Genomic DNA, 56403 nt, shown 5'->3' with positions numbered 1-56403 from the left:
TTCGTTCCCCCGGGACGGGACAGAACCGCCCGTGTTGAGACTAAGGCTTCCCTGGTGGCGCTACCCATTACCGGACCACTTTCTCCGAGGCCTCGAGGTCAGCCAGGAATCGGTCGACGATGCCGCTGGCCTTTTCGTCGTTGGTCAGGCTTTCGCCGATGACGCCGGAGGCCAGGTCGATGGCCAGTGTGCCGACTTCGCTGCGCAGGGAGATCACTGCGGCCTGTCGTTCGGCCACGATCTGAGCCTTCGCCGTCGCGGTTACCCGAGCGGCGGCGATGACGGCCTGCTCCTTGAGCTCGTTCACGATCGTCTGTCCGTCGACGCGGGCGGCGTCGCGGATCCTGCCGGCCTCGGCCCTCGCCTCGGCCAGCTGGGTCGTGTACTGCTCGAGAGCAGCTTCGGCCTTGCGCTGGGCATCATCTGCCTTGGCGATGTTGCCCTCAATGGCCTCCGCACGATCGTCGAGGATCTGGCGGAAGCGCGGGATCGCGAAGCGCACGAAGAAGACCATGACGACCAGGAAGACAACAGCCGACCAGGTGATGTCGTAGATGGCAGGAAGGAACGGATTCGTTTCCGCTTCTGCTGCCAGAACAAGCTCAGGCATGGTGGCGATCCCTAGACGAAGATGAAGAAGACGGCTACACCGATGAATGCAAGGAGCTCCGTGAACGCTATGCCGAGGAACATGGTGACCTGGAGACGGCCTGCGAGTTCGGGCTGGCGAGCCATGGCTTCAACGGTCTTTCCGGCGACGATACCGATGCCGATACCCGGGCCGATCGCGGCAAGACCGTAGCCTACGGTGGCGATATTGCCGGTGATCTCGGCAAGAATGGTGGATTCCACTATGTGTGTCCTTTCAATCGAAAACGACGTCGGTCGACGCAGTTGTGTGTGTCAGTGCTCTTCAGCCACGGCCTGTTGGACGTACACCGCGGTCAAGAGGGTGAAAATGTACGCCTGGAGGATGAACACGGCGAACTCGACGAAAGTGAAGATGAACCCGAACGCCAGCGTCCCGATTCCGAAGAGCCCCAACCAGCCACCTGCAGTGAAGATGAAGAAGCTCGTCGCCCCAAAGCACAGCACGAGCAGGAGGTGTCCGACCATCATGTTGAGCAGGAGTCGCAAAGCGAGCGAGATCGGCCGCACGATAAAGATATTGATGAACTCGATCGGGGCGAGCAAGATGTAGATCGGCCACGGCACACCGGCCGGGAAGAGCGAATTCTTGAAGAACTTGGCGGCGCCGAGCTGCTTGATACCCGCGTAGATGAACACGACGTAGGCGACGAGACCGAGCAGCAGGGGCATGCCGATGAGTGCCGTGCCCGAGATATTCAGGGCCGGGATTACGCCCGTGACGTTCATCGCAAGGATGCCGAAGAACATGCCGGCCAACAGGGGCAGGTAACGGCGACCCATCTCCTTGCCGAGGATCTGATCGGCGATCTGCACCTGGACAAAACCCAGTACAAGCTCGGCGATGCTCTGACCGCGGCCAGGGACTCGGGATGGTTTGCGCAGGGCGAGCCAGAAGAGCAGGAGCATCACGGCTACGGCGAGGATGCGGACCAGGATGATCCGGTTGATCTCGAAGGGCGTTCCCTCAAAGAACAACGCGGGGAGACCAAGGAACTCACTGATGCCCGGAGCCTGAAACTCATCGCCGGTAGCCATGGGAACCAGTAAGTTCGCAGCGTAATACAACAGCGCTATCTCCTGTTTCTGTGCGGATGCACAACGGCGACAATGGTCAAGTGTGGTCTGTGGCGCAGTGGATCACACTGCGGCCGGTGACAGTTTTTTGACTCTATCAACTTTCGCTCACGGCGACTAATCGACCGTCCCTGTTCCGGTCAGGACCTGGGGTGGTCGGATTTTTTTGGGAGCACGGCGTCACTCACGTAGCCCAGATGGGAGCGGAAGACCACCAGGACGTCGACGATCATGGTGCCGATGGCTCCGGCAATGACGGTGATGAACAGAACTGTCGTCTGCACGAAGGAAGCATCCCGAAGCAGAGCGAGTATCACGATGAACACGACGATTTTCAGCAGCCATGCCCCCATCACGATGCCGAAAAAAGCGGCAATGTCGAACCGCATGGCCCCGATGATGCTCACGGCAGTGATCGAAGCGAACAGCACGGCAAGCGCGGTGCCGATGAAGGCGCTGATGAGGCCTTCGGTTGACGCAAAAAGGTAGCCGAGTCCGCCGCCGACGATCGCGATGGCAATCGCGAGGAAGCCTGTGTATCGAAGGACTGCGGTCAGGACTCCCCTGGCGTTCGATGGCACCGCTCGGAGCGTGGTGGGCAAGCTGGTGGGATCGGGTGCGTTCATACGTTTTCCTCCACCGTCGCCGACGCCTCATCGAGGCGGTCGAGTCGGGCGATTTCTTCTCTGTGTTCGGCCGTTCGGGCGAGTTGGCTGGCGGACTCGACGGCCTTGCGCCGACTCAACGGAGCCAGCGTGACGAGGGTGCAGATCAGCAGCGCGACGATCAGGAAAATTGTGGCATACCAGGTGGGCAGCCCGAAATACACCGGGAGCAGAAAGTAGAGCAGGCAACCGACGGATGCCGCAGCGGTCCAGCCGTAGAAGATCAAAACGGCATGCAGGTGCGAATGGCCCATGTCCAGTAGCCGGTGGTGCAGGTGCTTGCGGTCGGCGCTGAAGGGTGATTTGCCGGCCCGGACGCGCCGGAACACCGCCAGACCGAAGTCGAGAAGCGGAATGATCAGGATGGCGACGGGCAGGATGATCGGGATGAACGCCGGGAAGAGCTGCGACCGGTTCACGGCGGTCGGGTCGACCTGGCCCGTGATCGCGATCGCGGACGTGGCCATCAGCAGACCCACCAGGAGGGCGCCCGCATCACCCATGAACAGTTTCGCCGGCCGCCAGTTGAGCGGCAGGAAGCCGACGCAGGCACCCACCAGGACGGCAGCGATCAGTGAGGCGAGGTTGAAGTAGTTGCTCGGGGAGGTGTCCCGGGCCAGCAGGTAGCTGTAGAGGAAGAACACTCCGTTCGCGATGAGCGCGACGCCGGCCACGAGTCCGTCGAGCCCGTCGATGAAGTTGATCATGTTCATCACGATCACGATCACGATCACGGTGATCAGGATCGACATCCAGGACGACCCGACGGTCAGGCCGCCGATCGGCAGCGACAACACCTGCACGCCCTGCCAGGCGATGAGGCCGGCAGCGATGAACTGCCCGGCCAGTTTGGTCATCCAGTCGAGGTCCCAGAGATCGTCGGCCACTCCCAGCAGCACGATCAGCAGGGCTGCACCCAGGATGGCGAGGATCTGCTGGGGGTCACTGAAGATGAGTCGCAGCGGCGCGAAGCGGGCCGCAACCAGGTAGGCCACACCGAAGGCGGCGACGATGCCGACGAAGATCGCGATTCCGCCGAGGCGGGGCGTGGGCCGCGTGTGCACATCGCGCTCGCGGATCTTCGGGTAGAGGCGGTAGCGGTGACTGAGCTTGAGTACAAGAACTGAGAACCCGAAGGTCACCAGGGCCGAGACCAGGCTGAGCAGGACGAAGACGGTCATGGCTATCGAGCGTCTGCCGTGGGATCGACCGGTTCGGCCCTCACTTCGGTGACGGGCTCGGTGGCCGACTCGGTGGTGGTTTCGGCAGCGGGCTTGTCCGCAGGCGCGCCGAACCCGATCGGCGCGAGCGCCTCTCCGATGACGCCTTCGATGGCCTCCCGTGAGATCACGCCGTTCCGCACGATGACGACCTTGCCACCGTTGGAGTCGAAGCCGGAGGCATCCACGATGGTCGACGAGGTATCCCCGGGCCGGTCGCCGATGGGTTCGTAGCCGAGTCCGGCCGTTCCGCCGTCGAGGTAGACGGCCACGCTGCCGCCGAGCATCTCTTCGGCGCCTTCCGCGTCGATCGCGGAGGGCCGGCCGCTGGTGTTGGCGGATGACACGGCCAAGGGTCCCGTCTCGGAGAGGAGGTCGAGGGCAACCGGGTTGCTCGGCATCCGCAGGGCCACCGTGCCGCGGGTGTCACCGAGGTCCCAGGCGAGCGACGGCTGGGCGTTCAGCACCACCGTCAGACCACCGGGCCAGAACACGGCGACGAGCTCGCGCACCGGTTGCGGAATGTTCTGGGCCAGGGCGTCGAGGGTGGGAATTCCGGGGATCAGCACGGGCGGCGGCGAGGAACGGTCGCGGCCCTTGGCGTCGAGAAGGCGCTGCACCGCCTCCGGGTCGAAGGCGTCTGCGGCGACGCCGTAGACCGTGTCGGTGGGGATGACAACGAGCGCGCCGCGACCGATGGCCGAGCGCGCGAGCCTCATGCCGGCTGCGTATTCCGTGTCAACCGAGCAGTCATAGATGCGAGTCATTGTGCCTGATTCTACTGCAGCCGCCCAGAGGGAACCGCCCTCACCGATCGGCGGGAACGGGGGCGAGGGCCGTGGTGGCGCGGTCGCGGGTGGTGTAGTCGCGGTGAGTGGCCGGGACGCGCCAGCCGTCGGCGGCCAGGAGGGCACGGATCTGCGCCCCCTGCAACTCACCGTGCTCGATCACGATCTGGCCGCCAGGACGCAGGAGGCGCAGGGCCGTGCGGGAGACGTGCCGCACCACGTCGAGCCCGTCGGGGCCGCCGAACAGGGCGCGGGCCGGGTCGAAGAGGCGTACCTCGGGGTCGCGCGGGATCGCATCCGTCGGAATGTAGGGCGGGTTGGAGATGACCACGGCCACGGTTCCGTCGAGTTCGGTGAGCTCTTCGGTGAGGTCGCCGAACACCAGCGTGGCATTCGGCGCGGCTACCTGCTCGAAGTTGCGGGAGGTATAGGGGAAGGCCTCCGGCGAGTTCTCGACCGCCCAGATGCGCGCGTTCGGCACCTCGACCGCCAGGGAAAGGGCTATCGCGCCGCTACCGGTGCCGAGGTCCACCCCGATCGGCTCCGCGTCGGGCAGTGCCCGGAGCGCGTCGATGGCGAACTGCGCCACCTGCTCCGTCTCGGGGCGGGGAACGAACACGCCCGGTCCGACGAACAGGTCGAGGGAGCGGAAGGGTGCCCGCCCGGTGATGTGCTGCAGCGGCTCGCGCAGGCAGCGGCGACGAACGAGTTCACGGATGGCAGCGGCATCCGTGGCGCCCAGGGCGGTGCGCAGGATGGCGGCGGCCTGCACCTGGCCGCGGCTCTGGGCGAGAACGTGACCGATCAGGAGATCGGCGTCGACGTCGGGGTCGCTGATCCCCGCCTGGGAAAGGGAGTCGATGGCCCGGGTGCGCAATTCGGCAATGTCGGTGGGAACAATGTCGGTAGGAATTGAGCTGATGGGAATGGAATGGTGGCCGTGCGAAGTTGTCACGTATTGAAATGTAACGCACGCACACGCCCAATGCCGGAGCCGTAGGCTGGGCGAGGTTCCTGACCCCGATCGAAAGGCGACCACCGATGCCCGCACAGATTTACTCCGATATCACTGCTGCAGTCGGCAAGACCCCTCTGGTCAAGCTAAACCGACTCACCGCCGGCCTCGACGCGACCGTGCTGGTGAAACTGGAGTTCTACAACCCCTCGGGCAGTGTGAAGGACCGGATCGGGATCGCGATCGTCGATGCGGCCGAGGCCTCGGGCGAGCTGGCTCCGGGTGGAACCATTGTCGAGGGTACCAGCGGCAACACCGGGATCGCTCTCGCCATGGTGGGCGCCGCCCGCGGATACACGGTCATCCTGGCGATGCCGGAGACCATGAGCCGCGAACGCCGCCAGCTGCTGCGCGCCTACGGCGCCCGGATCGTGCTGACGCCGGGCTCCGACGGCATGCGCGGCGCGGTCACGACGGCCGAGGAAATCGCGGCCGCCACCCCCGGGGCGATTTTGGCCCGCCAGTTCGACAACCCGGCCAACCCGGCCATCCACTATGCGACCACCGGCGTCGAGATCTGGGACGATACCGCGGGAGCCGTCGACATCCTCGTCGCCGGAATCGGCACCGGAGGGACCATCACGGGCACCGGCCAGCTGCTCAAGGAACGCAAGCCATCCGTACGCATCGTCGGCGTCGAGCCGATCGACTCCCCCATCCTCACCGGCGGCAAGCCCGGACCGCACAAGATCCAGGGTCTCGGCGCCAACTTCATACCGAACGTTCTCGACACGCACGTCTACGACGAGGTCACCGACGTCACGCTCGCCGACTCCGTGTCCACGGCGCGCGCGCTGGCAACGGATGAGGGCATCCTCTCCGGCATTTCCGGCGGATCGGCTGTCTGGGTGGCAATCGAACAGGCCAAGCGCCCCGAGAACGCCGGCAAGACCATCGTGGCCATCATGCCGAGTTTCGGCGAACGGTACCTCTCCACGGTGCTCTACGAGGACCTGCTGGACTAGTCGGCGAAACCGGGCCGGCGACGCAGCGAATGGGTGTCTTTTCGAGCATCCGTGAGGACCTGGCGATGGCGCGCGCCCATGACCCGGCCGCCCGCAGCAACATCGAGGTGTTCCTGGCGTACAGCGGTCTGCACGCCGTGTGGTCGTATCGAGTGTCCCACCGGCTGTGGAAGGCCGGATTGCGGCTCCCGGCCCGGCTCCTGTCGCAGTTCACCCGGTTCCTGACCGGGATCGAGATCCACCCCAGCGCCCGCATCGGCCGAAGGCTGTTCATCGACCACGGCATGGGCGTGGTGATCGGGGAGACCTCGGACATCGGCGATGACGTGATGCTCTACCACGGGGTCACCCTCGGCGGGAAGACCCGGCACGGGGTGGCCCGGGGGGAGAAGCGGCACCCCACCCTGCACGACGGGGTGACGATCGGCGCCGGCGCCAAGGTGCTCGGGCCCATCGTCATCGGCGCCTGGAGTACGATCGGCGCCAACGCGGTGGTGACCCGGGATGCCCCACCCAAGTCGCTGCTGCTGGGGATCCCGGCCATCGTGCAGCCGGCCAAGACCGATACCATCGAATCCGCCCGCGGGCTGCTGCCCGGCGACGACTGAGGGACAGAGACCAATGACCACCGATACCGCCGCCCTCACCCTCCCCGTACTCGACCTCTCGCGGCTTGACCGGGGCGATGCGGAGGCGGAGGCTTTTCGAGCCGATCTGCGGGAGGCCACCCACTCCTTCGGGTTCTTCTACCTGACCGGTCACGGCGTGCCCGCGGACCTCACGGATCGGGTCATGCGCACCGCCCGAGCCTTCTTCGCCCTCCCCGAAGCCGACAAGATGGCGATCGAGAATCTGCGGAGCCCGCACTTCCGCGGCTACACCCGCGTGGGCGGCGAGCTCACCCAGGGTACGGTTGACTGGCGCGAGCAGATTGACATCGGGCCGGAGCGCCCGGCACTTCCGCGGCCCACGGATGCCGCCTTCCGGCGTCTCGAGGGACCGAACCAGTGGCCGTCCACTCTCCCCGCGCTACGAGAAGTGATGACCCTCTGGCGCGAAGAGCTCACCGCGGTCGCCCTCCGCCTGATGCAGGCCTGGGCGCTGTCGCTCGGTGCCGACGAGCACGTGTTCGACGCGGCCTTCGCCGAGAAGCCGTTCACCCTGATCAAGATCGTGCGCTACCCCGGCAAATCCGATCCCACTCCCCGGCAGGGCGTCGGCGCGCACAAGGACTCCGGGGTGCTGACCCTCCTGTTCGTCGAACCCGGCAAGGGTGGCCTGCAGGTGGAGAAGGATGGCGACTGGATCGACGCTCCCCCGCTCGACGGCGCCTTCGTGGTCAACATCGGCGAGCTGCTGGAGGTGGCCACGAACGGCTACCTCAAGGCCACCGTGCACCGGGTGATCTCGCCTCTGATCGGAGACGACCGGGTCTCGATTCCGTTCTTCTTCGGCCCCGCGCTCGACGCGACCATCCCGCTGCTCAGCCTGCCGGACTCCCTCGAGGCGCCCGGGGTCACAGCCGACCCGAACAACCCGATCTTCTCCACCTACGGGGAGAACGCCCTGAAGAGCCGACTGCGCGCGCACCCGGACGTGGCGGCTATCCACTACTCCGACCTCGCCGAGTAGCCACCGCAGCCGCCGTTGCCGGCGCAGCGATCGTCGCTGCCCTGGCGGGCGCTACGGCTGGAGGCGCTCCAGCGCCCAGCCTCCGCCCTCCAGCGCCGTGAAACGCAGGCGGTCGTGCAGCCGGGACGTGCGGCCCTGCCAGAACTCGATCGCGTGCGGAATGACCCGGAACCCGCCCCAGTCGGTGGGCCGCGGGATCTCCATGTCGTCGGGGTAACGCCGCTCGACCGCGCGCACCTGCTCTTCGAGCAGTTCGCGGCTCACGATCGGTTCCGATTGCTCACTGGCCAGGGCGGCGATGCGGGCGGGCCGCGGACGACGCGCGAAATAGGCGTCGCTGACGGCGGCATCCGTGGCGTGGGCAGTGCCGTAGACGATCACCTGGCGCTGCATCGGATACCACGGGAATAGCAGCGTCACACCGGAATTCTTCCGGAGCGCGCGCCCCTTGCGCGAGTCGTAGTTGGTGACGAACTCGAACCCGCTGCTGTCGAGCCCCTTGAGCAGAACCGTGCGGCTGCTCGGCCGCCCGTCGGGGTCGATGGTGCCGACGACCATGGCGTTCGGCTCATACAGCCCGGCTCCCTCAGCGGCCGCCAGCCAGGTCGCGAACTCGAGCATCGGGTCAGAGTTCACCTGCGCCTCGGTCAGGCTCACAACGCCGTAGTCGGTGTGACTCGTCAGGGATTCCATCAGCATCCTCGCCTCGTTGTCGAACGGTGGATGCGAAAAGCCCAGCCTCCGTTCTCTCCAGACTACGAGAGACCGACGGCTGGGCAACCGCTGCGTGCGGGGTTGATCAGTCGTGATCACCGATCTCGGCCAGCCGGGTGGCTTCGTCGGCCGTGATGCAGGAGTCGATCACGGCGTCGAGGGCGCCGTTCATGACCGTATCCAGGTTGTAGGCCTTGTAGCCGGTGCGGTGGTCCGCAATCCGGTTCTCCGGGAAGTTGTACGTGCGGATGCGCTCGGACCGGTCCATGGTGCGGATCTGGCCCTTGCGCACGAGGGAGGCGGCGGCGTCGATTTCTTCCTGCTGCCGGGCAAGAACGCGGGCACGCAGAACGCGCATGCCGGCTTCCTTGTTCTGCAGCTGGCTCTTCTCGTTCTGCATGGCCACGACGATGCCGGTCGGAAGGTGTGTGATGCGCACGGCGGAGTCGGTCGTGTTCACGGACTGGCCGCCGGGGCCGCTCGACCGGTACACGTCGATCTTGAGGTCGTTCGCACTGATCTCGACCTCTTCGGGCTCGTCGACCTCAGGGAAGACGAGCACGCCGGCGGCGGAGGTGTGGATGCGTCCCTGCGACTCGGTGGCCGGCACTCGCTGAACGCGGTGCACGCCCCCCTCGTACTTGAGGTGCGCCCAGACGCCCTCGGCAGGGTCGCTCACGTTGCCCTTGATGGCGAGCTGAATGTCTTTGATGCCGCCGAGGTCGCTCGTGGTCTGCTCGATGATCTCGGTTTTCCAGCGCTTCGACTCCGCATAGTGCAGGTACATGCGGAGCAGGTCGGCGGCGAATAGTGCGGATTCCGCACCGCCCTCCCCCATCTTGATCTCCATGATCACGTCGCGGGCGTCGAGCGGGTCGCGCGGAATCAGCAGGCGCCGCAGCTTTTCGGCCGCGTTTTCCAGCTGCTCCACCAGACCGGGGATCTCCGCGGCGAAGTCGGCGTCCTCGTCCGCGAGTTCCCGCGCGGCATCGAGATTCTCGCCGATCTCTTTCCACTCGTGCCAGGCCGCGATGATGCGGCTGAGCTCGGCATAGCGACGGTTGACCTTCTTCGATCGGGCCGGGTTCGCGTGCAGCTCGGGATCCGCCAGCTGAGACTGGAGCTCATCGTGCTCAGCCAGCAGAGTCAGGACAGACTCGAACATCAGTGGTCCTTGTCTGACCCACCGAGGGTCGGCATCGACTTCTGAACCTGCATCAGGAACTCGACGTTGGACGTGGTCTCCTTGAGACGACCGAGGATGACCTCCAGTGCCTGCTGCTGTTCTAGCCCGGCGAGGGCGCGTCGCAGTTTCCAAGTGATCTTGACTTCGTCCGCGCTCATCAGCATTTCTTCACGCCGGGTGCCGGATGCGTTGACATCCACCGCGGGGAAGATGCGTTTGTCGGCCAGGTGGCGCGACAGGCGGAGCTCCATGTTGCCCGTGCCCTTGAACTCCTCGAAGATAACCTCGTCCATCTTGGATCCGGTCTCCACCAGGGCGGAGGCGAGGATGGTGAGCGAGCCACCGTTCTCAATGTTGCGCGCCGCGCCGAAGAAACGCTTCGGCGGGTACAGCGCGGACGCGTCGACGCCGCCGGAGAGGATCCGGCCCGACGGCGGGGCCGTCAGATTGTAGGCGCGGCCCAGGCGGGTGATCGAGTCGAGCAGCACGACGACGTCGTGGCCCAGTTCGACGAGACGCTTGGCGCGCTCGATGGCGAGCTCGGCGACCGTGGTGTGGTCTTCGGCGGGACGGTCGAAGGTGGAGGCAATGACCTCACCCTTCACCGTGCGCTGCATGTCGGTGACCTCTTCGGGACGCTCATCGACCAGGACGACCATGAGGTGGACCTCGGGGTTGTTCGTGGCGATGGCGTTAGCAATCTGCTGCATGACGATGGTCTTGCCGGCCTTAGGCGGTGCGACAATCAGGCCGCGCTGTCCTTTACCGATCGGGGCGACCAGGTCGATGATCCGCTGCGTCAGCTTGCCCGGCTCGGTTTCGAGGCGCAGCCGCTCCGTCGGGTACAGCGGGGTGAGCTTCTGGAACTCGACGCGGTTCGCGGCCTCTTCGACGGTCAGGCCATTTATGGAGTCGACCTTGACGATCGCGTTGTACTTCTGGCGTCCGCTCTGATCGCCTTCGTGCGGCTGGCGGATGGAGCCGACGACGGCGTCGCCCTTGCGCAGGTTGTACTTCTTGACCTGGCCGAGCGAGACGTAGACGTCGCTCGCACCCGGCAGGTAGCCGGAGGTGCGCACGAACGCGTAGTTGTCGAGGATGTCGAGGATGCCGGCGACGGGGATCAGCACGTCGTCGTCGTTCAGCTCCGGCTCGAAGTCGTCGCCGGTGGTGACGCCGCGACGCTTGCGGTCACGGAAACGGTTGCGGTTGCTACGGCCGTTCAGGTCGTCTTCGAGTCCGGCGCGGTCGGGACCGGCGTTGCGCTCCTGACCCTGACGCTCTTGGCCCTGGTTGCGGTCCTGGCGGTCCTGACCCTGACGCTCCTGGCGGTCCTGGCGGTCCTGGGCGCGATCCTGGCTCTGCTGGGCCTGGCGGTCCTGACCCTGGTTGCGGTCCTGACCCTGGTTGCGGTCCTGATTCTGATTGTCCTGGCTCTGGCCCTGGCCGCGGTTGCCGGTCTGGCGTTGCTGACGGGCGGTCTCCTCACCGCGCTCGGCGCTACGCTCGGCGCCCTGCGTGCGGTCGCCCCCGCGGCTGCGGTTGCGGTTGCGGCCCTGTCGGGGCTGTTCCGTCTGCTCGGACAGTTCGCTCTGATCGGCGTGGTCGCCGCGCTCGGTCGATTCGGCCTGATCGGTGACGACGGTCTCGACCGGGGCGTGCTGCTCGGTTCCGGTCTCGGTGCCGGTATCGGTGCCGGACTGGGTTCCGGACTCCGTGGCGAATTCGTCGGCGTTGTTGCGCGCGTCGATGCTGTTGCGGGCATCGATGCTGTTGCGGGCGCCGCCGCTGCGGCCACCGCGTGAGCTACCGCGACGCGACCGGCCGGAACCGGTGGTCTCGGGTGCCGCCTCGGTGATCTCGGGGGTCTCCTCGGCCACGACTGCGGTCTCGGCGACCGCCTCTACCGGGGCAGCAGCCTCGGTGGTTGTTTCAGTCTCAATGGTGGGGGCCTCGGTGTCCACGATGGGGGCGGCGGCGGCTTCGGCCGCTGCCTTCACGGTGACCGACGTGGCACGTTTGCGAGCCTGGCGGGCCGGCTTCGTGGCCGGGACTACGGTCTCGGTCACGGGTGACTCCGGCAAGGCGCCGGCATAGGTGGTGGGGGCAGTGGTACGGCGGAGGGCCGCGGCGTCATCCGGAACGATCATGCCGATGCCCAGGTCGCCGTCAGCGTTGACGTGCGCCACGGCGGGAGCCGCGGTCGCGGTGGAGGCGCGGCGGGACACGCGCTTGCGCGGCGCGGCACCGGTGACGTTGGCAGCAACGTCGGTGGTCGAGGCCGCGTCGGTCGCGGCGTCGGCCGCGGGAATCGCCTCTTCGACGGGAACGGCGGCCGTGGTGTCGGCGGCCGTGGCCTCGGCGGCCGTGGTCTCGGCGGAGACACCCGAGGATGCGCTCTTGGCCTGCTCGGCGGTGATTGCTCCTACGAGCTCTCCCTTGCGAAGCTTTGATGCACCCGGGATACCCAGCTCGAGCGCCAGAGCCAGAAGCTCGGCGACGCGAAGGGTGGTGAGGTGCGAGGAATCCGCACCGGGGGTGAGGAGGTTGACGTCAGTCACGAAAATTGTCCTTTCCCCTGGCGTCATGCGAGCGGGCCAGGGAAGCTGTTGCGGCGTCTCACGCGCTGCGGGTGGTCCAATCCCAAAGTGATGTGGATTGAAGTGAACACACACAGCTACGCATAGATGATGCGATAGCAGTGAGTTACAGGGAATGCACCGGAGAAGAGAGCCGGGCGTTACGCGGTTTCATCGGGTGCACTTTTACTGTAGCAGAACGTAAGAACGCCGAGGACCGACCGGATACGGCGTGTCCTTGGCTTTCAGATACTCCTTGACCTGAGTGAGTCCTCACAGCCGTCAGCGATGAGTCACCGCTGCCGGGTCCAACCGGCTCGGTGCTCCGGCCTGCGTCCCGAACGAATTCGACGGAGATTTTGCCCAAATCGCACCTGATTCACCCGAAAGAGCGGTTTCACACGAGAATCTCCGTCGAATTGGTTCACCACCGGATCGGGCGCTGCGCCTGCGAGGAACACTGCCCGGGCGGTGCAGTCGACTGACCGACCGGGAGCGACACAACCGATCGATTCGGACTCGCTTCTCTAACGCTCGGTGCGGGTGACGGTTGCACCCAGCACGTCGACGGCCAGCATCAGCGCCTGCCAGGGCGTTTCGGACTCGGCGGCGATGAGCTCGGCCGCGACGAGTCGCTGCCCTGGGTCACTGGCCAGCACCAGGATCGATGGGCCGGCGCCGGAGACGACGGCGGCGAAGCCGTGCTCCCGGAGCAGGGTGATCAGCCGGTTGGTCTCCGGCATGGCGGCGGCACGGTAGCTCTGGTGCAGTTTGTCCTCGGTGGCCGCGAGGAGCAGTTCGGGGCTCTGAATCAGGGCCGCGATCAGCAGGGCCGAGCGCGACAGGTTGAAGACGGCGTCTTCGTGCGGCACGCTCTCGGGCTGCAGGCTGCGGGCGAGCGCCGTGGACATGGCGTGCTCCGGAACGAACACGAGCGGCTTGACGCCGCGGTGCACCATCAGCTTCTTGTGACGCGGTCCCTCGGGTGTCATCCACGCGATCGTGAGACCACCGAACAGGGCGGGCGCCACGTTGTCGGGGTGCCCCTCCATCTCAGTCGCGAGGGCCAGAAGCGCCTCCGCGTCGATGTCGACGATGCCCTCGAGCAGGCCCTTCGCGGCCATGATCCCGGCGACGATGGCGGCGCCGGACGAGCCCATGCCGCGGCCGTGCGGGATCTCGTTGTGGGCAACGAGGTTCAGTCCGGGCAGTTCCTGGCCGTAAGCGGCGAAGGCGTGGATGAGGGCGCGCACGACGAGGTTGGTCTCATCGGTGGGCACCACGCCTTCTCCGACGCCGTGCACCTCGACCGTGACGCCCGGCTCATCGCGAACGGAGACCTGGAGGTGGTCGTGGTGTGCCAGGGCCAGACCCAGGGTGTCGAAGCCGGGGCCGAGGTTGGCCGTGGTCGCCGGCACCTGCACGGTGACGGAACGGCCCGAGAGCACCGACTTGCCGGAGAGGGCCTCGGCGATGGTCATTTCTGGACCAGCCCGAGGACGCTGGCGATTTCGGCGGTGTCGACAGGCACGATGGTCGGCTTGACGTCGGAGCCGTCTGCGGTGCGGAGCGCCCACTGCGGGTCCTTCAGACCGTGGCCGGTGACCGTGAGTACCACGGTGGAGCCGGCCGGGATGAGCCCGGCTTCGGCGCGTTCGAGCAGGCCGGCGACGCTGATCGCGGAGGCCGGCTCGACGAAGATGCCGACCTCGGCCGACAGGATGCGGTAGGCCTCGAGGATCTTTTCGTCGCTGATCGCGCCGAAGTAGCCGTCGGTCAGGGTACGCGCGGCGAGGGCGAGGTCCCAGGATGCCGGGTTGCCGATGCGGATGGCGCTGGCGATGGTCTCCGGGTGGTCGACGCGGTGGCCGAGCACGATCGGGGCGCTGCCAGCAGCCTGGAACCCGAACATGCGCGGCAGCTTCGTAGTGGCGCCGCGCTCGAGCTCTTCGGTGTACCCGCGCGTGTAGGCGGTGTAGTTGCCAGCATTGCCGACGGGGACGATGTGGATGTCCGGCGCGTCTTCCAGCACCTCGACGACCTCGAAGGCGGCCGTCTTCTGGCCTTCGATCCGGTCGGGGTTGACCGAATTGACCAGGTGCACGGGGTAATTCGCGGAGAGGTCGCGGGCGATGTCGAGGCAGTCGTCGAAATTGCCCTGCACCTGCAGCAGCTGCGCGTTGTGTGCGATGGCCTGGCTGAGCTTGCCCATGGCGATCTTGCCCTCGGGCACCAGCACGACGGCCTGGATTCCGGCGTGGGTCGCGTAGGCGGCGGCCGACGCGGAGGTGTTGCCGGTGGACGCGCAGATGACGGCCTTGGCACCGTCTTCGACGGCCTTGGAGATGGCCATGGTCATGCCGCGGTCCTTGAAGGAACCGGTCGGGTTCATGCCCTCGTACTTGATCCAGACCTTCGCGCCCGTGCGAACGGAGAGCGCCGGAGCCGGAATCAGCGGGGTGCCCCCCTCGCCGAGAGTGATGATGGGCGTCGCATCCGTGATGTTGAGGCGGTCCGCGTACTCGCGCAGCACGCCGCGCCACTGCCGGGAAGCCGTCTTCACGACTGGTTTCGGCAGAGTCTCTCGTTCGCTGGACATCAGGCTCCTTCAACTCTCAAAACGGATGCGACATTGGTGACAAATCTGTTCGCGGCGAGGTCTGTCACGGTGGCCGCCAGGGCGGCCTCCGTAGCCTCGTGCGTTCCGATAACTAGGGTAGCCGTGGCGGAGACGGCGGAGCGACTCGCGGTGCCCGGCTGGGCCGGCGTCATCGACTGCTCGACCAGGGCCAGGGACACGCCGTGGTCGCTGAACACGCTGGCGAGCGTGGCGAGAACGCCGGGTTCGTCGGTAACTTCCAGGGTGACGGCGTAGCGCGTGACGATCTGGCCGATGTCGAAGACCGGCAGGTCGGCGTGCTGGGACGCGGGAACGCCGGGGCCACCGGCGATGTGGCGGCGGGCCAGTGACACCAGGTCGCCGAGCACGGCGGACGCCGTCTCCACTCCCCCGGCGCCGGCGCCGTAGAACATCAAGCTGCCGGCCGACTCCGCTTCGACAAAAACCGCGTTGTTGGCGCCGTGCACGGAGGCGAGCGGGTGGCTGCGGTGAACCATGGCCGGGTAGACCCGGGCGGAGACGCCCTGCTGGCCGCTTTCGGCGTCGACGAGGCGTTCGCAGATGGCGAGCAGCTTCACGACGTAGCCGGCCTTGCGGGCTGAGTCGATCTGCGCGGGCGTGATGGCGGTGATGCCCTCGCGGTAGACGGATGCGAGCGGCACGGTCGTGTGGAAGGCGAGGCTGGCCAGAATGGCCGCCTTCTGCGCCGCGTCGTACCCGCCGATGTCGGCGGTCGGGTCGGCCTCGGCGTAGCCGAGGTCGGTGGCCAGGGCGAGAGCCTCCTCGAGGGTGTCCCCCTCAGTGTCCATCCGGTCGAGGATGAAGTTGGTGGTGCCGTTCACGATGCCGAGGATGCGGTTGACCTGGTCGCCGCCGAGACTCTCGCCAAGCGGCCGAACGATCGGGATCGCACCGGCCACGGCCGCCTCGTACTTCAGCTGTGCGCCGACCTGGTCGGCGGCGGCGAAGAGTTCGGGCCCGTGGGTGGCCAGCAACGCCTTGTTGGCGGTGACGACATCCGCCCCCGAGTTGATCGCCATCAGAATGTATGAGCGTGCGGGCTCGATGCCGCCCATCAACTCGATGACGACGTCGGCGCCGAGGATCAGGGTCTCGGCGTCGGTGGTGAACAGCTCGCGGGGCAGTTCGACGGTGCGCTCGGCGTCGACGTCGCGCACCAGGATGCCGACGAGCTCGAGGCTGGCACCCACCCGGTTGGCGAGTTCTTCACTGTTTTCGAGCAGCAGCCGGGCGACCTGAGCGCCGACGGAGCCGCCTCCCAGCAGTGCGACGCGCAGATTGCGGTATTCGATCATCGGGCGGGTTCCTTCGGTAGATCGGTCGAGCCGGTGGTCGAGCCGGTGGTCGAGCCGGTCGAGGCCGAGACCCCGGTGTCGCGGGCGAGCAGGTCGGCGATGGTCTCGCCGCGCACCAGCATCCGCGGGATGCCGCCGGCCACCGCGACCACGGCCGGCCGGCCGAGGAAGTTGTAGTTGTTCGACAGCGACCAGCAGTAGGCGCCGGTGGCCGCGACGGCCACCAGGTCGCCCGGGGCCACGTCGCCGGGGAGATAGTCAGCGTCGACGACGATGTCGCCGCTCTCGCAGTGCTTGCCGGCGAGGCGCACCAGCACCGGGTCGGCCGCCGACACGCGGCCGGCGAGCCGCACGGTGTAGTCGGCGCCGTAGAGGGCGGGGCGGGCGTTGTCGCTCATGCCTCCGTCGACACTGACATAGAGGCGCGGGCTGCCGGCCACGTCGACGGACTTGGTGGTTCCGACCTCGTAGAGGGTGATTCCGGCCGGGCCGATGATGCAACGTCCCGGCTCGAAGGCGACCACGGGCACCGGGATGCCGAGGGCGCTGCACTGCGCGGCGACGATGTCGGCCAGGCTGGCCGCGAGCTCGCCGATCGGGGTGGGGGTGTCGGCCAGGGTGTAGGCGATGCCGAAGCCGCCTCCGAGGTTCAGCTCGGGGACGGGGCCGCCTGCGAGCAGGGCGGCGTGCACGGCGAGGAGGCGCGACGCGGATTCGGCGAAGCCGTCGGCGCCGAAGATCTGCGAGCCGATGTGGCAGTGCAGGCCGCGGAAGCCCAGGCTCGACTCGGCCCGGATGAGGCCCACCAGCGCCGCGGCGTCATCGAGCGTCACGCCGAACTTCTGGTCTTCGTGCGCCGTGGCGAGGAATGCGTGGGTGTGCGCGTGCACGCCGCTGTTCACGCGCAGCCGAACGGCCTGCACGATGCCGTGCCGGGCGGCGGCCGCGGCGACGCGCCCGATTTCGACCAGGCTGTCGATCACGATGGTGCCGACGCCGACGCGGCAGGCCTCGTCGATCTCGGCCAGGGATTTGTTGTTGCCGTGATAGCCGAGCCGGTTCGGCGGGCTGCCGGCCGCCAGCGCCACGGCGAGTTCGCCGCCGCTGCAGACGTCGATGTTGAGACCTTCGGCCAGCATCCAACGGGCGATCTCGGTGGACAGGAACGCTTTGCCGGCGTAGTAGATGTGCACGCTCGTACCGATGCGAGCGAACTCGGCCTCGAAGGCGGCGCGGAGCGAGGCCGCGCGGGCGCGGGCATCCGTTTCGTCGACCAGATAAAGAGGAGTGCCGAATTCGGCGGCTAGGGCGGAGGCGGTGCAGCCGCCGATGAGGAGTTCCCCCTGCGGGGTGCGGTCGATGGTGGCCGGCCAGAGGCCATCGGCGAGCGCATTGGCGTCGTCGGACAGGCAAAGCCAGTCGGGGGCGAGTGGGTTGGTGGCCACGGGTGAAAACCTCACGGGAAATGTCGAGTGGGTGTCTCACTGAGTGGCGAGCGAACCCGGATTGGTCCCTGAAGCCAGTGAAAGGATGCCGTCGGCTGCGACCGGGGACCTGTTCCGAGTGTAGCGAACGCCGCCGGTGCGCGCCGAATCGCGTTACGTCCCGCTGCGTGGCGGGCTGCGCGGGCTGGGCAGCGGGGCGGGCTGCGGTCAGACCAGCGCGGCAGTTTCGGCCACGTCGACGATCCACGCCTCCGGGTCGATCATTACGCTCGAGCCGCTGCTGCACCAGATGCGCCGCATCTTGAGAAGCATCTTCTCCGCTTCCCGGATGGTGCCCAGTTCCAGGTCGACCATGACGAAGTTCGGATCGGTCACCGAGCGGAAAATCGTATAGCGGATCACCCCGGATCCGCGGCGGTCGGCCGGGTCCAGATCGAAGGCACGTTTCCAGCGGCCATAGTCGGGCACGGGGTGTTGAATGCGCAACAACGTCATGGTGCCTCCTCGAAAAGGCGAATGCGCGACCGGCGGATACCTCGAGTGTACGACCCCGCGGGCGTCGTGTCAGGCCCCGGTTTGATTACGGTCCGAACGATGTGCGAGCGTGTCGGCGTGCTGCCAGGGCATGAAGTGCGGGGTCAACCGGCGGTGCAGCTGCCGAGGGTGGTCAACGACTGTCGGCTCAGCGTCAACGAGCTCGACTGCAGCGTGAGTCGCGCTCGATCCGCGGTCACGTTCACTCCGGCGAGGGTGACCCCCTCGGGGAGGTACTGGGCCACGCAGATGCGGAGCGGTTCCTCACCCAGAACACGAGACAGCAGGTTGCCGGCGTTGATGCTGCCGCCGCCTGAGGTGACGCTGGCACCGCTCGGCGTGAGCAGCAGTGCGTCGGCGTCCACGCTCGGCGTCGCCGAGGCGCGGTAGCCGATCGGGAAGCCGAGCACCTCCAGGCTGCCGCTGTAGCTGATCTCGTCCTTCCCGAGTTCGACGCCGGCGTCGGGGACATTGCTCGGCAGAGCCTGGCTCAGCAGGGTGTTGAGGGCATCGGGTTCGAGGTCGATGATGCCGCGCACGTCGCCGACGGGCTGGGATTGGTCGAGCGGGACATCCGTCGCCACGACGTGCACGGATGCCGGCACGCCGTCCACGGTCAGGGTGCCTGATTCCAGGGCCACCCGGTCGAAGCTGCCGCCGAGGTACTGTGCGATGACCGACAGGCCTCCGATGGAGACGGCCACGTCCCCCGTCACGGTGTCGGGCAGGTTCGAGGCGATCTCCTGCTCGATCTGGCCCTCGGCGTAGCTGCGCAGGCCCCCGTCGACGAAGAAGAAAGCAGCGACGAGCCCGACCACGACCAGACCCGCGACGATGAACGCCCCGAGCCCGCGACGACGGGATTTCCTGGCGGACGCGTCCATGCCTACATGCGTTCCGGTGCGGAGACGCCGAGCAGGCCGAGGCCGTTGCGGATGACCTGGCCGGTGGCGTCGTTGAGCCAGAGCCGGGTGCGGTGCAGGTCGGTGATCGGTTCGTCGCCGAGCGGGATCACCCGGCAGCTGTCGTACCAGCGGTGGTAGTAGCCGGCAACCTCTTCGATGTAGCGGGCGATACGGTGGGGCTCGCGCAGTTCGGCGGCCTGCGCGACGACGCGCGGGTATTCCTGCAACACGCCGAGCAGGGCCGATTCGCTGTCGTGGGTGAGTAGCTCCGGGGCGAATGCGGTGCGTTCCACCCCCGCGGTGGCCGCGTTGCGGGCGACCGAGCAGGTACGGGCATGCGCATACTGCACGTAGAAGACCGGGTTCTCGTTGGTGCGCTTGCCGAGCAGGTCGAGGTCGATGTCGAGCTGAGTGTCGCTGCTGGAGCGCACTAGGGAGTAGCGGCCGGCGTCCACGCCGACGGCGTCGACGAGGTCGTCGAGGGTGACGATCGTTCCGGCGCGCTTGCTCATCCGCACCGGTTCGCCGTTGCGCAGCAGGTTGACCATCTGGCCGATCAGAATCTGCAGGTTCACACCGGGCACGTCGCCGAAGGCCTCGACCATGGCCATCATGCGGCCGACATAGCCATGGTGGTCGGCGCCGAGCATGATCAGGTTCTGGTCGAAACCGCGCTCACGCTTGTCGAGGTAGTAGCCGAGGTCACCGGAGATGTAGGCCGGTTCGCCGTTGGAACGGATGATGACGCGGTCGCGGTCATCGCCGAACGTGGTCGTGCGCAGCCAGATGGCCCCGTCTTCTTCGAAGATGTGGCCCTGTTCGCGCAGCCGTTCGATGGCCCGGTTGACGGCGCCGGACTCGTGCAGGGAATCTTCGTGGAAGTACACGTCGAAATCCACGCCGAAGCCGTGCAGCTTCTCCTTGATCTCGGTGAACATCAAATCGACGCCGACGCTGCGGAACACTTCCTGCTGCTCGTCGCGGGCCAGCACCGCGATGTCGCCTTCGTGGCTGGCCACGACCTGGTCGGCGATGTCTCCGATGTAGGCGCCGCCGTAACCGTCTTCGGGGGTGGGCTCGCCGAGGTAGCCGGCGAGCACGCTGCGGGCGAAGCGGTCGATCTGCGAGCCGTGGTCGTTGAAGTAGTACTCGCGGGTGACGTCGGCGCCCTCCGCCTGCAGCACCCGGGCCAGGCTGTCACCCACGGCCGCCCAGCGCACGCCGCCCATGTGGATGGGGCCGGTGGGGTTGGCGGACACGAATTCGAGGTTGATCTTGAGGCCGTCGTAGAGGTGCCCGGTGCCGTAAGCGGGGCCCGCATCGACGATGGTCTTGGCGAGTGCGCCGGCGGCGGCGGCCTCGAGACGGATGTTGATGAAGCCGGGTCCGGCGACGTCCACCGAGGCCACGTCGGGAAGCTGTTCCAGGCCGGCAGCCAGTTCGGCGGCCACCTCGCGCGGGTTGGAGCCGAGTGGCTTGGCGATCTTCATCGCGATGCTGGAGGCCCAATCACCGTGGTCGCGGTTTCTCGGACGCTCGAGGGTGACATCCGCCCCGGTCAGGTTGACGTCGGTCACGTCGATTCCGGCCTCGCGTCGACTCTCGCTCAACTGGAGGATGAGGTCTAGCAGGGATTGGGAAAGCTCAGCGGGAGTCACGACTAGCAAGCTTACCGGCCCGGTCACAGACAACCCTCTTGGTAAGGTCAAGCGTGACTCACTCCCTCTCGCCCAGACTCCCGCGCGGACGGCTCCTGCGCACCACCCTTCTCCTTGCCACCGGCACGGTCGCCGTCGTGGCGCTGGCTGCCTGCGGTTCGGGTTCCACCCCGGAAAGCAGCCCGTCGGCAGCGTCGCCATCAGCTACTCCCGGGTCGACGTCGGACGCGACGCAGACACCGGGGCCCACCGCGACGCCGACGCCCACCCCCACGGCAGCAGGCACCCCGGTCACATTTACCTGCGACCAGGTGCTCACCCTCGACGACGTCTACGCCTTCAACCCGAGCTACGGCACCGCCCCCGGTTTCGAGCCGACCATCGCCGCGGGTCAGACGGCGGCAGAGTACCAGGGGCTGAATTGCGGACTGCTCAATCAATCCAGCGACGGAACGATCGAGGTCTCGGTGACCCAGCCCAACGACGTGCTGCTGTCGCAGCTGAAGAACGATGCCATCAGCTCCAGCCAGATCGTTCCCACGTATGGCACGCCGCCCGCCGTCGAGGGCTATTTTTCGGCTGCCGGCGGCATTGGTGTGGCTCAGGTCTTCACCTCCACCTACTGGATCACGGTGGGCTCGAGCGAGTTCGTCGAGCCGGGCGACGCCGAGTCACTCGTTTCCGCGGCGATCGCGAACCTGCAGTAACACGCCCGGGCGGACCGCGCGGCGGAACCCACCTGAACCTGCCCGAACCTGCCGAATTCGGCCTTTCCGGTCGAGTTCGGATGGTGTGCCGGGCGGGCTCGACCGCATCCGTCGAACTCGATGCGGAACATCGCCTGCCAAGATGCTGATAACCTAGTGTTTTCCCTGGCCCCCATAGCTCAGGGGATAGAGCACTGCCCTCCGGAGGCAGGGGCGGCAGTTCGAATCTGCCTGGGGGCACAACTGTCAGAGTCCGTGCGAACACTGGGTCGCGGGCTAATCGGCGACACGATCTCAAGGCTTTGTCACGCCGTTTGCCCACACTGGCCCACAGCTCCTCGCCGCCGACTCTGATGCCTTGCCGCTCGGCTACGCCCGGATGCGTGACCCGGTAGGTGTGCGGCATGAAGTCCTCGCCGACGAGGCTCGGCGTCGCTATGCCGTGGTCGCACCGGTCACCCGCGCCACCGACAGGTCAGCGATGACCATTGAGCCACACCGGGACGGGACCGCCGCCATCCGATGGGTACGCCGATCAGCTGAGGAGCGCGACGGGATCACGTGGACGTCGGCGCCCGCGGCGGTCGGTCGGGTCTGGGAGCACGTCGTCGGAGCCCCACCGCAACGACTCGAGACCGCGGTACTTACAGACGATGGCCGGGGACGGCTGCCACCAAGACCTTCCCCCCGTTCGAATCCGGAAGCAGCGTGGTTGCCGTGCCCCGGCCCCTCCGGAATCGCGTGCAACGCGGAGAATACCGCTACCGCCTCTGGAGCTCCGGGCCCGGTGGTGGACCGATTCGACGGAGATTCTGGTCTGAAACCACATTTTTGGGCTTCCTGGGGCAGTTTCGGGCAGAATCTCCGTCGAATTCGTTCGGGAGAGAGTTGCTGCTCAGCCAGTGACGAGAAGACACGGGAGTCCCGGAACGCTCGCTCAGGAACCACGGACCGCTCCCCTAGAAGTCGCGGAACCCACGCTCATCCCGCGTCGCGGTCGATCGCCTATGCCGGCTTAGGAGCAACTGCCCCGCCCCTTGACCCGCCCCTGCCCGCGACGCAGGTCGAGCCCGTCGAGACCCGGTCAGGAACCCACTCGAGGTTCCCGCGACGCGGATCGAGCCCGTCGAGACCAAGCGCTACAGCGCTGCCCTCTTGCTCGGCAACGCCACCAGCGTCTGCTTGGGGTCTACCTCGATCGGTGGCCTCAGCCAGTACTGCGTTCCGGTGCGGCTGATCGTCCAGTGCTGGTTGTGCAGCAGCAGATGGTGGGGATGGCAGAGGAGTGCCCCGTCGGCAAGGTCCGTACATCCGTTGTTTTTGAGCCACTCGTTGATGTGATGCGCTTCTGCCCACGCTGGCGGTTTCTCACAGTCGATCCAGAGGCATCCGCCGTCGCGTACTGCCATTGCGGCGCGCTGTTTCTCGGTGAAGAGTCGATCGTCGCGGCCGACGTTGATGATCTGGCCGTTGTCGTCGAATTTGATGCCGCGGGTCCCGGTGTCGCAGAGGAGTCGGTCGATGGTTTCCTGCGAGATGGGGACCGGGTTGCCCTCGAGCTGCCCATGAGCGGCCCCTTCGGCGGGTTCGACGGGTTCGACGGGTTCGACGGGTTCGACGGGTTCGACGGGTTCGACGGGCCCAGATTCGCCCGTTTCAGTCTGGACGGTCGTCGGCGCCGGCCCGGTCTGACCGGCTGCCCGGTCTGCCCGGTCTGCCCGGTCTGACCGGCCGGGCCACCTTTCAACGCCTTCTCGGTCACGATCACGCGCACCGAGGGGCGGCGGCCGCCGAAGACCCGGCCCGGGTCGGCCTCGCCGGCGATTTTGAGCAGCTGCACGAGGGAGTCCGCGGCGATCTGTTCGGTCGTGCGGAGGTCGTCTTGCATCTTCTTTGCCCAGGCTGCCCGCTCTGCGTCCACGAATCGCACCCCGCCGCGGCGCGGGCCCGTGATCGAGTCGAAGGTGGAGAGCACGAACTCGCCATCTTCGGGCGCGAACAGCCCGTTCAGGCGCACGGTGCCGTTGCCCAGCCGGTAGACCCGCAGGTAGCGGTCGTCGTAGGCCTGCTTCTCGCGGGCGGCAATGCCGGCCTCATCGAGCCGGTCGCGCATCCGTCTCGCCTGCTTGAACACCTGATCGGCATTCAGCGACGACACCTCCGCCAGGAGCGCTTCCAGCGCCACCGCGAGCTTCTCGGCGGTAACTGCCGCATCGATCTGGCCGAGCCCCGCGCGGATCGCCTCGGCCGCGTCAACCGAGAGCGTGCCGGCGGTGACGGCCCGGGCGATCGGCGCCTGCCACGGCACCTTCGCCTCGAACTCGGCGACCTCGGCGGCATCCCTGTCGGGCGAGGACAGCGCCGCCTCGACGAGCCTGTCGGCCGCCTCGGCATCGGCCATCATTGTGCCGACCGCGACCAGCTTGTAGGCGTCGCCCTTGGACGAGCCGGTCGAGTTCTGAATCAGGGCCTCCGGGGAGAGATACCCCTGCTGCGCCGCCAAACCCGAGTGCCCGAGCTCCGGTCGGGAACGCTCGGCGATGGTCGCCGCCATCCAGGCAGCATAGGTATCGACGAGACGGCGGATCGAAGCGATTCGCTTCTGACCGGCCAACACCTCGGCATCAGGAAGGGCCGAGAAGTCAGCGCATGACGAGCCCAGCAGGGCCACGGCATCGGCCGCCTGCCTGAGGTCTTCCGCGAGGTTGGTCATGTTACGAGGATACCTCATTGCGTACACATAGTCGAGTGTTCGTCAGATGGTTGCGGATTTTTGGAGGTTGAGATTCGAAGTTCTGTTCATCGACCTTGGAGGCATCGCTTCGGGTCTCGCCCAGCTCGACCACCGGGTCGGGAGCCCTCTGAGGCTGGGCGGCCGCCCCGTTGTCCCCGGGAACAGCCGGGCCTACCATGTGTCGCAGCCCCACTTCGGGGACCGAGCGTCGTTGCCTTGCCTCGGCGGGTTGCCGCACACAGGTCTCGGGCATTGCTCCGGATGTCCGCGTCCAGCACACCACAGGACGGGACTGACCATGAGCCAGTATCTATTTGGAGCGAACTAGGTGGACGAGGGCATCAGGGGCTTCATGCGCGAAGGCGGAACCGGCCGTCGGAAGGCGCTGGTCGCAGCCCTCAAATCGGTGGGTGGGTCGGTCGGTCGGTCGGTCGGTCGGTCGAGAGTTTCTACTACGCCTTCGGGGAGACCGACGTTCTGGGGGTCATCGAGGTTCCGGAGCAGTCCGACGCCGCCAAGAAAACGCCGGCGTATCGGGCTCCCGGCCAGTAGGTCTGCGGCGGCGTTCTCCCGCTCTAGCGGCGCATCCATGGGCACTCGGATGCGGTGACGCCCCGAGCCGGATGGCCATCGGCTGACACCTACTCCAGCCAGTTGCCCGGAACGACGACGACCAGTCTGCAGCGCGGACATCGGTGACAGGACTCGAGCCCCTGAGCGGTGTCCACACCGTCGGGGGTCATTTCGGCCCCGCACGCCGGACACACCGGGCCGTCACCGTCGAAAGCGAACTCTTCCATTACTCCAGTCTGCGGCGTCCGTGCGGGCCGGTGCCGCGGCAACCGTCTCGCGCGCATCGTGCGCCGTTGCGCGCGTGGCACGCGACGGGCGCAGCGGCGCAGTTCCGGCGCGACGCCGATTGGCGGCGACGCGGACGGGGAATCGGCACGCGACGCGGAAAGGGAAGCAGTGCGGGGAACGACCGGGCACTGTGCCATGCTGACCGAATCGACGATCGGGGGCTCTCAGTGGTGCGTGACCACGGCTCCGAAGACGCGTACTCGCTGGCCCAGCGCGATCCGGCCTACCTCGCAGCGGTTCGGGTCGCTTACTCGGGAGAGAAGAACGTGCTCAACGCCCTGTGGTGGGCGACTCACCCCGCCGAGGCGGCACCGGATGGCTCACCGTCCCCGGCAAACCAGCTGCGCGACCTCCAGAAGCGCGTCTTCTCGGCGAACGGCGACTTCGTCGGCGATCCGAAGGCCACCGCCGCGCTGCGGGAGCTGCAGGCCACGGTGGCCGCCGACCGTGCCGCGATCGCCGCCGCGATCCGTGCGGCCGAATTCGAGGTCAACACCCAGCCGCCCCGCTCCCCCGGTGAGTCGACGGCACCGAGGAATACTGGTCCCCGGACGATGCACGAGGGGACGTCCGAGGGTTCGCTTCAACCGTTTTTCGAGGAGGTACTCGACGAGACTGCGCTGCCCGCCGGGGGACGCGACCGCAACGCCCTCCTGGTTCTCAGCATCCTTGTCGCACTGGGTGTCGGTTTCGTCGTCGGCACTCAAACGAATGCCTCGCTCGTCACCGCATCGCCTTCTGCGGATCCCGTGAACGCGGAGGACACCTGCGGCCAAGTGAGTGACGTTGTGACGCTGATGCACAATGCGTACGGCTCGCTGCTCGCAGAGCCCTCAACCCAGCGGGAGTTCGAGGGAGCCGCACGGCTCGTTGCGCGACTGAGCGCCCGCGTGGACACCGTGCCCGGCTCCGCGGTGGCGGACCACGTGGAGGCCCTGAAGGGCCTGCTGCCGTCGTCGGCCAGCGAGCAGATCGATCCGCTGTCGACAGAGTGGGGGCAGGCTCTGGCCCGTGTCAGCGCGGCCTGCAGTGCTGCCGGGTTCGACATCAGCGTGGACGCCTGGATTGGCAGCTGACGGCACCGGCCCGGTCGGGAGCGCGATTTCTCGGATGCATGGACCTTCGGTTCGATGACCTGGATTTTCCGTCTTGGCCGCCCGCTCCGCGCGATCAAGCGGTGCGCTCTACGCCCGCCAGAATCGCGGTGCCGAGCTCGGCCGGCCTGGTGAACTGGAGCCAGTGCCTGGTGGGCAGGTCCACGTACTCGACGTCGTGCAGGCGGGCCAGCTCCGCCACGAACGAATACCCGGCGGCGATCCACTCGGTGAGCAGCGCGGACGGGATCTCGCAGGAGCGGTGCGGAGGCATGGGCTGCCGCGGGTCATCCGGTGCGCCCGCAGCACCAACCTCGGAGATTTTCGCGACACGCCGCTCATGGCCCCCGAACCGGCGTTTCCCGAAAATCTCCGCGATTACGTGACGACGGATGCCTGTCAGCGAGCCCTCGTTCCACGAGCGCTCGCACGGCGAATCCTTCCTCCACCTCGTCGCGACACGGTCCCGCTACCCGGGCTTGTGGATCCTCGACGAGCCGGAGTCGGCCCTCTCCTCCACCGGTTCTCTCGCCCTGATCCGCCACCAGCAGGACATCCTGGACGCGGGCGGATCCCAGGTCATCCTCTTGACGCACTCCCCGATCCTGGCGTCGCTCCCGGGCGCCGCCATCTACGAGGTCGGGCCCTGGGGTTACCGCCCGTGCGCCTGGGAAGACCTTGACCTGGTGCGCGACTGGCGCTCCTTCCTGGAGGCCCCGGAGCGCTACCTGCGGCACCTGTTCTGACCCGGGGCAACCGATGACCACCGGCCGCGACCGGCACCCGATCTCACCAACGGCCGGGCCTCAGTTCTGCAGGATTGTGGTGACGTACGCCACCGTGTCGGCCGGGCTGACCCCCAGCTCCCGCAGCCGTTCGACATAGGTCTTTGCCGCGCCGAGCGCCTGCTGTTCGACCGAGTCCGGTGCGGCCTTGACGAAGGAACCGGCCCTGCCGCGGGTCTCGATGAACCCCCCCGCCTCGAGTTCCTTGTAGGCACGCGCCACGGTGTTCGGCGCGAGCACCAGGTCAGCGGCGAGCCTGCGCACCGTGGGCAGGCGTGTTCCCGCGACCATGGCCCCGCTCCGGATGTGCGCAATGACCTGCACGCGCAGCTGGTCGAATGGCGGTGTCGCCGAGCGCGGGTCGATGCGGAGAATCACTGCGGGCCGACCGGGCGCGAACCGGCATCCGCGTGGAGGGTTCGCCGAAAGTGACGCCGTGACGAGGTGAGAACGGATGCGGCGGCACCCGCGCCCAGCACGACCAGCCCGAACAGGTTGAACGCCTCCACGGAGGCTACGCCGCCACCGATTCCCGGTCGCACCGCCATCGCGATCTCCTGAAGGCCGAAGAAGACACCAAAAGCACCGAGGAGGAACGCGGCGGCGACCAGATCCAGGATCGCGGCCGAGCGCATCGCATCGTCCCAGGCCAGCTCCTGCTCCGACGCCATGGTCTGGGGACGCGCGACGACGATGCGACCGCCGATTTCGAAGGCCGCGAGCACCGCCACGGCCAGCCCGGCCACGACGACCGCCACGCTGAAGGACTGCGGGAAGACGGAGAGCTGCAGCTTCCAAAAAACAGGCAGCAGTACCAGCACACCGACGACCGCCAGGTTGAGGAATACGGTGCCACGAACGCCGACGCGTTCCCACCGCGGAACGTAATCGGCCAAGCGGGTGCGCCGCCCATGGGCAACCCGCTCACCCTCGCCGGTCCTCGCCACCTCGCCGGCCACGGCTGCGATCGCGCCACCCAGCACCCCGACGATCACGAAACCGCCAAGCAGGAACACGGTGGCCGGACCACTGCGGTCCGCCCCGATGAAGTACACGAGGAAAATCGAGACGATCACGCCGAGGAATCCGCCGCCGGAGAAGCCCCGTACTCTCCGCACCTGGGCCGCCAAGACCATCGGATGCGAGGCGTGCGGCAGGCCGAGCCCGGCGACCGTTGACGCGTGGGCGACGAGCCGACGCTGCACGGCGGGAACATGGGTCAAGACCCACAGCAGCACGCACGACCCCACGAGCAGACCGGCTACCGTCCACGTGGACACGGCGACGTGGAAGATCATGTTGGACCAGACGTCACCGAGCATCAGATCCCCTTTTTGTGTTCTTAGTTTTGTATCATCTTATCAATACAAGCATGAATACACAACAGGGTTCCCGGCGTGCTGCCGTTCTATCGCCGCGCCATATGAGCTCGGAGCTCGACCTACGTCCACGGTCACCTCGCGGATCGTGCCGGTGAACCAGTACGGTCTCGGGTATGCCGGCGTCACCGGGGAGTCCGGGTCGGCGTTCCCTTGCCCGCCTTCAGGTCGGGCGGTCCGTTCGGCAGGATGTCAGGGCAGGAGACGGTATGGAGTTCGCCCACCACGGAATTGTGCACGAAATACGTCGCCGTCCTCGACATCGAACGAGTAACCTGCGGCCGGGCACGCGCCCCCGGCTCGGCTCGGCTCGGTTCAGCGGGCCAGCATATCCGGCAGCAGCGGCGAGAAGATCACGACGAAAGCCAGCACATTCAGGGCCACCGTGCCCCAGAACGCCTGCCGAAAACCGGCCTTCTTGGTTTTGTGCCGCAGCACCTGCTGCGCCACGATCGCGCCCGGCCAGCCGCCGGCGAATCCGAGCAGCAGCAGGGTGTTCTCCGGCACCCGCCAGCGCGCAGCGACCGCTGCGGTCTTGTCCATGGCGTAGGCGACGAAGCAGGCGAGGCTGACGGCCAGGTAGAACGCGGCCACCCAGATCGAGACCGGTCGGTAGGCGTCGACGACGAGGTAGATCGACGTGAAGGCGACGATGGCGAGGTAGGCGACGGCTCCCGAACCGGTGCGGGCGGGCATCCGTCGCCGCGTGCCGGTCTGCCTCTTGCGTGGGGACTGCCGCCTGGGCTTGGTCTGTCTCATCTGTGTCTTCTCGCGGCAGCAGCTCAGTCGAGGAAGTCGCGAACGACGGTGTCGAGGGCCGCGACCGTCAACGCGATCGAGCCGATGTCGATGCGCTCGTCGTTGCCGTGGAACAGCTGCCGGAAGGTGCCGTAGTCCCAGTGCCGGCCGAGCAGCGCGAAACCGTAGGCAGGGACGCCGCGGCGGCGGTAGAACCGCGCATCGGAGCCGCCGACGCTGAGCACCGGGAGCAGGTCGGCGTCGGGGTAGGCCCGGCGCACGGCCTTGCCGAGCGAGTGGAACAGCGGCGTGTCGACCGCGGACCGGGTGGCCGCGGCGAATTCGTCGCCCTCGATCGTGACCTCGTCGGCCAGGTCGCCGAGCGCCTCCCGCAGGTAGGCGTCGACGTCGGCGGCTGACAGGTCGGGCAGCACCCGGATATCGAGGGTGATCGTGGCGAGCGCGGGGATGACGTTGTCCTTCACCCCGGCCCGCACGATGTTGGGCGAGATGGTGGTGTGGGTGGATGCGTGCGCGAACCCGGCCAGGCTGCCGAGCTCGTTCAGGGCGCCGTCGATCCGGTGCGGGTCGAGCAGGCGCGCGGCAAGGTCGGGTTCCAGGTCGAGGGCCTGCACATATCGGCGCCAGTCGGCGGTGATCTGCACCGGGGCGCGGTAGCGGGCCAAGCGCCCCACGGCATCCGCCGCGATCACCGCGGCGTTGCGCGCGCCCCACGGGGCCGACCCATGGCCGGGGGTGCCGCGCACGGAAAGGCGCCGCCCGGCGATACCTTTTTCGCCGACGGCCGTCGAGATCAGCGGCCGCGGCCCGACCATGGCCCCGCCGGACTCGGTGAGCACGGCGTCCGCGTCGATCAGATCGAGCCGGTGCTCGGTGAGCCATTCCACGCCGAAGTGGCTGCCGTCTTCCTCGTCGGCAACCGCGGCGAAGATGAGGTCGCCGCGCGGCCGGAACGGTCCGGTCGCAATGGCCCGGGTGACGACCGCGTAACTGGCGGTCAGGTAGAGCATGTCGAGGGCGCCGCGTCCCCAGATCTCGCCGTCGATGATCTCGGCGCCGAAGGGGTCGCGGCTCCAGCCGCCGTCGTCGACCGGCACCACGTCGAGGTGGCCGACCAGGGCGAGCGTGGGCGCCGTGGGATCGGTGCCCCGGATTCGAGCGATCAGGGAGGCGCGGCCCGGATGCGGTTCGACCACCTCGAGGTCGAGTCCCGACCCGGCGAAGAACCCCTCGAGCGTACGCACGCTGCGAATCTCGCCGCCCGAATCGGGAGTGCCGTCGTTGACGCAGGCGTTGCGGATGAGGTCGCGCAGCAGGTCCACCGTCTGGCGGGTCAGGGCTTCATGGTCGCTCATGCGCACGCTGGACGGAGATGGTGCGCGACAGTCGATTCCATGGTGGCGGCCAGTCCTTTTGTAAAGTGCCTGAACTCTACCGGGTGAGATCGGCCGCGGCGCACGCCTGGGCGGCGGCCGCCCGGGAAACCGCGTAGCGGATGTGAACCCGGAGCGGTGAGCCGACGGGAATTTTCGGATGCTGGAACTCGGCGGTCGCGGTCATCCCGAGTCGTTCCATCACGGCCCGCGACGGTTCGTTGATGACCGCCGTGATCGCCTGCACCTGTTCGAGATCGAGCCGCCCAAAAGCGACATCGAGGGCCGCCCGGGCGGCTTCGGTGGCGTAGCCCTGGCCCCAGAAGGAGCGGGCCAGCCGCCAGCAGACCTCGAGCCCGCCGGGTCCGGGGATGAACGCGGGCACGGGAGCGAGCCCGGTGAAGCCGATGAAGTCGCCCGTCGACTGTTTCTCGAGCGCCCAGAGTCCGTAGCCGTGCGTCTCGAAGAGCCGGTCGGCCCGGCCGGCGAGCTCGTCGCTCTGGGTCCGGGTCAGCCGAGACGGGAAGTACCGCATCACCTCCGGGTCCTCCCCCATCGCGGCGAACGGCGCCAGGTCTGACTCACGCCAACGGCGCAGCAGGAGGCGGGCGGTGCGGGTCTCGAGCGGCATCCGTCCAGACTAGTGACCCGGACCCCTGCGGGTGGTCAGGGAATCCAGTTGAACTGGTCCGGGTCGGGGCCGGTGCGCTCGTCGCGGTTCAACGCTGTGATCGCAGCCAGGTCGTCGGCAGTCAATTCGAAGTCGAAGAGCGCGAAGTTCTCCTCGACCCGGCTGCGGGTGACGGACTTCGGGAACACGATGTCGCCACGCTGCAGGTGCCAGCGCAGGGTGACCTGAGCGGCAGAGCGGCCCAGGCGGCCGGCGATGGCCGTGATCACGGGGTCGCCGAGCACCCTGCCCTGTGCGATGGGCGACCACGCTTCGGTCACGATGCCGTGCTGCGTGTTGAACGCGCGCACGTTGTCCTGGGTCAGGTACGGGTGCACCTCGATCTGGTTGACGGCCGGCACTGTGCCGGTCTCGTCGAGGAGACGCCGCAGGTGCTGCGGCTGGAAGTTGGAGACGCCGATGGTCTTCACCCGCCCGGAGGCGTGCATCTCCTCCAACGCCTTCCAGGTCTCGACGAAGTCTCCGACGGCCGGCAGCGGCCAGTGGATCAGGAAGAGGTCGAGGTAGTCGAAGCCGAGGGTCTCGAGCGTCTGCTCGAAGGCGGCCAGGGCATCAGTTCGGGAGTGGAAGCCGTTGTTGAGCTTGCTCGTGACGAAGACGTCAGTCCGATCCAGGCCGGATTCGCGCACGGCCTCGCCGACGCCCTGCTCGTTGCCGTACATCTCGGCGGTGTCGATGTGGCGGTAGCCCACCTCGAGGGCGGCGAGCGTCGACCGCCTGGTGTCGGCCGGCTCAATCTGGTACACGCCGAACCCGAGCTGCGGGATCGTCTCTCCGTTGTTGAGGGTGATGCGGGGAATGGATGTCGTCGGTGCTGCGGTCATGTCGTAGAGCTCCTTTTGTCGACGAGGCGCACGGAGAAGACTGCGCGCCCCACCCTGACCTAAACGGCGCACGGTGAAGCGAATTCCCGTTCAGGGCCGATCGACAGGCTCGAGACCCGGCGGGCGCCGGCGAGGTGCTGGACGACCTCGACCTGACCATCAGGGGTGTCGTCGATGATCTGCAGCCCGCGGCAGATGCCCAGCCAGCCAGCCGCCGTGACAGTGGGCAACAGTGATACTCCTGCCTGGGCGGTGGACGGGCCTGTGTCGCCGTCCTATGCTCGACCTGGGAACGCCCGAGTGTCGATGGTGGTGTGAGGATGGGGTCCATGCGGTCACGGTGGTTGATTCCGGTCGCGGTTGCGGCGGTTCTGAGCTTTGCGATGTCCAGCGCGTCGGCGCCCACGGCGGCTTGGGCGCAAAACCCGGTCGACTTCGGCGCCAGCCACATCGTCGACACGGTCGACGCCGTCACCGCCCGCGCCGACGAGGTCACGGCCGCGTTCGACGAGCTCTATTCCGAGACCGGAGCCGACCTCTTCGTGGCCTATGTCGACAGTTTCACAGGGGTCGAGGACCGCGAGCAGTGGGCCGACCAGACGGCTGACAACAACGGCCTCGGCACCAACGACGTGCTGCTGGCCGTAGCGACGGATGACCGCCAGTACCAACTTTCCGTGGCCCCCGACTCCGCCCTGACGGATGCCCAGCTCCAGGAGATCGAGACCGTCGCCATCGAGCCGGCTCTGCGCCAGAACGACTGGGCCGGCGCCGCGATCGCCGCAGCCGAGGGTTTCTCCGCGGCTCTGCGGGGCGAGCCGGTCTCGGCCGGCGAGATCACCCCCGGGGACGAAAGCCCCGGCGGCGGTGCCGGCGGGTTTCTCATCGTCGTGTTCGTGATCATCGCCGTGCTGGTGCTTCTGGTCGCCGGAGCGGTCATCCTGCTCGCCCGACGCGGGCGGGGGCGTGCCCTGCCAGCCGGAGCCGGAGCGCCGACCGGGCTACAGTCCCTGCCGACGCCCGAGCTCAAGCGGCGCGCCTCGAGTACCCTCGTGCAGACCGACGACGCGATCCGTTCCAGTGAGCAGGAGCTCGGCTTCGCGATCGCCCAGTACGGCACGGAGGTCACCACCGCCTTCCGGGCCGCGCTCGAAACGGCGCAGAAGCAGCTCAGCCAGGCGTTCACCCTGCAGCAGAAGCTCGACGACGCCGAACCCGACTCCGAAGAGCAGGCGCGCGCCTGGCACGCCGCGATCATCGACCTCTGCAGCCAGGCCAACCTCACCCTCGATGCGCAGGCCGACGACTTCGACGAACTGCGCCAGCTGGAGAAGAACGCGCCTGAGGTCGCCGCTGCCGTGTCCCAGGGCGCCGAGGCCGTGCGGGCCCGGCTCGCCGGCAGCGAGGAGAGCCTGGCGGCCCTGGCCGCCCGGTACACCGACGTGGCGCTCGGCACGGTTGCCGACAACCCGGCCGAGGCCCGCGAGCGTCTCGCCTTCACGGAGACCGCTCTGGCCCGGGCCACCACCCGGCTGGGTGCCGGCGATACGGCGGCCGCGGCCGTGGACATCCGTGCGGCCGAGGTATCGGTCGACCAGGCGCGGTTGCTCCTGGACGCCGTGGACCGCCTGGGCACCGACCTCGCCGGCGCGACCCGGCAGATGGCGGCCACGGTCGCCGAGCTGCAGACCGATCTGGTGACCGCGCGCGGCCTGCCCACGTCGACCGAGGCCGCCGCCGCGTTGCCGGGAGTGATCAGCCAGACCGAACAGACCCTCGCCGAGGTGCGCGCTCGCTCCGCGGCCGGCCGGATCAACCCGCTCGAGGTGATGGCGATGCTCGACGCCGCCAACACCGCGATGGATGCCGCGCTGCAGGGCGTGCGGGACGCCGAGGCGCACGTCCAGCGCGCCCGGGCCACCCTCAACCAGAACCTGCTCGCCGCGCGCGGGCAGGTGTCGGCCGCGGAAGACTTCATCAGCACCCGGCGCGGGGCGGTGGGCGCGGAGGCGCGCACCCGGGTCGCCGAGGCCGGCAGGGTTCTCGTGGAGGCCGAATCGCTGGCCGCCACCGACCCGGGTGCCGCTCTCGCCGCCTCGCAACGGGCCAACTCCCTGGCCGCGGCCTCCATCGCCGGCGCCCGGAACGACGTCGACGGGTTCGCCGGCCAGGTTCCGGGCGGCCACGGTCCCGGCTACCGAGCCGGCGGTAGCGGCGGGAACGGGGTCATGGGGGCCGTGCTCGGCGGCATCCTGATCAACACAATCCTCTCCGGCGGCGGGGGTGGCATGTTCAGTGGCGGTGGCGGCGGCCGGCGCGGCGGCGGCTTCGGCATGCCCGGCGGCTTCGGCGGTGCCGGTTCCCGCTCACGCCGGGGCGGGGGCGGGCGGTTCTAGAAACCGGCGCCGTCGCAGCCGTCGCAGCCGTTTCAGCCGTTTCAGCCGTCGCAGCCGTCGCAGCCTGCACGGCGGTCCACACGTCTTGACCAGCACAAACCGACACACTGGAGGTCAGCCGATGCTCCGGAACTCGAAAGGACACCGCACAATGACGAAACAGTCCATCTTTGGCCGTATCTCCCAGTTGGCGAAAGCGAACATCAACGCGCTTCTGGACTCCGCCGAGGACCCGCAGAAGATGCTCGACCAGATGGTTCGCGACTACACCAACAGCATCGCCGACGCGGAGAGCGCGATCGCCGAGACGATCGGCAATCTGCGCCTGCTCGAGGACGACTACCGGGAAGACGTCGAGGCCGCGACCGAGTGGGGTGGCAAGGCCCTGGCCGCGAGCCGCAAGGCCGACCAGCTGCGCACCGCCGGAAACGCGGCCGACGCCGACCGTTTCGACAACCTCGCCAAGGTCGCCCTCGGCCGTCAGATGCAGTCGGAGAAAGAGGCGAAGCTGGCCGAGCCTCAGATTGCCTCGCAGACGGCCGTCGTGGCCCAGCTCAAGGACGGCCTCAACAAGATGAAGGAGAAGCTGAACCAGCTCTCCGCCAAGCGCAGCGAACTGATCGCCCGGTCGAAGACCGCCGAGGCGCAGACCAAGGTGATGGATGCCGTCAAGAGCATCGACCTGATGGACCCCACCAGCGAGGTCAGCCGCTTCGAGGACAAGATCCGCCGCGAGGAGGCCCGCGTTCGGGGCGCCAGCGAGCTGGCCGCGTCGAGCCTGGACGCCCAGTTCGAGAGCCTCGAGGACCTCGGCGAGCTCACCGAGGTCGACGCCCGCCTCGCCGCGCTCAAATCCGGCGGCGCCGACTCCATCACGCAGTAGCCCTCAGCCTCCAGCGCAGCCGGGCGCCGACGGGAACATCCCGTCGGCGCCCGGCGTTGTCCCTAGCATGACAACTCTCGGAATCATCGGCGCCGGCAACATCGGCAGTCAGCTCGCACGACTCGGCGTGGCCAACGGATACGACGTGGTCGTGAGCAATTCGCGTGGCCCCGAAACCCTCACTGATCTGATCGGCGAGCTCGGCCCGCACTCCCGCGCCGCGACCCCCGCCGAGGCCGCCGCGGCCGGCGACCTCGTGGTCGTGACCATCCCGCTGAACCAGATCCACACCCTGCCCACGACGGAGCTGGCCGGCAAGCTCGTGATCGATACGAACAACTACTACCCGCAGCGCGACGGCGACATCGCCGCACTCGACGACGAGAGCACCACCACGGCCGAGCTGCTCCGTGATCGCCTGCCGGAGTCCACGATCGTGAAGGCGTTCAACCACATCTATGCCGCCGATCTCACCGAGCACGGTCAGCCGGCCGGGTCCGTCAACCGGCGCGCCCTGGTCATCGCCAGCGACGACGCCCCCGCCGCCGCTACCGTGACCGCACTGCTGGACCGCTTCGGCTACGACACCGTCAACGTCGGCGCGCTCAGCGAGGGCTGGCGCATCCAGCGGGACACCCCCGGCTACGGCCCGCGCTTGAACGCGGCCGAGTTGCGGGACGCGACGGACGCCGCTGCGCGCTACCGCGACCAATAGGCGCTGCGCGTAGATCGGCCCGATCCAGCACGAAAATTCCGCGCGCGGGGAAGCTCTGGGAGCATACTGAAGTATGGCTCCCTCCTTCGTTGTCGTGCCACAGTGGCAGGGTTCGGTTTCTCCGCGCGCGATGCGCCTGAGTGACGGGGCGGAGGCGATCCGAGGTGATCTTCCCTACTCCGTCACCCGTGAAGTGCCGGTGCCGGTCGAGGCCGGCGATTCTCTCGACACCGGCATCGACCGCTTCTCCACCCTGATGATGGTGCGCGAACGCCTCACGGCTGCACTGCACGGCGGCGCTGGCCCGGTGGTCACGATCGGCGGCGACAACGGGGTGTCCCTGGCGGCCGTCGAGCATGCGTCGCGGCAGCATCCTGATGACCTGGCCGTGGTCTGGCTCGACGCCCACCCCGACCTGCACACCCCCGACACCTCACCGTCCGGAGGTTTCACGGGGATGGTGCTGCGCGCCATCACCGGCGAGGGTGCCGACGGCCTGACCCTCGACCCGGGTGAGCGCGTTCCTCTGGAACGCGTCGTGATCGGCGGCGCGCGCGCCATCGACCCGGCCGAGGACGCCCTGATCCAGGACCGCGGAATAGTGAGTCTTCCGGTCGAGGACCTCGACCCTCCCGACGCGCTCGTCGCGGCCCTGCGCGCCACGGGCGTGGGCACCTTCTACCTACACCTCGACCTGGACGTGCTCGACCCGTCGGCGCTGGCCGGCCTGGCCGACCTCTACCCGTTCGGGCTGAGCGTCGACACCCTGAACCGGCTGATCACCGCCCTGCGCGCCGAATTCGAACTGGCCGGCGCCACCATCGCCGGCTTCGCCCCGGCCTCGCCGGAGGCCGCCACCGACGACCTGCCGAGCATCCTGCGCATCATCGGCGCGCTGACCCGACCTGCTCAGCCATAGCATGGGACCGACGCGCCAGCGTCACGAGGCCAAGGGAGGCATCCGTGAACGAGCAGCACTCCGTTTCCGATCCGTCGAGGATCATCACCGAGAGGCGCGGGCACGTGCTGCTGATCGGGTTCAACCGTCCGGAGAAGCGCAACGCCGCCGATCTGGCGCTGCTGACGCAGTTGGCCCTCGCCTACGGTGAACTCGACCGCGACCCTGAGCTGCGGGTCGGCCTCGTCTACGCGGTCGGCGACCACTTCACTGCCGGCCTCGACCTGGCCGACATCGGCCCCCGACTTGGCCCCGACGGCCTCGACATGGTGCCGCCCGGCGGCATCCATCCGTGGCAGGTCGACGGGCCAAGCGTGTCCAAGCCCGTGGTGATGGCCGTGCAGGGCACCTGCCTCACTCTCGGCATCGAGCTGATGCTCGCGAGCGACATCTCCGTGGCGTCAGAGTCCACCCGATTCGGCCAGATCGAGGTGGCGCGCGGCATCCTGCCGTTCGGCGGCGCGACCATCCGCTTCCCGCGCGCGGCCGGCTGGGGCAACGCCATGCGCTGGATGCTCACCGGCGACATGTTCGACGCCCGCGAGGCCCACCGCATCGGGCTCGTGCAGGAGGTCGTGCCGGACGGCACCCAGTTCGAGCGCGCGCTGGAATTGGCCGAGCGGATCGCCGCCCAGGCCCCGCTGGCCGTGCAGGCCACGCTGGCCAACGCCCGCACGGCCGCGCGGGAGGGTGCCGCGGCCGCCGAGGCGGGGCTGCAGCCGGCCCTGGCCCGCCTGGCCGCGACCGAAGATTCCCGCATCGGCATGGAGGCATTCGTCAGCCGCCGGCCGGCTACTTTCGTGGGTCGTTAGGCTGGCATCACCACCTCATTGGAACTACAGCACCACTCATCTGCACCACTGACCAAAGGAGAGACGGATGTCTGCCGCCGCCAGCACCACCCCACCTGACCCTTCCGCCAAGAGCTACGACGTCATCGTGATCGGCGCCGGCGCGGCGGGTGAGAATGTCGCCGACCGCACGACGCAGGCAGGCCTCCGCACCGTGATCGTCGAGGCCGAGCTGGTCGGCGGCGAGTGCTCCTACTGGGCCTGCATGCCGTCGAAGGCGCTCCTGCGCAGCGGAGCGGCCCTCGCCGCAGCCCGGCGCGTCGGCGGTGCGGCCGAGGCCGTGACCGGCGACCTGGACATCGCGGCCGTTCTGCGCCGCCGCGACTCCTTCACGAGCAATTGGTCCGACGAGGGCCAGGTGCGCTGGCTGGAGAAGACCGGGATCACCCTGGTGCGCGGCCACGCCCGCCTCACCGGCGTGCGGGAGGTGACCGTGACCGCTGACGACGGCACCACGACCGTACTGGTCGCGGCGCACGCCGTGGTCGTCAGCACCGGGTCGGCGGCGCTGCTGCCCGATATTCCCGGTTTGGCAGCCGTGTCGCCGTGGACCAGCCGCGAGGCCACCAGCGCCCCCGGAATCCCGGACAGTCTGGCGATCATCGGCGGCGGCGTGGTCGCCGCCGAGATGGCCACCGCCTACGCCGGGCTCGGCGCCGAGGTCACGATGATCGTTCGGAGCGATTTGCTCGGCGGTCAGGAGCCCTTCGCCGGTGAACTCGTGCTCGCGGCCCTCCGCGGGGCGGGCGTCACCGTGCTGACCGGGGTGTCGACCACCGAGGCGGCCCGCACCGCCGACGGCGATGTGACCCTCACCCTCTCCAACGGCAGCGGGGTCACCGCGACCGAGGTACTCGTGGCCACCGGCCGGGTTCCCCGCAGCGCGGATGTCGGGCTCGAGACCGTGGGCCTCACACCGGGCGACTGGCTCGAGGTCGACGACACCCTGCTGGTGCGGGGCACCGCGCCGGACCTGACCGGGGACTGGCTGTATGCCGTCGGCGACATCAACCACCGGGCCCTCCTCACCCACCAGGGCAAGTACCAGGCCCGCGCGGCCGGTGACGTGATCGCGGCCCGGGCCGCCGGCAGGCCCGTCGACGACGCCCCGTGGGGATCGCACGTCGCCACAGCCGACCATGCCGCCGTGCCGCAGGTCACCTTCACCGACCCCGAAGTGGCATCTGTGGGACTGACCCAGGCTGCTGCCGAGAAGGCCGGGTTCCGCACCCGGGTACTGGACTACAACTTGGGCCAGGTGGCCGGGGCATCCGTGCACGCCGACGGCTACACCGGGTCGGCGCGCGCGATCGTGGACCTCGACCGTGAGGTTCTGATCGGGGTCACCTTCGTGGGGCCGGATGTCGCGGAGCTGCTGCACGCGGCGACCATCGCCGTGGTCGGCGAGGTGCCGATCCGCAGGCTGTGGCACGCGGTGCCGAGCTACCCCACCCTGAGCGAGGTCTGGCTGCGGCTGCTCGAGGAGTACGGTCGCCCGTAGCCGCGCTTTCGCCCTCGCGGCGCACCCGGTGGAGGCTGGCGCACTTTCCAACCCGCGCCACCTTCCACCACCTGCCCCGCGCCACCTCCGCCGTGAGTCGATCATGGGAAACCCAGGCTTCTATCGTGGGGGCCACCTACGCTGGAGGAGTGCGCCGCATCTTCTTCGACTCCCCCATCAGCCGGGCCGGCTACCTGTACGCCACCACGGTCGGCGTGATCTGGGGTTCCATCTGGAGCACGGGCAAGGTCGAGCGCCGAGGCGGCCTCATCGTTTTTCGCGGCATGCCCTCCTGGGCATTCGGACGCGGCGGAGCCTGTGTCGGCGGCTGCTACCTGACCAACCAGAACGTGTCGATGGCCATCCTCGAACACGAGGCCGTGCACAAACATCAGTGGCAGCGCTTCGGGATGGTTTTCCCGCTGCTCTACCTGGCGGCCGGCCGCAATCCGCTGCAGAACCGCTTCGAGATCGAGGCCGGCCTCAAAAAGGGCGGCTATGTCAAATAACCCGGAGGACCCAGAATGACCGCACGCACCATCGTGATCACCGGCGCCAGCGACGGGATCGGCGCCGCCGCCGCCCGCGCCCTCAGCCAGTCCGGCGACCGAGTCGTGATCGTGGGCCGCTCGCCAGCCAAGACCGCCGCTGTCGCCGAGGCGCTGGGTGCCGACTTCCTCGTGGCCGACTTCGCCTGCCTCGACGAGGTGCGCACCCTTGCCGCCGAGCTGCAGGAGCACTATCCGCGCATCGACGTGCTCGCCAACAACGCCGGCGGCATTATGGGCGACCGCGTAACCACCGTTGACGGCTATGAGAAGACCTTCCAGGTCAACCACCTGGCTCCCTTTCTGCTCACCACGCTGTTGATGGACCGACTCGTCGCCAGTCGGGCCCGGGTGATCAACACGTCCAGCGCCGCCAACCAGCTCTTCGGCAAGATCGACCTCGACGATCTGCAGGGCGAGACGAAGTATTCCGCGAACAAGGCGTACGGCGACGGCAAGCTCGCGAACATCCTCTTCACCAGGGAACTCCACCGCCGCTACAGCGACGAGGGACTCACCACTGCAGCCTTCCACCCCGGCGTGGTGGCAACGAGCTTCTCCACCGGGTCGACGACCCTCATGCGCCTCATTTACCAGACTCCGCTCAAACGCCTGCTGCTCGGCGCTGAACAGGGAGCCGACACCCTGGTCTGGCTGGCCACCGCGACGCCGGGCACCGACTGGGCATCGGGCGAGTACTACGAGAAACGCCGCATCCAGAAGGCGAACAAGCAGGCCTACGACTCTCAGCTGGCCGCCGCCCTCTGGGAGCAGAGTTCCGCGCTGGTCGCCGCGCACTCGGCGCCTCTGGCCTCCTAGCCGGATCCTCCTGGCCGGAGCCTCCTGGACGAGGCTTCTGGTGTCGAACGAATTCGACGGAGATTTTGCTTCGAAACGGCTTTCTCGCGCTGTTTTGGGCCGATTCGGCCAAAATTCTCCGTCGAATTCGTTCGGGGTTCGGGTCGCGGTGCGGAACTCCAAACGGGAGAAACTCCGGCTGCGCACCGAGCTCGCCACGGCTCCGGTCGATGGGCCTTGCCGCCCTGCGTCCTGCCTCCGCGGGTCAGGGCGGCCAAGCGCGCGCGTGTGGCCAACTCAGGACATCCGTCACCCGCAGTTACCAACCGGTGCGAAGCAGTGCAGGATCAGCACGGATGTCCGGAGGGCCCGGACGGATCTCCTGAGTTGGCCACACGACGAGCCGGACGTGCCGCGGCACCTGTAGATTCGGGCGCCCACCCTGAGCTCCCTTATGGCCGAACCGGTGCAGCTCGGGGCCGGTGAAAGTGGACCGGGTGAATGGGGACGACAGCCGGAGCACGTGCGCAACCTTGACCGCGAATGGCCGGCAGCTCGCGCGGGGGCGGCTGGCGCCGGGCGCATCCGTCGAGGTGAGCATGTCCCACGTATGAAATGCCTGACCTAACGAGAATCCACCCGTTCACGGTGGCAGATCGGGCCGGTGGCGCGCATGATGGTCTGGGGGCGTCGCGGTCCCCAGTGAATGTCACCGAGTGAATGAACCGAGTGAATGTCACCCAAGTGGAGGAACAGCATGAGCTACGCACACACCGTCACGGTCAATGTCTCGTTCGACGAAGCGGTCCGGATGGCCCGGGAAGCACTGGCCGACCAGGGATTCGGCATACTGACCGAAATCGACATACAGTCCACCTTCGCCGCCAAGCTCGGCCAGGAGGCCGCCGACGCCGTCGGCGACTACCTGATTCTCGGTGCCTGCAATCCCGCCCTGGCCCAGCGGGCCGTAACCGCCGACCCGGGCATCGGCGCCCTGCTCCCCTGCAACGTGGTCGTGCGCCGCCACGCGGGGGCCGGTGAAACCACCGTGGAAGCCCTCGACCCGGCCATCATGGCGCAGCTCAGCACGAAACCGGAGATCGAGCAGGTCTCCATCGAAGCGGATGCCCGGCTGCGCGCAGCCCTCGCGGCCGTGCTCGCCGGCGCAACGCAGTAGCCAACGCGCAGCGCTGGATGCGCAGGTCCACCGGGCGCCGCGCTCCGCGCTCCGCTTGCCGCTGACTCAGCTCGCGAGCGCATCGACACGACAACGCCCGACCTCGAAAAGGCCGGGCGTTGTCGTGAACGGATTCTGCGGGTGCAGCGCTGCTGCTACGGGGCGGCGTACCCGGCTGCGGCCTCGGCCAGCAGGTCGGCCTCGGCCCAGGTCGCGAGGTTCGCGCGCAGCTTCACGCCGAGGTCGGCGTCGACGCTGGTCCAGTACGCGATAGCTCGCTCGGTCACTTCGGGACGTTCCACCCCGCTGATGGCACCGGTGATGGTGTCGAGGAAGCGCGCCTTGGCGTCATCGTCGTAGACCTCGCGGTACAGCGTCCCGGCCTGGCCGAAGTCGCTGTCCTCGCTGCGCAGCTGCGCGGCGGCGCGCACGAGTTCGCCGTCGTTCTCCCAGCTTCCGTCGGTTGCCGCCTGCGGGTCGGCCACCGGGCCGCCCAGCGAGTTCGGAGCGTAGTTCGGGACATCCGTCGCGTTGAAGTGATAGCGAGCGGCGCCATCCTGCGAGTAGTTGTTCACGGGAGCCTTCGCGGCGTTCACCGGCAGCTGGTTGAAGTTCGTGCCGACACGGTATCGCTGGGCGTCCGGGTAGGAGAAGATGCGCGCCATCAGCATCTTGTCAGGACTCGCCGCGATGCCGGGCACGAAGTTCGCCGGGGAGAACGCGGCCTGCTCGATCTCAGCGAAGAAGTTCTCCGGGTTGCGGTTCAGGGTGTGCGTGCCGACCTTGACCAGCGGGTAGTCTGCGTGCGGCCACACCTTGGTGATGTCGAACGGGTTGAACCGGTAGGCCTTGGCGTCGTCGTACGGCATGATCTGCACCGAGACGTCCCAAGACGGGAAGTTTCCGGCATCGATGGCGTCGAAGAGGTCGCGACGGTAGTAGTCGGCGTCGGCCCCCGCGATGAGCTCAGCCTCCGAGCCCTCCATCTCGATGTTGCCCTGGTTGGAGGTGAAGTGGTACTTGACCCAGAAGCGCTCACCGGCGGCGTTGATCCACTGGTAGGTGTGCGAGCCGAAGCCGGGCATCTCGCGCCAGGAGCGCGGCAGGCCGCGGTCGCCCATCAGGTAGGTCACCTGGTGCGCGGACTCCGGGGAGAGGGTCCAGAAGTCCCACTGCATGGTCGCGTCGCGCAGGCCGGAGCCTGGCAGGCGCTTCTGCGAGTGGATGAAGTCGGGGAACTTGATGCCGTCGCGGATGAAGAACACCGGTGTGTTGTTGCCGACGATGTCGTAGTTGCCCTCGGAGGTGTAGAACTTCACCGAGAAGCCGCGCACGTCGCGCCAGGTGTCGGGGCTGCCCTGCTCACCGGCAACGCTGGAGAAGCGCTGCAGCGTCTCGGTGGTCGTTCCGGGCGCGAAGACGGCGGCGCGGGTGTACGCGGAGACGTCTCCGGTCACCTCGAAGACGCCGTGCGCTCCGCCGCCCTTGGCGTGCACGATGCGCTCCGGAATGCGCTCGCGGTTGAACTGGGCGAGCTTCTCGACCAGGTAGACGTCGTGCAGGGCAGTGACTCCCTGGGTTCCAACGGTCAGGGAGTGCTCGTCGCTGACGACGGGCGTTCCCGTCTGCGTGGTGGTGGACTTGATTGTCATTGTGCTCCTTCGTTCGACAGCGGTGCAGGTGTGGAAAGCGCGGTAAGTGTGGCGGTCTGGCAGTCGGGGCAGAGGCCCCAGTAGGTGACCTCGGCGGTTTGCACGGTAAATCCGGAGGTGTTCGAGGGCGTCAGGCAGGGGGACTCACCCACGGCGCAGTCGACGTCGTGCACCGCGCTGCACCGGGTGCAGACGATGTGGTGGTGGTTGTCGCCGACCCGGCGTTCGAAGAGAGCCGGGGAGCCGGCCGGCTCGATCTTGCGGGCGATCCCCGCGCCGGTGAAGGCCGCGAGCACACCATATACCGCCTGCAGTGAGGTGCCCGGCAGCTCGGCTCGAACCGTGGCGTAGAGCCGCTCCGCGGTCGAGTGCGGGGCCTGGTCGAGAACACGCAGCACCGCCAAGCGGGGCCCGGTGACCTTGAGCCCAGACGCACGGATGCTGTCGGCGAGCAGACCGGAAGCCTCAACCGCCCGCACCCGCCCTGTTTCCGTCATGCGCCCCACGCTAACAGTTGTTTTGAATTACTCAAAACAATGGCGACCACCGGGCGTGGCGCACGCGGGCTGCTGGGCGCGGATCACCGGCTCAGGACGGCGAGCCGAGTGCCGATTGGTAAACGTCGACGACCCGGGCCAGGAAGGCCTCGATGACCTCTCGTTCCTCATCAGAGAGATCCTGGGTGAGCGCCGCCACTCCCCCGATCACCGGAAGCAGTTGCTGGAACGCCCGCGAAACCGACTCCTGAGCCGGCACCACGACCACCTTGCGCCGATCCGACGAGTGCGGATGGCGCTGGGCGTGACCGAGGGCCACGAGCCGGTCGACCACGAGAGTGGTTGCCGCCGTGGAGATGTCCAGGCAGCGGGACAGCTCGCCCGGGGTCAGCGACCCCTCCCGGATCAGGTGCTCCATCGCGGACAGGTCGGTGGCGTTCACCTCGAGCGCCTGCCCGACCTGGCGCTCGAAGGCGCGGGACAGGTGCACGATGTCGTGCAGCTGGAACCCGATCCGGTCCGAAACCGGCAGACTGGAATCCCGACTTTCGCCGCTCCCCGGCGCGCCGACTACCCCGGCCGCGGAGCCGGGAGCGAACTTGCGACGCTCTTCCATAGGAGCCATACTATTACGAAGATTGCTAGGACGCCTAGCAATCAGGCTTCTTGGAGGAATTTTGCTCGCGATTCAGCGGATCATCACCGGTCGACTCACGGCCTGGATCGTACTGATCGCGACGATTGTCGCCGTCGGTCTGCTCTTCTCCCTCCTCCCCTCCGACGATTCCGAGGAGTTTCCCACCTCCGGGCTGCCCACATCCAGCCAGGCCGCACAGGTCGACGCTCTCCTCGCCGAGTTCCCCTCCGCCGAGCAGACCTCCGCGATCGTGGTCTGGACCCGGGAGGGTGCCGACCTGACCCGGGCCGACATCGCAGCCATCGCCGAACGCGGCACCGCCCTCGCCGAGGAGTCGATCGTGCCGCAGGCCACCATGCCGCGGTTCAGCGATGACGGGCAGGCCGCGATCAGCATCGTTCCGCTGGACGCGGACGAGGCCGATGCCGACATCGGCGGGGCGGCCACCGGCATCCGTGACGCCGCGTCCGACGCACTGCCGAGCGGTCTGAACGCCTTCGTCACCGGCGCCGTCGGCTTTCAGTCCGACATCACCAACGCCTTCGTTGGTGCCGACTTCCGGCTGCTGCTCGTCACCGTGATCGTCGTCGCCGTGCTTCTGATCGTCACCTACCGCAGTCCCGTGCTCTGGATCGTTCCGCTCGTCGTCGTCGGCATCGCGGACGGCCTGTCCGGGGTCGTCGTCGGCGCCCTGGCCGAGCCGTTCGGCATCACCCTCGACCCCTCCGTCGCCGGCATCCAGTCCGTGCTGGTCTTCGGCGCTGGCACCAATTACGCCCTGCTGCTCGTGGCCCGCTATCGCGAGGAGTTACTCCGCACCGAGAACCGCAACGACGCCATGCTGGCCGCGGTGCGCGGTGCCGGCCCGGCCATCGCCGCCAGTGGCGGCACGGTCGCGCTCAGCCTGCTCACCCTGCTGTTCGCCGAGCTGTCCGGCAACCGCGCGCTCGGTTTCGCCTGCGCTATCGGTGTCGTCATCGCCATCATCTTCGCGCTGGTCGTGCTGCCGGCTGCCCTTGTGGTCTGCGGCCGCGGCCTGTTCTGGCCGTTCATCCCCCGCTTCGTGCCGGGCGCCGGTGCCGAGCTGCGTCCCGGCTTCTGGACCCACCTCGGTCGGGGCGTGCAGCGCCGTCCGATCGTAGTCACCGCGGCATCCGTCGCCGCGATCGGCGCCCTCAGCCTGGGCCTGATCGGCGCCTCCGTGGGGCTGTCGCAGGCCGACCAACTCCTCGGCAAGCCCGAATCGGTGCAGGCGCAGGCCATCGTGAAGGAATCCTTCTCGGCCGGCTTGACCAGCCAGACCATCGTGCTGGTACCGGATGCCGCGGCCGCCGAGGCCACGACGCTTGCCACCGACACGCCCGGCGTCGAGTCCGTGATGCCCGGCGAGAGCGCGAACGGCCTGACCCGGCTGAACCTCTCCCTGTCCAGCGAGCCGGGCAGCGACGAAACCTTCTCCGTCATCGACACACTGCGCGGCACCTATGCCGACACCTCGGGCGACGTGTCCGAGGCGCTGGTCGGCGGCAGCGACGCCACGGCGTTCGACAACAAGACGAGCGCCCAGGCCGACCAGGCCCTGATCATCCCGATGATCCTGGCGATCGTGTTCTCCATCCTCGCCCTGCTCCTGCGCTCCCTGGTGGCACCCGTTCTGCTGATCCTCAGCGTGCTGGCGACGTACTTCGCCAGCCTCGGTGCCTCCAACTGGATCTTCCAGAACCTGATGGGCTTCCCCGCCTTCAACACCAACGTGGTGCTGTTCGCGTTCCTCTTCCTGGTGGCCCTCGGGGTGGACTACAACATCTTCCTCACCACCCGAGCCCGGGAAGAGAGCATCCGGTTCGGCACGAAGGAGGGCATGGTGCGCGCCCTGTCGTCGACGGGCGCGGTCATCACGAGCGCCGGCATCCTGATCGCGGCGGTCTTCGCCGTGCTGGGCGTGCTGCCAGTCGTGGCTCTCACCCAGATCGGCGTCATCGTCTGCATCGGCGTGCTGCTCGACACGCTCGTGGTGCGCACCCTCGTGGTGCCGGCGCTGGTGTTCCTCACCGGCGACAGGTTCTGGTGGCCGTCCCGTCCGGCCGCAAAGGCCCCGCTGGTCTAGCGCACCGCGGTCGAGAATCCGTGTCGAACCCCGAACGAATTCGACGGAGATTTTGCTCTAGACCGCGTGTTCAGGCTCAAAAACCGGTGCTTGACCCAAAATCTCCGTCGAATTGGTTTGACCGCGCGCTCGGAATCGCTCAGCGGGCGCACGGGAGTCCGGGGCCGCCGGCCTCGGGCGGCGTGCGGTGCTGCCACTGCAGCCTCCGTTCGAGCTGCGCACCGAGCGCCAGTAGCGTGGCCTCCCCGCCCGGCCGGCCGATCAGCTGCACTCCCATCGGCAGTCCAGCCCCGGTTTCGGCAACGGGCAGCACGATCGCGGGCAGTCCGCTCACGTTGACCATGGACGTGAACGGGGTGTACTGCACCTGCTGGGCGAAGTTGCGCTCCCCGTCGACCGCGTCGTACCAGCCCAGCGGGCGCGGCGTGAGCGCGAGCGCCGGGGTCAGCACCGCGTCGAACCGGGACAACTGGCGGATGAACGACCGCTCGTAAGCCGACAGTGCCGTGAGCGCCTGAGCCAGATCCCGAGCGGACAGCTCCCGGCCGCGGTTCATCAGCCAGCGGGTGAGCGGCTCGAGCAGCTTCTCCTGCTCCGGGGTGTCGGCGGGGATGCTCGCAGCGCCGGCCTGCCAGATCGCGCGGAACGCCGGCACATAGCTGTCGTCGGGCTCGAGCGCCGTCTCCTCCAGGCCATGGCCCATACTCGCGAACCCGTCGACGGCCACCATCAGGGCGGCCAGCGCCTCGGGAGCGATCTCGATCGGGTAGGCGTCATCCCAGGCGGAGGTTGTCATCACGCCGAGCTGGAACCGGCCCTCGCCGCGCACGGCGGCGGCCAGCAGAGGTGCATCGTCGCCGGGGGGCCGGAGCGAGTACAGGTGCTGCGGATGCCCGCCTCGCGGCGCGATCATGGCGTCCAGCAGCAGGGCGGCATCCGCCACCGTCCGTGCCAGCGGTCCGGCCACGCTGAGACCGCCGAGCGCGTTGATCCCGGACGACGAGGGCACCCGGCCGCGCGACGGTTTCAGGCCGACGAGACCGCAGGCTGCCGCGGGGATCCGCACCGAGCCGCCGCCGTCGGAGCCCGGAGCGAAGGGAAGCAGCCGGGCGGCGACGGCCACCGCCGCCCCGCCGCTGGAGCCGCCCGCGCCCCGGGAGCGGTCCCACGGGTTGCGCGCGGGCGGCCCGGCCAGCGTCTCGGTGTACGACGGCAGCCCGAACTCGGGCGTGCTGGTCTTGCCGAGGCTCACGCCGCCAGCCGCGTCCAGGGCGAGCACGAGATCGTCGGACTCGGCCGGCACGTAATCCTGCATCAGCCGCGATCCGAACCGGGCCGGCACGCCGGCGCGGCTCTGCAGGTCCTTGTCGGCGAAGGGCAGACCCCAGAGCGGCATGCTGCGCGGCATCAGTTGCTCGACGAAGCGGGCCCGCTTCCGCGCGGCATCCGCTGTCACGCTCACGAACGCGCCGAGGCCGGAGTCCTGAGCCTCGATCCGGCCCAGGTAGTGCTCGGTCAGCTCGGTGGGGCTGATCTCACCGCGCTGCAGCGCCTGCCATTGTTCGAGAGCGGTCAGTTCATGCGGAGCGGCCATCCCCCGAGCCTAACCAGCCGGGATGCCGGGCATCGGCGCGACGGAGCGGCGAGACGCTCAGCGGCGCGACGCTCAAGAGTGGGACAGCCCGGTCAGCAACGCCTGGAACGCCCGCGGCGCGGCGCGGAGAACGGATGCCGCCGCCCACGACCCGGCCCACGGCAGCAGCTGCGCGACGTTGATGATCTCGTACTGCACGAGCGACCCGGCCTCCTCCTCGGGCAGCACCTGGTACTCGCCGCGGTACCACCAGCCGCGCCGCAGCACAAGTCGGCGTCGGTCCCGGTCGGTGTGCACGTTGCCCCCGCCGGCCGCCCCCGAGGCCATCGCCGTCACGAGCCGGTTGAACACGGCGTCGGGGCCGGCCTCGAGGTGTCCTGCGAACGAGCGCAACACGGTGTGGCGCTCGGGCAGGGTGGGCAGGGCATCGGTCATCCCTCGATTTTAGGCGTCCGCCGGCCGCAGACTCGCCGCTGCGCCTATTTGAGGCTCTTCTGCAGGAGCACGGTGCCGAGCCAGCGGTCGAACTTGAAGCCGACCTTGCCCATCCGGCCGATCTCCGCGAATCCGAAGTCGAGGTGCAGCTTGATCGACGCGTCGGCGCCCTGGTCGGCGACGACCGAGATGATCTCCTTGAGCCCGGCCGCCTGGGAGCGCTCGATGAGTTCGCCGAGCAGCATCCGGCCCAGTCCCTTGCCGGTGGAGGCCGCTCCGAGGTAGATCGAGTTCTCGACCGTGAACCGGTAGGCGCGTTTCTGCTTCCACGGGCTGACCAGGGCGTAGCCGAGCAGCTGGCCGGCCGGGGAGACGGCCACGATGAACGGCATCCCGAGCTTGCCCAGATAGTAGAACTTGCTGCGCCACTCGGCGAGGGTCATCGGGTCGACGTCGAAGGTGACCGTGCTGTTGGCGACGTAGTAGTTGTAGACCTCCCGGATATACGGCAGATCGGTGATTTGGGCCTCACGCATGGTGAATCCGAACGGCGCCTCTTCCGCGGGCGTCGGTCGAAGGTGCCGGGGCAATTGCCGACGCGGCTGGTATTCCTCTTCAAGCACAGCTAACTCCTCCAGAGAGCTCCAGATTACCCGAGGGACCAGTCCACCGGGGCCGCCCCGGTGCGGCCGAGGTACTCGTTGGCCCGGCTGAACGGCTTTGAACCGAAGAATCCGCGCCTGGCCGACAGCGGGCTCGGGTGCGCGGACTCGATCACCGGCGTGTCCCCGAGGAGCGGCCGCAGCGTGCCGGCATCCTTCCCCCACAGAATCGCCACGAGCGGCCGGTCCCGGGCGACAAGGGCGCGGATGGCCTGCTCGGTCACGCTTTCCCAGCCGCGGCGCCGGTGCGACCCGGCCAGGCCGGCCTGCACGGTGAGTACGCGGTTGAGCAGCAGCACCCCCCGCCGCGACCACGGCGAGAGGTCTCCGGTGGCGGCGGTGACGCCCACGTCGTCGTGCAGCTCCCGGCAGATGTTCGCCAGGCTGCGCGGCAGCGGCCGCACGTGTGCCTCGGTCGCGAAGGCGAGCCCGATCGGATGTCCCCGGGTCGGGTACGGATCCTGGCCGACGATGAGCACCCGCACGGCATCGAACGGCTCGGCGAAGGCGCGGAAGACGTTCTCCGGGGCCGGTAGCCAGATACGGCTGGCCAGAGTCTCGGCGCGCAGGAGCTCCGCCATTCGGTCGATCTCCGGCCCCACCGGCGCCAGCGCCTGGGCCCAGCCAAGATCGATGGCCCGGCTCTCGGTCAGCGCCGCGAGGGTGACGGGCATGATGCTCGGCTCAGGCCCCGAAGGTGCTCACGAGCACCCCGCCGTCGGCCTCGCTGACCCGCCAGACACTGCCGGCTCCGACGACGCTGAGCGCGCCCTCGCCGACGACCAGCGCGGTGTTCTCGTCGACGGCCAGGCCGCCGTCGATCAGGCCGGCCTCGGTGGCCGCGACCAACCGGGACAGCGTGCCCCACTGGGCGGCGTGCACCTCCACGGTGACGTCGAGCAGCCCGATGCCGGGTTCAACGGTGATCTCGTCGAGCCCCTCGGCGGCGTGTTCGCCGCTGACCTCGACGCCGCCCATGCGCCAGCCGCCGATCAGGGCACGCTCGGCCGCGATCATCGCGCCGGCAGAGAATCCGAGATAGGGGATGCCGGCGGCCACCTGACGACGGATCTCACCGAATATCGGGGCCACGGCGACCAGGTAGGCGGGGGTGACTCCGCCGCCGACCAGGATTCCGTCGGCCTCGGACACAGCGGTCAGGGCGAAGACGTCGCCCGGGGCGACGACGGTGACCTTCGGCTCGAACTCGCCGGCCGCGGAAACGGCGGCGACCAGGTTCGCGGCGTGGTCGGCGGCGTCTTCGGCACGCACGACGAGGATCGCGATGCCAGGCTCCGCGCGGCCTGCCACGACTCCGCGCGCCGTGGCCTCGGCCAGGAAGGGTCCGAAGACGGCCGCGTCTGTCCGGGGGTTCCAACCGCCGCCGACCAGGTGCACGCTCACAGCAGGGCGCCCCGGGCCACGAGGGGCAGGCTGGCGGCGAGCAGGCTCGCGACAGGCAGGTCGTCATCGAGCTGTGCGCCGCCCGGCAGGCTCGCACCGGTGAGGCTCTCCGCTACGGGAGGCAGCGAGGACCAGGGGAACACGATCCAGCGGTCCGTTTCACACCAGGTGAAATCGGGCACCAGCACGGTGCGAGGCTTCGTGTACAGGGTGGCGGTGCGCACCTCGCAGGCGGTTTCCCGCAGCAGCGCGACGACCATCGCGAGGGTGTGCCCGGAGTCGGAGACGTCGTCGACGAGCAGCACCCGCAGGCCGGTTAGCGACGGCGCGTCGAGCATCGGTCCCGACAGGACCGGCACGGGGAGGCGCTCGTCGACGCCGGTGTAGAACTGCACGTTGATGCTGCCGCAGTTCTTGGTGCCCAGCGCATACGACATGGCGCCGGCGAGCAGCAGCCCGCCGCGGGCGATGGCGATCACGACATCCGGCTGGAAACCGCTCGACAGCACCGCCTTCGACAGCTGGCGGGACGCGTCCGCGAACACGTCCCAGCCCAGCACTTCCCGCTCAATTCCGGTCACATCACGTGCAGCGTCGTCCGCGTCGAATCCCATTTCCCAATGGTAGGTCACGGCGCGGTCACGATGAGCTCAGGCCAGGTGCCGCTCCTCGTGGCCGTTATAGAGCGAGAGCGGCCGGATCAGGGCATTCGATGCGGTCTGCTCGATGATGTGCGCGGTCCACCCGGTCAGTCGCGCCGCGACGAAGATCGGCGTGAAAGTGAGGGTGTCGAATCCCATCAGGTTGTACGCCGGTCCCGACGGGTAGTCCAGGTTGGGCAGGATGCCGGTGCGCGTCGTCATCCCCGCCTCGAGGGATTCGTAGAGCTCCAGCAGGTCCGGCCGGTCATAATGCTCGACCAGGGTGACCAGCGCGGTGCGCATGGTCGGCACCCGCGAGTCCCCGTGCTTGTACACCCGGTGGCCGAAGCCCATCACCTTCCGCTTTGCGGCGAGGGTCTCATTCAGCCACGCCTCGGCGCGCTTCCCGGCGCCCAGGCCGAGCCCGATTTCGTCGAAAATATGCATCACGGCCTCGTTCGCCCCGCCGTGCAGCGCGCCCTTGAGAGCCCCGATCGCTCCGGTGACCGCGGAGTGCAGGTCGGACAGGGTCGAGGTGATCACGCGGGCGGTGAACGTCGACGCGTTGAAGGAGTGCTCCGCATACATGATCATGGACACATCGAACGCGTTCACGACCACGAGTTCGGGCACCTCGCCGAACGTCATGAACAGGAAGTTGGCCGAGTAGCCGAGGTCGCTGCGCGGTTCGATCAGCTCGAGGCCGTGGCGGCGGCGCTGGTCGTAGGCCACGATCGCCGGCATCTGGGCCCAGAGCCGCAGGCCCTTGGCACGGTTGGCCGCCGGCGACGCGTCGGCCGCATCGGGGTCGTTCGCGCCGATCAGGCTGACCGCCGTGCGCACGACGTCCATCGGGTGCGCCGTCATCGGCAGCTCGTCGATGACGCGCTTCACCGCAGGAGTCAGGTGCCGGAGGGAGCGTTCCTGCTCCTCGAATTCGCCCAGCTCGACGTCGGTCGGCAACTCGCCGTGCCAGAGCAGGTAGGCCACCTCCTCGAAGCTCTTCTGTGCCGCGAGTTCCTGCACCGGGTAGCCCCGGTACAGCAGCGAGTTCGATTCGGGGTTGACCTTGGACACCTGCGTATGGTCGACCACGACGCCGGCGAGGCCCTTGTAAATGGTCGGTTCGTTCTGACTCATGTCGCTCCCTTGCGTTGAGACTGGATCTGCATGCGGGGCCGGGCTGCTACGAGGCAACATCCGGGTTGAGGGTGAAGTTGAAGACGCCGGAATCGAAGTGGCTGTACGACTCGTAGTCGAGCAGCTCGTAGAGCCTCGCCCGGTGCTGCATCTCCGGCAGCAAGCCGGTCAGTGAGCCCTGCGCCTCGATGGTGTCGAGGCCGCGTTCGGCCGCCCCCATCGCGAGGCGCAGCAGGGACACCGGGAAGATGACGATGTTCATGCCGACATCCGCCAGCTGCTGGGTCGTGTAGAGCTCGCCCTTGCCGAACTCGGTCATGTTCGCCAGCACCGGCACGTCCACGGCGGCGCGGATGGCCGCGAACTCGGCCAGGGATGCCATCGCCTCCGGAAAGATCGCGTCGGCCCCGGCGTCGACGAGCTTCTTCGCCCGGTCGACCGCGGCAGCCAGGCCGTCGACGGCACGGATGTCCGTGCGCGCCATGATCAGGAAGTTCGGGTCGCGCCGGGCGTCGACGGCCGCCCGGATGCGCTTGGCCGCCGTGTCGTCGTCGACGACCTGCTTGCCGTCGAGGTGACCGCAGCGTTTCGGATTGACCTGGTCCTCGATGTGCATGCCGGCCAGACCGGCATCCTCGAGCGTCTGGATCGTGCGTGCCACGTTCATCGGCTCGCCGAAGCCGGTGTCGGCGTCCACGATCGTGGGCAGGTCGCTCATCCGGGCGATCTGCTGGCTCCGTCCGGCCACCTCGGTGAGAGTGGTCAGGCCGATGTCGGGCAGACCCAGGTCGGCCGAGAGCACCGCGCCGGAGATGTACACCCCTTCGAAGCCCTTGGCCGCGATCAGTCGAGCCGAGAGCGGGTTGAACGCACCGGGGAAGCGCAGCAGCCGGCCGCTCGCCAGGTCCTTGCGGAACGCGGCCCGCTTGGCGGCCGGGCTGACTTTCGAGTACAACATCAGAAGATTCCGTTCGGGGTGGGAAGTGAGGCGAGCAACCCGTTACGGGCCACGATGGTGAGCTGGCCGAGCTCCCCGGCGCCAAGCCGCGGCAGGCGTTCGGCCGCGGCGAGGAAGCGCACGATCTCGCCCTCCTCGACCACGTCGGCCGCGAGGGTGCGGAACTTGTGCACGTATTCGGCCCGCCCGAACGGCTTCGCGCCGAGCGGATGGGCGTCGGCGACGGCGATCTCGTCGACGACCCGGCTGCCGTCGGTGAGCTCGATCTCGACTCTACCGCCGAAGGCCTTCTCGGCCGGGTCGAGCGAGTGGTACCGGCGGGTCCACTCGCTGTCTTCCGTGGTGGTCACCTTGTTCCAGAGGGCGATCGTGTCGGCCCGGCCGGCGCGTTCGGGCCGGTAGGAATCCACGTGGTGCCAGCTGCCGTCCTGCAGGGCGACCGTGAAGATGTATGGGATGGAGTGGTCGAGGGTCTCCCGGCTGGCCGTGGGGTCGTACTTCTGCGGGTCGTTCGCGCCCGAGCCGATCACGTAGTGGGTGTGGTGGCTGGTGTGGATGACGACGGATACGACGTTGGCCGGATCGGACAGGGCCGGGTGCTCCCGGTGCAGCTTCCGGGCCAGGTCGATCCACGCCTGCGCCTGATACTCCGCCGAGTGTTCCTTCGTGTAGCTGTCCAGGATGGCGCGCTTGGCTTCACCATTCGACGGCAGCGACACCTCGTAGGCGGCATCCGGCCCGTCGAGCAGCCAGGCGATCACGCCGTCTTCACCCTCGTAGATCGGGGTGGGGCTGGTTTCGCCGCGCATCGCGCGGTCGACCGCCTCCACCGCCATCTTGCCGGCGAAGGCCGGGGCGTGTGCCTTCCAGCTGGAGATCTCGCCCTTCCTGGACTGCCGGGTGGCCGTCGTGGTGTGCAGCGCCTGCCCCACCGCCTGGAAGATGGTCTCGGGGTCGAGCCCGAGCAGGGTGCCGATGCCGGCGGCCGCCGACGGGCCGAGGTGGGCCACGTGGTCGATCTTGTGCGCGTGCAGGCTGATGCCCTTGACCAGGTCGATCTGGATCTCGTAGCCCGTGGCGATGCCGCGCACGAGGTCGCGACCGGTCAATCCGCGGGCGGTGGCGAGGTGCTGGGCGACCGCGACGATCGGCGGGATGTTGTCGCCGGGGTGTGAGTACTCGGCGGCGAGGAACGTGTCGTGGTAGTCGAGCTCACGCACGGCGACCCCGTTGGCCCAGGCCGCCCACTCAGGTGACACCCGGCGGGAGCGCTGCTCGCCGAACACGGTCGCCCCGACGCCGTTGAACGAACGCGGGTGCGCCAGCGCCTGCGAGCGGGCCGACACCACCGGGCGCCGGGTCAGCGACGCCGCGGCGACGGCGGCGTTGTCGATCACCCGGTTGACGATCATCTCGGTCACCTCGTCGCTCACCCCGACCGGGTCGGAAGCGACCTCGGCGATCTTCCAGGCCAGCTGGTCGGTGCGGGCAAGGTTCTCGTCGCTGCGGTGAACACGAACGTGGTGGAGCTGCACGGTGGATCCCTTCGATTGGTTCGATTGGTTCGATTGGTTCGATTGGTTCGAATAGTGCGGTCAGCGCGGTGGAGGCGATGGGTCGGCCGGAACGGCCGACGATCCCCGGAGGGTCGCGAGAACGCTGGTGAGGCTCTGGTGGAGGTGCACGTGCGTGGCGTGGGCGGCCAGCGACGAGTCGCCCGCCAGAACGGCGTTCACGATGAGCAGGTGCTCGGCGGCGGCGCTTCGGAGCCGGTCCGGGTTGTCCCGGGCCAGGCGACGGATGCGGGCGAGGTGCGTGCGCACCCCGGCGAGCGCACCCACGAGGAAGGGGTTCGCCACGGCCACGTCGAGGGCCAGGTCGAACTCGTCGATCAGCTCGTAGTAGCGGCGTAGTCCCGCCTTGCCGTGCCGGAGCAGCTCCGGGGCCGCAAGGAACTGCGTGCGGAGAGCCTCGAAGACCGCCGGGTCGCGGCGCTCGGCGGCGATCCGGGCTGCGTGTTCCTCCAACGCCCGTCGCACCTCGTAGAGTTCCCCGATTCTGTCCACGCTCATCTCGGTGACCATGAACCCACGGCCGGTGCGGCCGGCCACCAGACCGTCGGCGATCAGCCGGGCGATCGCCGCGCGCAGAGGGGTGCGCGACACCCCGATCCGGGCGGCTTGCTCCACCTCGAGCAGCCCCGTGCCGGGCGCCAGGAGGCCGTCGAGAATCTCGCCGCGCAGCTGCCGGTAGGCGCGTTCGCTTGCGCGAACCGGAGCCGTGGTCCCCGTCGTTGGGGTTTCTGTATACACAAATCACATGTTATTCCCTTATTGCGGGTTATGTGCCAGACTTCACGAATTCTATGTATACATAGGAACTTCAACGGAGAGGTTCGAATGTCAGGGAAAGCTTCGGCGGGGTATTACGACCTGTGGCAGAGAAGCATCGATGACGGCACGCGTTCGGCGTTCTGGCTGCAGGCAGCCCGGGCAATCGACTGGACCGTTCCGCCGACGGTGGCGCTGGAGGAACGCTTCCCCGGCGCCTGGCGCTGGTTCCCGGACGGCGAACTCAACACCAGCTACAACGCGCTCGACCGCCACGTGCTTGCCGGCCGCGGCGAACAGACGGCCGTCATCTACGACTCGGCGATGTCCGGCACCCGGGTGCGC

At 68.2% G+C, this 56403-nt stretch carries 57 protein-coding genes, 1 tRNA gene and 1 pseudogene (2 of these 59 running past the window's edge); 18 read left to right on the top strand and 41 right to left on the bottom strand.

Features of this window, described 5'->3' with window-relative positions:
* From E3N94_RS00530 to prmC, 8 genes are all read right to left on the bottom strand, one after another.
* Positions 1-68, bottom strand: partial view of a F0F1 ATP synthase subunit delta gene (locus tag E3N94_RS00530; protein ID WP_104099704.1) — the 5' end (the start) only. Its footprint begins 730 nt before the window's first position; 68 of the gene's 798 nt are visible here — the first part of the coding sequence; its start codon is at positions 66-68; the stop codon falls past the left edge of the window.
* On the bottom strand, positions 68-610 hold the full coding sequence (locus E3N94_RS00525; protein WP_104099703.1) for a F0F1 ATP synthase subunit B: 543 nt from the start codon (positions 608-610) through the stop codon (positions 68-70). The genes E3N94_RS00530 and E3N94_RS00525 overlap by 1 nt, the downstream gene beginning before the upstream one ends.
* Before the next feature lie 11 nt (positions 611-621).
* On the bottom strand, positions 622-852 hold the full coding sequence (gene atpE / locus E3N94_RS00520) for an ATP synthase F0 subunit C (protein WP_174720104.1): 231 nt from the start codon (positions 850-852) through the stop codon (positions 622-624).
* 51 nt (positions 853-903) lie between these two features.
* Positions 904-1686 (bottom strand): F0F1 ATP synthase subunit A, encoded by a 783-nt coding sequence (gene atpB, locus E3N94_RS00515; RefSeq protein WP_104099701.1) that lies wholly within the window; start codon positions 1684-1686, stop codon positions 904-906.
* A gap of 179 nt (positions 1687-1865) precedes the next feature.
* Positions 1866-2351: a hypothetical protein gene (locus E3N94_RS00510; RefSeq protein WP_134343229.1), complete on the bottom strand. Its 486-nt coding sequence runs from the start codon at positions 2349-2351 to the stop codon at positions 1866-1868.
* Complete coding sequence (locus E3N94_RS00505; RefSeq protein WP_134343230.1) at positions 2348-3571, bottom strand: MraY family glycosyltransferase; 1224 nt, start codon at positions 3569-3571, stop codon at positions 2348-2350. Before E3N94_RS00505 ends, E3N94_RS00510 begins: the two co-directional genes overlap by 4 nt.
* A 2-nt stretch (positions 3572-3573) precedes the next feature.
* Entirely contained in the window at positions 3574-4377 is an 804-nt protein-coding gene (locus E3N94_RS00500; protein WP_104099698.1) for an L-threonylcarbamoyladenylate synthase, read from the bottom strand.
* Between the two features lie 40 nt (positions 4378-4417).
* Positions 4418-5299 carry a peptide chain release factor N(5)-glutamine methyltransferase gene (prmC, locus tag E3N94_RS00495; RefSeq protein WP_233191194.1) on the bottom strand — a complete coding sequence of 294 codons (882 nt, stop codon included), beginning with the start codon at positions 5297-5299 and terminating at the stop codon, positions 4418-4420.
* Between the two features lie 140 nt (positions 5300-5439).
* On the opposite strand from prmC, the gene cysK reads away from it, so the two are divergent.
* From cysK to E3N94_RS00480, 3 genes are read left to right on the top strand one after another with little or no spacing between them, the layout of a single operon-like run.
* On the top strand, positions 5440-6378 hold the full coding sequence (gene cysK, locus E3N94_RS00490; RefSeq protein ID WP_104099697.1) for a cysteine synthase A: 939 nt from the start codon (positions 5440-5442) through the stop codon (positions 6376-6378).
* Positions 6379-6407: 29 nt separating this feature from the next.
* Complete coding sequence (gene epsC, locus E3N94_RS00485; RefSeq protein ID WP_134415479.1) at positions 6408-6986, top strand: serine O-acetyltransferase EpsC; 579 nt, start codon at positions 6408-6410, stop codon at positions 6984-6986.
* A 13-nt stretch (positions 6987-6999) separates the two neighbouring features.
* The gene (locus tag E3N94_RS00480; protein WP_134373554.1) at positions 7000-8010 is read left to right on the top strand and encodes a 2-oxoglutarate and iron-dependent oxygenase domain-containing protein; all 1011 of its coding nucleotides are present in this window, start codon (positions 7000-7002) and stop codon (positions 8008-8010) included.
* Between the two features lie 51 nt (positions 8011-8061).
* Here the strand turns inward: E3N94_RS00480 and pdxH are convergent, their stop codons facing one another.
* The 10 genes from pdxH to argS all read right to left on the bottom strand — a co-directional run bounded on the left by pdxH (position 8062) and on the right by argS (position 20967).
* The gene (gene pdxH / locus E3N94_RS00475; RefSeq protein ID WP_174721885.1) at positions 8062-8703 is read right to left on the bottom strand and encodes a pyridoxamine 5'-phosphate oxidase; all 642 of its coding nucleotides are present in this window, start codon (positions 8701-8703) and stop codon (positions 8062-8064) included.
* A gap of 106 nt (positions 8704-8809) precedes the next feature.
* Positions 8810-9889, bottom strand: coding sequence for a peptide chain release factor 1 (gene prfA, locus E3N94_RS00470; RefSeq protein WP_134343233.1), 1080 nt, complete (start codon positions 9887-9889; stop codon positions 8810-8812).
* On the bottom strand, positions 9889-12498 hold the full coding sequence (rho, locus tag E3N94_RS00465; RefSeq protein ID WP_134569593.1) for a transcription termination factor Rho: 2610 nt from the start codon (positions 12496-12498) through the stop codon (positions 9889-9891). Before rho ends, prfA begins: the two co-directional genes overlap by 1 nt.
* A gap of 518 nt (positions 12499-13016) precedes the next feature.
* Complete coding sequence (gene thrB / locus E3N94_RS00460; protein ID WP_104099692.1) at positions 13017-13970, bottom strand: homoserine kinase; 954 nt, start codon at positions 13968-13970, stop codon at positions 13017-13019.
* Positions 13967-15088: a threonine synthase gene (thrC, locus tag E3N94_RS00455; RefSeq protein WP_134343235.1), complete on the bottom strand. Its 1122-nt coding sequence runs from the start codon at positions 15086-15088 to the stop codon at positions 13967-13969. Before thrC ends, thrB begins: the two co-directional genes overlap by 4 nt.
* The gene (locus tag E3N94_RS00450) at positions 15088-16425 is read right to left on the bottom strand and encodes a homoserine dehydrogenase (RefSeq protein ID WP_104099690.1); all 1338 of its coding nucleotides are present in this window, start codon (positions 16423-16425) and stop codon (positions 15088-15090) included. The genes thrC and E3N94_RS00450 overlap by 1 nt, the downstream gene beginning before the upstream one ends.
* Complete coding sequence (lysA, locus tag E3N94_RS00445) at positions 16422-17870, bottom strand: diaminopimelate decarboxylase (protein WP_134569592.1); 1449 nt, start codon at positions 17868-17870, stop codon at positions 16422-16424. The genes E3N94_RS00450 and lysA overlap by 4 nt, the downstream gene beginning before the upstream one ends.
* Positions 17871-18077: 207 nt before the next feature.
* Positions 18078-18365 carry a hypothetical protein gene (locus tag E3N94_RS00440; RefSeq protein WP_134373562.1) on the bottom strand — a complete coding sequence of 96 codons (288 nt, stop codon included), beginning with the start codon at positions 18363-18365 and terminating at the stop codon, positions 18078-18080.
* A 143-nt stretch (positions 18366-18508) separates the two neighbouring features.
* A complete protein-coding gene (locus tag E3N94_RS00435; protein WP_134419484.1) occupies positions 18509-19288 on the bottom strand; it encodes a DUF2993 domain-containing protein in 780 nt (259 codons plus the stop codon).
* Between the two features lie 2 nt (positions 19289-19290).
* Positions 19291-20967 carry an arginine--tRNA ligase gene (gene argS / locus E3N94_RS00430; RefSeq protein ID WP_134419483.1) on the bottom strand — a complete coding sequence of 559 codons (1677 nt, stop codon included), beginning with the start codon at positions 20965-20967 and terminating at the stop codon, positions 19291-19293.
* A gap of 53 nt (positions 20968-21020) precedes the next feature.
* Here argS and E3N94_RS00425 point away from each other — a divergent pair, with 53 nt between their 5' ends.
* Together E3N94_RS00425 and E3N94_RS00420 are read left to right on the top strand one after the other, a co-directional pair.
* A complete protein-coding gene (locus E3N94_RS00425; RefSeq protein WP_134419481.1) occupies positions 21021-21674 on the top strand; it encodes an iron ABC transporter ATP-binding protein in 654 nt (217 codons plus the stop codon).
* A gap of 168 nt (positions 21675-21842) precedes the next feature.
* Positions 21843-21914: transfer RNA gene (locus tag E3N94_RS00420), tRNA-Arg, on the top strand.
* A 967-nt stretch (positions 21915-22881) separates the two neighbouring features.
* Here E3N94_RS00420 and E3N94_RS00415 read toward each other — a convergent pair.
* Entirely contained in the window at positions 22882-24387 is a 1506-nt protein-coding gene (locus E3N94_RS00415) for a DUF222 domain-containing protein (protein WP_166790021.1), read from the bottom strand.
* Positions 24388-25049: 662 nt separating this feature from the next.
* On the bottom strand, positions 25050-25208 hold the full coding sequence (locus E3N94_RS16340) for a hypothetical protein (protein WP_166785329.1): 159 nt from the start codon (positions 25206-25208) through the stop codon (positions 25050-25052).
* 228 nt (positions 25209-25436) lie between these two features.
* Here E3N94_RS16340 and E3N94_RS00405 point away from each other — a divergent pair, with 228 nt between their 5' ends.
* On the top strand, positions 25437-26345 hold the full coding sequence (locus E3N94_RS00405; RefSeq protein WP_166790020.1) for a hypothetical protein: 909 nt from the start codon (positions 25437-25439) through the stop codon (positions 26343-26345).
* 94 nt (positions 26346-26439) lie between these two features.
* On the opposite strand, the pseudogene E3N94_RS00400 reads toward E3N94_RS00405, so the two are convergent.
* A pseudogene (locus tag E3N94_RS00400) lies at positions 26440-26622 on the bottom strand (alpha/beta hydrolase); the annotation flags it as partial.
* A 133-nt stretch (positions 26623-26755) separates the two neighbouring features.
* On the opposite strand from E3N94_RS00400, the gene E3N94_RS00395 reads away from it, so the two are divergent.
* Entirely contained in the window at positions 26756-27109 is a 354-nt protein-coding gene (locus E3N94_RS00395; protein WP_134343243.1) for a hypothetical protein, read from the top strand.
* Between the two features lie 60 nt (positions 27110-27169).
* Here the strand turns inward: E3N94_RS00395 and E3N94_RS00390 are convergent, their stop codons facing one another.
* The 7 genes from E3N94_RS00390 to E3N94_RS16335 all read right to left on the bottom strand — a co-directional run bounded on the left by E3N94_RS00390 (position 27170) and on the right by E3N94_RS16335 (position 32404).
* Complete coding sequence (locus E3N94_RS00390) at positions 27170-27526, bottom strand: GntR family transcriptional regulator (RefSeq protein ID WP_134373574.1); 357 nt, start codon at positions 27524-27526, stop codon at positions 27170-27172.
* Positions 27523-28470, bottom strand: a complete 948-nt coding sequence (locus tag E3N94_RS00385; RefSeq protein ID WP_134401741.1) for a hypothetical protein — start codon at positions 28468-28470, stop codon at positions 27523-27525. The genes E3N94_RS00390 and E3N94_RS00385 overlap by 4 nt, the downstream gene beginning before the upstream one ends.
* 372 nt (positions 28471-28842) lie before the next feature.
* Complete coding sequence (locus tag E3N94_RS00380; protein WP_134415369.1) at positions 28843-29286, bottom strand: DUF1294 domain-containing protein; 444 nt, start codon at positions 29284-29286, stop codon at positions 28843-28845.
* 23 nt (positions 29287-29309) lie between these two features.
* Complete coding sequence (locus tag E3N94_RS00375) at positions 29310-30641, bottom strand: M20/M25/M40 family metallo-hydrolase (protein ID WP_134343245.1); 1332 nt, start codon at positions 30639-30641, stop codon at positions 29310-29312.
* A gap of 76 nt (positions 30642-30717) precedes the next feature.
* Positions 30718-31290, bottom strand: coding sequence for a GNAT family N-acetyltransferase (locus tag E3N94_RS00370; RefSeq protein WP_134569589.1), 573 nt, complete (start codon positions 31288-31290; stop codon positions 30718-30720).
* Positions 31291-31325: 35 nt separating this feature from the next.
* Positions 31326-32174: an aldo/keto reductase gene (locus tag E3N94_RS00365; RefSeq protein ID WP_134343246.1), complete on the bottom strand. Its 849-nt coding sequence runs from the start codon at positions 32172-32174 to the stop codon at positions 31326-31328.
* Positions 32175-32233: 59 nt separating this feature from the next.
* The gene (locus E3N94_RS16335; protein ID WP_166784753.1) at positions 32234-32404 is read right to left on the bottom strand and encodes a hypothetical protein; all 171 of its coding nucleotides are present in this window, start codon (positions 32402-32404) and stop codon (positions 32234-32236) included.
* A 99-nt stretch (positions 32405-32503) separates the two neighbouring features.
* On the opposite strand from E3N94_RS16335, the gene E3N94_RS00360 reads away from it, so the two are divergent.
* From E3N94_RS00360 to E3N94_RS00320, 9 genes are all read left to right on the top strand, one after another.
* A complete protein-coding gene (locus E3N94_RS00360) occupies positions 32504-34570 on the top strand; it encodes a TPM domain-containing protein (protein WP_134343247.1) in 2067 nt (688 codons plus the stop codon).
* A 151-nt stretch (positions 34571-34721) separates the two neighbouring features.
* The gene (locus E3N94_RS00355; protein ID WP_134415367.1) at positions 34722-35453 is read left to right on the top strand and encodes a PspA/IM30 family protein; all 732 of its coding nucleotides are present in this window, start codon (positions 34722-34724) and stop codon (positions 35451-35453) included.
* Positions 35454-35520: 67 nt separating this feature from the next.
* Positions 35521-36168 (top strand): NAD(P)-binding domain-containing protein, encoded by a 648-nt coding sequence (locus E3N94_RS00350; protein WP_134415366.1) that lies wholly within the window; start codon positions 35521-35523, stop codon positions 36166-36168.
* A 73-nt stretch (positions 36169-36241) separates the two neighbouring features.
* A complete protein-coding gene (locus E3N94_RS00345) occupies positions 36242-37087 on the top strand; it encodes an arginase family protein (RefSeq protein ID WP_104099674.1) in 846 nt (281 codons plus the stop codon).
* 44 nt (positions 37088-37131) lie between these two features.
* The gene (locus E3N94_RS00340) at positions 37132-37938 is read left to right on the top strand and encodes a crotonase/enoyl-CoA hydratase family protein (RefSeq protein ID WP_233191189.1); all 807 of its coding nucleotides are present in this window, start codon (positions 37132-37134) and stop codon (positions 37936-37938) included.
* Between the two features lie 67 nt (positions 37939-38005).
* The gene (locus E3N94_RS00335; protein WP_134373584.1) at positions 38006-39478 is read left to right on the top strand and encodes an NAD(P)/FAD-dependent oxidoreductase; all 1473 of its coding nucleotides are present in this window, start codon (positions 38006-38008) and stop codon (positions 39476-39478) included.
* A 125-nt stretch (positions 39479-39603) separates the two neighbouring features.
* Positions 39604-39987 carry a Fe-S oxidoreductase gene (locus E3N94_RS00330; RefSeq protein ID WP_134343251.1) on the top strand — a complete coding sequence of 128 codons (384 nt, stop codon included), beginning with the start codon at positions 39604-39606 and terminating at the stop codon, positions 39985-39987.
* Between the two features lie 15 nt (positions 39988-40002).
* The gene (locus E3N94_RS00325) at positions 40003-40845 is read left to right on the top strand and encodes an SDR family NAD(P)-dependent oxidoreductase (protein WP_104099671.1); all 843 of its coding nucleotides are present in this window, start codon (positions 40003-40005) and stop codon (positions 40843-40845) included.
* A 736-nt stretch (positions 40846-41581) separates the two neighbouring features.
* Entirely contained in the window at positions 41582-42001 is a 420-nt protein-coding gene (locus tag E3N94_RS00320; protein ID WP_104099150.1) for a DUF302 domain-containing protein, read from the top strand.
* A 155-nt stretch (positions 42002-42156) separates the two neighbouring features.
* On the opposite strand, the gene E3N94_RS00315 is transcribed toward E3N94_RS00320, so the two are convergent.
* The 3 genes from E3N94_RS00315 to E3N94_RS00305 form a co-directional block, all read right to left on the bottom strand.
* A complete protein-coding gene (locus E3N94_RS00315) occupies positions 42157-43653 on the bottom strand; it encodes a catalase (protein WP_134401746.1) in 1497 nt (498 codons plus the stop codon).
* Positions 43650-44150: a Fur family transcriptional regulator gene (locus E3N94_RS00310; RefSeq protein WP_134401747.1), complete on the bottom strand. Its 501-nt coding sequence runs from the start codon at positions 44148-44150 to the stop codon at positions 43650-43652. Before E3N94_RS00310 ends, E3N94_RS00315 begins: the two co-directional genes overlap by 4 nt.
* Before the next feature lie 91 nt (positions 44151-44241).
* Positions 44242-44766, bottom strand: coding sequence for a MarR family transcriptional regulator (locus E3N94_RS00305; protein ID WP_166790019.1), 525 nt, complete (start codon positions 44764-44766; stop codon positions 44242-44244).
* A gap of 61 nt (positions 44767-44827) precedes the next feature.
* On the opposite strand from E3N94_RS00305, the gene E3N94_RS00300 reads away from it, so the two are divergent.
* Entirely contained in the window at positions 44828-46894 is a 2067-nt protein-coding gene (locus E3N94_RS00300; protein ID WP_134569588.1) for an MMPL family transporter, read from the top strand.
* 139 nt (positions 46895-47033) lie between these two features.
* On the opposite strand, the gene E3N94_RS00295 is transcribed toward E3N94_RS00300, so the two are convergent.
* The 10 genes from E3N94_RS00295 to E3N94_RS00250 form a co-directional block, all read right to left on the bottom strand.
* Positions 47034-48488: an amidase gene (locus tag E3N94_RS00295; protein ID WP_134569587.1), complete on the bottom strand. Its 1455-nt coding sequence runs from the start codon at positions 48486-48488 to the stop codon at positions 47034-47036.
* Positions 48489-48560: 72 nt separating this feature from the next.
* Positions 48561-48923, bottom strand: coding sequence for a hypothetical protein (locus E3N94_RS00290; RefSeq protein ID WP_134343258.1), 363 nt, complete (start codon positions 48921-48923; stop codon positions 48561-48563).
* Positions 48924-48967: 44 nt separating this feature from the next.
* Positions 48968-49546, bottom strand: coding sequence for a GNAT family N-acetyltransferase (locus tag E3N94_RS00285; RefSeq protein WP_174720224.1), 579 nt, complete (start codon positions 49544-49546; stop codon positions 48968-48970).
* Positions 49547-49572: 26 nt separating this feature from the next.
* Positions 49573-50259: a uracil-DNA glycosylase gene (locus tag E3N94_RS00280; RefSeq protein WP_134569586.1), complete on the bottom strand. Its 687-nt coding sequence runs from the start codon at positions 50257-50259 to the stop codon at positions 49573-49575.
* 10 nt (positions 50260-50269) lie between these two features.
* Positions 50270-50989, bottom strand: a complete 720-nt coding sequence (locus tag E3N94_RS00275; protein WP_134373598.1) for a Type 1 glutamine amidotransferase-like domain-containing protein — start codon at positions 50987-50989, stop codon at positions 50270-50272.
* Positions 50986-51603, bottom strand: a complete 618-nt coding sequence (locus tag E3N94_RS00270) for a phosphoribosyltransferase (protein ID WP_104099892.1) — start codon at positions 51601-51603, stop codon at positions 50986-50988. Before E3N94_RS00270 ends, E3N94_RS00275 begins: the two co-directional genes overlap by 4 nt.
* Before the next feature lie 36 nt (positions 51604-51639).
* Positions 51640-52770 carry a bifunctional 2-methylcitrate synthase/citrate synthase gene (locus E3N94_RS00265; protein WP_104099879.1) on the bottom strand — a complete coding sequence of 377 codons (1131 nt, stop codon included), beginning with the start codon at positions 52768-52770 and terminating at the stop codon, positions 51640-51642.
* A gap of 46 nt (positions 52771-52816) precedes the next feature.
* Positions 52817-53728, bottom strand: a complete 912-nt coding sequence (gene prpB / locus E3N94_RS00260) for a methylisocitrate lyase (RefSeq protein WP_104099878.1) — start codon at positions 53726-53728, stop codon at positions 52817-52819.
* Entirely contained in the window at positions 53728-55263 is a 1536-nt protein-coding gene (locus E3N94_RS00255; protein WP_134569585.1) for an MmgE/PrpD family protein, read from the bottom strand. Before E3N94_RS00255 ends, prpB begins: the two co-directional genes overlap by 1 nt.
* A 60-nt stretch (positions 55264-55323) precedes the next feature.
* Positions 55324-56040 (bottom strand): GntR family transcriptional regulator, encoded by a 717-nt coding sequence (locus tag E3N94_RS00250; RefSeq protein ID WP_134401751.1) that lies wholly within the window; start codon positions 56038-56040, stop codon positions 55324-55326.
* 87 nt (positions 56041-56127) lie between these two features.
* On the opposite strand from E3N94_RS00250, the gene E3N94_RS00245 reads away from it, so the two are divergent.
* A protein-coding gene (locus E3N94_RS00245) for an AMP-binding protein (protein WP_134569584.1) crosses the window boundary here: on the top strand, positions 56128-56403 show its 5' end (the start). It continues 1659 nt past the right edge of the window; the window shows 276 of its 1935 coding nt (coding positions 1-276); it begins with the start codon at positions 56128-56130; its stop codon lies beyond the right edge, outside the window.

The organism is Cryobacterium sp. Sr3 (assembly GCF_004402835.1).
In the GTDB taxonomy this organism is placed as follows: Bacteria; Actinomycetota; Actinomycetes; order Actinomycetales; family Microbacteriaceae; genus Cryobacterium; species Cryobacterium sandaracinum.
Note: the sequence above shows the minus strand (reverse complement) of the source record. Positions and strands in the feature narration are given on the sequence as shown.

Coding starts and splice junctions, on each gene's coding strand:
- E3N94_RS00525 (WP_104099703.1), bottom strand. CDS start 610: ATGCCTGAGCTTGTTCTGGCAGCAGAAGCGGAAACGAATCCGTTCCTT.
- atpB (WP_104099701.1), bottom strand. CDS start 1,686: ATGGCTACCGGCGATGAGTTTCAGGCTCCGGGCATCAGTGAGTTCCTT.
- E3N94_RS00510 (WP_134343229.1), bottom strand. CDS start 2,351: ATGAACGCACCCGATCCCACCAGCTTGCCCACCACGCTCCGAGCGGTG.
- E3N94_RS00505 (WP_134343230.1), bottom strand. CDS start 3,571: ATGACCGTCTTCGTCCTGCTCAGCCTGGTCTCGGCCCTGGTGACCTTC.
- E3N94_RS00500 (WP_104099698.1), bottom strand. CDS start 4,377: ATGACTCGCATCTATGACTGCTCGGTTGACACGGAATACGCAGCCGGC.
- cysK (WP_104099697.1), top strand. CDS start 5,440: ATGCCCGCACAGATTTACTCCGATATCACTGCTGCAGTCGGCAAGACC.
- epsC (WP_134415479.1), top strand. CDS start 6,408: ATGGGTGTCTTTTCGAGCATCCGTGAGGACCTGGCGATGGCGCGCGCC.
- E3N94_RS00480 (WP_134373554.1), top strand. CDS start 7,000: ATGACCACCGATACCGCCGCCCTCACCCTCCCCGTACTCGACCTCTCG.
- pdxH (WP_174721885.1), bottom strand. CDS start 8,703: ATGGAATCCCTGACGAGTCACACCGACTACGGCGTTGTGAGCCTGACC.
- prfA (WP_134343233.1), bottom strand. CDS start 9,889: ATGTTCGAGTCTGTCCTGACTCTGCTGGCTGAGCACGATGAGCTCCAG.
- rho (WP_134569593.1), bottom strand. CDS start 12,498: ATGACGCCAGGGGAAAGGACAATTTTCGTGACTGACGTCAACCTCCTC.
- thrB (WP_104099692.1), bottom strand. CDS start 13,970: ATGACCATCGCCGAGGCCCTCTCCGGCAAGTCGGTGCTCTCGGGCCGT.
- thrC (WP_134343235.1), bottom strand. CDS start 15,088: ATGTCCAGCGAACGAGAGACTCTGCCGAAACCAGTCGTGAAGACGGCT.
- E3N94_RS00450 (WP_104099690.1), bottom strand. CDS start 16,425: ATGATCGAATACCGCAATCTGCGCGTCGCACTGCTGGGAGGCGGCTCC.
- E3N94_RS00440 (WP_134373562.1), bottom strand. CDS start 18,365: ATGACGTTGTTGCGCATTCAACACCCCGTGCCCGACTATGGCCGCTGG.
- E3N94_RS00435 (WP_134419484.1), bottom strand. CDS start 19,288: ATGGACGCGTCCGCCAGGAAATCCCGTCGTCGCGGGCTCGGGGCGTTC.
- E3N94_RS00415 (WP_166790021.1), bottom strand. CDS start 24,387: ATGACCAACCTCGCGGAAGACCTCAGGCAGGCGGCCGATGCCGTGGCC.
- E3N94_RS16340 (WP_166785329.1), bottom strand. CDS start 25,208: ATGGAAGAGTTCGCTTTCGACGGTGACGGCCCGGTGTGTCCGGCGTGC.
- E3N94_RS00395 (WP_134343243.1), top strand. CDS start 26,756: ATGCCTGTCAGCGAGCCCTCGTTCCACGAGCGCTCGCACGGCGAATCC.
- E3N94_RS00385 (WP_134401741.1), bottom strand. CDS start 28,470: ATGCTCGGTGACGTCTGGTCCAACATGATCTTCCACGTCGCCGTGTCC.
- E3N94_RS00380 (WP_134415369.1), bottom strand. CDS start 29,286: ATGAGACAGACCAAGCCCAGGCGGCAGTCCCCACGCAAGAGGCAGACC.
- E3N94_RS00375 (WP_134343245.1), bottom strand. CDS start 30,641: ATGAGCGACCATGAAGCCCTGACCCGCCAGACGGTGGACCTGCTGCGC.
- E3N94_RS00370 (WP_134569589.1), bottom strand. CDS start 31,290: ATGCCGCTCGAGACCCGCACCGCCCGCCTCCTGCTGCGCCGTTGGCGT.
- E3N94_RS00365 (WP_134343246.1), bottom strand. CDS start 32,174: ATGACCGCAGCACCGACGACATCCATTCCCCGCATCACCCTCAACAAC.
- E3N94_RS00360 (WP_134343247.1), top strand. CDS start 32,504: ATGCGGTCACGGTGGTTGATTCCGGTCGCGGTTGCGGCGGTTCTGAGC.
- E3N94_RS00355 (WP_134415367.1), top strand. CDS start 34,722: ATGACGAAACAGTCCATCTTTGGCCGTATCTCCCAGTTGGCGAAAGCG.
- E3N94_RS00350 (WP_134415366.1), top strand. CDS start 35,521: ATGACAACTCTCGGAATCATCGGCGCCGGCAACATCGGCAGTCAGCTC.
- E3N94_RS00345 (WP_104099674.1), top strand. CDS start 36,242: ATGGCTCCCTCCTTCGTTGTCGTGCCACAGTGGCAGGGTTCGGTTTCT.
- E3N94_RS00335 (WP_134373584.1), top strand. CDS start 38,006: ATGTCTGCCGCCGCCAGCACCACCCCACCTGACCCTTCCGCCAAGAGC.
- E3N94_RS00325 (WP_104099671.1), top strand. CDS start 40,003: ATGACCGCACGCACCATCGTGATCACCGGCGCCAGCGACGGGATCGGC.
- E3N94_RS00320 (WP_104099150.1), top strand. CDS start 41,582: ATGAGCTACGCACACACCGTCACGGTCAATGTCTCGTTCGACGAAGCG.
- E3N94_RS00315 (WP_134401746.1), bottom strand. CDS start 43,653: ATGACAATCAAGTCCACCACCACGCAGACGGGAACGCCCGTCGTCAGC.
- E3N94_RS00310 (WP_134401747.1), bottom strand. CDS start 44,150: ATGACGGAAACAGGGCGGGTGCGGGCGGTTGAGGCTTCCGGTCTGCTC.
- E3N94_RS00305 (WP_166790019.1), bottom strand. CDS start 44,766: ATGGAAGAGCGTCGCAAGTTCGCTCCCGGCTCCGCGGCCGGGGTAGTC.
- E3N94_RS00295 (WP_134569587.1), bottom strand. CDS start 48,488: ATGGCCGCTCCGCATGAACTGACCGCTCTCGAACAATGGCAGGCGCTG.
- E3N94_RS00290 (WP_134343258.1), bottom strand. CDS start 48,923: ATGACCGATGCCCTGCCCACCCTGCCCGAGCGCCACACCGTGTTGCGC.
- E3N94_RS00280 (WP_134569586.1), bottom strand. CDS start 50,259: ATGCCCGTCACCCTCGCGGCGCTGACCGAGAGCCGGGCCATCGATCTT.
- E3N94_RS00270 (WP_104099892.1), bottom strand. CDS start 51,603: ATGGGATTCGACGCGGACGACGCTGCACGTGATGTGACCGGAATTGAG.
- E3N94_RS00265 (WP_104099879.1), bottom strand. CDS start 52,770: ATGAGTCAGAACGAACCGACCATTTACAAGGGCCTCGCCGGCGTCGTG.
- prpB (WP_104099878.1), bottom strand. CDS start 53,728: ATGTTGTACTCGAAAGTCAGCCCGGCCGCCAAGCGGGCCGCGTTCCGC.